Source organism: Pseudomonas sp. P1_C12 (assembly GCF_056406435.1).
The window spans coordinates 1-45,291 of sequence record NZ_JBFUAE010000027.1; the positions used below are offsets into that span (position 1 = coordinate 1).

43 protein-coding genes are annotated in these 45,291 nt (G+C 60.6%); 6 read left to right on the forward strand and 37 right to left on the reverse strand.

The features are described from left to right. On the reverse strand, positions 1 to 342 hold a 342-nt coding region (locus AC1D19_RS28645), incomplete at its 3' end, for an electron transfer flavoprotein subunit beta/FixA family protein (protein WP_477765375.1). Between the two features lie 548 nt (positions 343 to 890). Here AC1D19_RS28645 and AC1D19_RS28650 point away from each other — a divergent pair. Beyond that, positions 891 to 2,555, forward strand: coding sequence for an electron transfer flavoprotein-ubiquinone oxidoreductase (locus tag AC1D19_RS28650; RefSeq protein WP_477753724.1), 1,665 nt, complete (start codon positions 891 to 893; stop codon positions 2,553 to 2,555). 166 nt (positions 2,556 to 2,721) lie between these two features. On the opposite strand, the gene AC1D19_RS28655 is transcribed toward AC1D19_RS28650, so the two are convergent. Beyond that, entirely contained in the window at positions 2,722 to 3,612 is an 891-nt protein-coding gene (locus AC1D19_RS28655; protein ID WP_477765376.1) for an AraC family transcriptional regulator, read from the reverse strand. A gap of 179 nt (positions 3,613 to 3,791) precedes the next feature. Between AC1D19_RS28655 and AC1D19_RS28660 the strand changes: the two genes are divergently transcribed. Further along, the gene (locus AC1D19_RS28660) at positions 3,792 to 4,844 is read left to right on the forward strand and encodes an NAD(P)-dependent alcohol dehydrogenase (protein ID WP_477753726.1); all 1,053 of its coding nucleotides are present in this window, start codon (positions 3,792 to 3,794) and stop codon (positions 4,842 to 4,844) included. Here AC1D19_RS28660 and AC1D19_RS28665 read toward each other — a convergent pair. The 6 genes from AC1D19_RS28665 to AC1D19_RS28690 form a co-directional block, all read right to left on the reverse strand. Next, positions 4,841 to 5,644 (reverse strand): IclR family transcriptional regulator, encoded by an 804-nt coding sequence (locus tag AC1D19_RS28665; protein WP_108215376.1) that lies wholly within the window; start codon positions 5,642 to 5,644, stop codon positions 4,841 to 4,843. The genes AC1D19_RS28660 and AC1D19_RS28665 overlap by 4 nt on opposite strands. Positions 5,645 to 5,704: 60 nt before the next feature. Beyond that, positions 5,705 to 7,015 carry an MFS transporter gene (locus tag AC1D19_RS28670; RefSeq protein ID WP_477765377.1) on the reverse strand — a complete coding sequence of 437 codons (1,311 nt, stop codon included), beginning with the start codon at positions 7,013 to 7,015 and terminating at the stop codon, positions 5,705 to 5,707. Positions 7,016 to 7,219: 204 nt separating this feature from the next. Beyond that, positions 7,220 to 8,368: a galactonate dehydratase gene (gene dgoD / locus AC1D19_RS28675; RefSeq protein WP_007977010.1), complete on the reverse strand. Its 1,149-nt coding sequence runs from the start codon at positions 8,366 to 8,368 to the stop codon at positions 7,220 to 7,222. Between the two features lie 48 nt (positions 8,369 to 8,416). Continuing rightward, complete coding sequence (locus AC1D19_RS28680; protein WP_477753727.1) at positions 8,417 to 9,037, reverse strand: 2-dehydro-3-deoxy-6-phosphogalactonate aldolase; 621 nt, start codon at positions 9,035 to 9,037, stop codon at positions 8,417 to 8,419. Between the two features lie 19 nt (positions 9,038 to 9,056). Then, complete coding sequence (locus AC1D19_RS28685) at positions 9,057 to 10,049, reverse strand: 2-dehydro-3-deoxygalactonokinase (protein WP_477765378.1); 993 nt, start codon at positions 10,047 to 10,049, stop codon at positions 9,057 to 9,059. A gap of 212 nt (positions 10,050 to 10,261) precedes the next feature. Continuing rightward, positions 10,262 to 10,744, reverse strand: coding sequence for an N-acetyltransferase family protein (locus tag AC1D19_RS28690; protein ID WP_477759903.1), 483 nt, complete (start codon positions 10,742 to 10,744; stop codon positions 10,262 to 10,264). A gap of 325 nt (positions 10,745 to 11,069) precedes the next feature. Here AC1D19_RS28690 and AC1D19_RS28695 point away from each other — a divergent pair, with 325 nt between their 5' ends. Beyond that, positions 11,070 to 12,275 carry an MFS transporter gene (locus tag AC1D19_RS28695; RefSeq protein WP_477765379.1) on the forward strand — a complete coding sequence of 402 codons (1,206 nt, stop codon included), beginning with the start codon at positions 11,070 to 11,072 and terminating at the stop codon, positions 12,273 to 12,275. A gap of 81 nt (positions 12,276 to 12,356) precedes the next feature. Beyond that, on the forward strand, positions 12,357 to 12,686 hold the full coding sequence (locus AC1D19_RS28700; RefSeq protein WP_477765380.1) for a hypothetical protein: 330 nt from the start codon (positions 12,357 to 12,359) through the stop codon (positions 12,684 to 12,686). A 235-nt stretch (positions 12,687 to 12,921) separates the two neighbouring features. Here the strand turns inward: AC1D19_RS28700 and araH are convergent, their stop codons facing one another. The 22 genes from araH to AC1D19_RS28810 form a co-directional block, all read right to left on the reverse strand. After that, positions 12,922 to 13,890, reverse strand: coding sequence for an L-arabinose ABC transporter permease AraH (gene araH, locus AC1D19_RS28705; RefSeq protein ID WP_477765381.1), 969 nt, complete (start codon positions 13,888 to 13,890; stop codon positions 12,922 to 12,924). A 12-nt stretch (positions 13,891 to 13,902) separates the two neighbouring features. Further along, positions 13,903 to 15,441: an L-arabinose ABC transporter ATP-binding protein AraG gene (gene araG, locus AC1D19_RS28710; protein ID WP_477765382.1), complete on the reverse strand. Its 1,539-nt coding sequence runs from the start codon at positions 15,439 to 15,441 to the stop codon at positions 13,903 to 13,905. Between the two features lie 65 nt (positions 15,442 to 15,506). Then, positions 15,507 to 16,511 carry a substrate-binding domain-containing protein gene (locus AC1D19_RS28715; protein ID WP_223459570.1) on the reverse strand — a complete coding sequence of 335 codons (1,005 nt, stop codon included), beginning with the start codon at positions 16,509 to 16,511 and terminating at the stop codon, positions 15,507 to 15,509. A 141-nt stretch (positions 16,512 to 16,652) separates the two neighbouring features. Next, positions 16,653 to 17,471, reverse strand: a complete 819-nt coding sequence (locus AC1D19_RS28720; protein WP_477753735.1) for an SDR family oxidoreductase — start codon at positions 17,469 to 17,471, stop codon at positions 16,653 to 16,655. Between the two features lie 273 nt (positions 17,472 to 17,744). Further along, entirely contained in the window at positions 17,745 to 18,620 is an 876-nt protein-coding gene (locus AC1D19_RS28725; RefSeq protein WP_477765383.1) for an SMP-30/gluconolactonase/LRE family protein, read from the reverse strand. A gap of 45 nt (positions 18,621 to 18,665) precedes the next feature. Further along, the gene (locus tag AC1D19_RS28730) at positions 18,666 to 19,382 is read right to left on the reverse strand and encodes a FadR/GntR family transcriptional regulator (protein ID WP_477753737.1); all 717 of its coding nucleotides are present in this window, start codon (positions 19,380 to 19,382) and stop codon (positions 18,666 to 18,668) included. A 140-nt stretch (positions 19,383 to 19,522) separates the two neighbouring features. Then, a complete protein-coding gene (locus tag AC1D19_RS28735) occupies positions 19,523 to 20,083 on the reverse strand; it encodes a DUF1285 domain-containing protein (RefSeq protein ID WP_110661219.1) in 561 nt (186 codons plus the stop codon). Positions 20,084 to 20,099: 16 nt separating this feature from the next. Then, positions 20,100 to 20,708 carry a DUF4823 domain-containing protein gene (locus AC1D19_RS28740; RefSeq protein WP_477753739.1) on the reverse strand — a complete coding sequence of 203 codons (609 nt, stop codon included), beginning with the start codon at positions 20,706 to 20,708 and terminating at the stop codon, positions 20,100 to 20,102. A gap of 170 nt (positions 20,709 to 20,878) precedes the next feature. Then, positions 20,879 to 21,847: a GTP 3',8-cyclase MoaA gene (locus AC1D19_RS28745; protein ID WP_477765384.1), complete on the reverse strand. Its 969-nt coding sequence runs from the start codon at positions 21,845 to 21,847 to the stop codon at positions 20,879 to 20,881. Between the two features lie 137 nt (positions 21,848 to 21,984). Beyond that, a complete protein-coding gene (locus AC1D19_RS28750) occupies positions 21,985 to 22,623 on the reverse strand; it encodes a TetR/AcrR family transcriptional regulator (RefSeq protein ID WP_108215361.1) in 639 nt (212 codons plus the stop codon). Between the two features lie 387 nt (positions 22,624 to 23,010). Beyond that, the gene (locus AC1D19_RS28755) at positions 23,011 to 23,799 is read right to left on the reverse strand and encodes a TatD family hydrolase (RefSeq protein ID WP_477765385.1); all 789 of its coding nucleotides are present in this window, start codon (positions 23,797 to 23,799) and stop codon (positions 23,011 to 23,013) included. 73 nt (positions 23,800 to 23,872) lie between these two features. Continuing rightward, complete coding sequence (locus AC1D19_RS28760) at positions 23,873 to 24,859, reverse strand: DNA polymerase III subunit delta' (protein WP_477759906.1); 987 nt, start codon at positions 24,857 to 24,859, stop codon at positions 23,873 to 23,875. Then, on the reverse strand, positions 24,852 to 25,484 hold the full coding sequence (gene tmk, locus AC1D19_RS28765; RefSeq protein WP_477765386.1) for a dTMP kinase: 633 nt from the start codon (positions 25,482 to 25,484) through the stop codon (positions 24,852 to 24,854). Before tmk ends, AC1D19_RS28760 begins: the two co-directional genes overlap by 8 nt. Before the next feature lie 19 nt (positions 25,485 to 25,503). Further along, on the reverse strand, positions 25,504 to 26,736 hold the full coding sequence (gene mltG / locus AC1D19_RS28770; protein ID WP_477765387.1) for an endolytic transglycosylase MltG: 1,233 nt from the start codon (positions 26,734 to 26,736) through the stop codon (positions 25,504 to 25,506). A 3-nt stretch (positions 26,737 to 26,739) separates the two neighbouring features. After that, complete coding sequence (gene pabC, locus AC1D19_RS28775) at positions 26,740 to 27,555, reverse strand: aminodeoxychorismate lyase (RefSeq protein ID WP_477754366.1); 816 nt, start codon at positions 27,553 to 27,555, stop codon at positions 26,740 to 26,742. Next, complete coding sequence (fabF, locus tag AC1D19_RS28780; RefSeq protein WP_477759907.1) at positions 27,555 to 28,799, reverse strand: beta-ketoacyl-ACP synthase II; 1,245 nt, start codon at positions 28,797 to 28,799, stop codon at positions 27,555 to 27,557. Before fabF ends, pabC begins: the two co-directional genes overlap by 1 nt. Positions 28,800 to 28,907: 108 nt before the next feature. Further along, complete coding sequence (gene acpP, locus AC1D19_RS28785) at positions 28,908 to 29,144, reverse strand: acyl carrier protein (RefSeq protein ID WP_003175607.1); 237 nt, start codon at positions 29,142 to 29,144, stop codon at positions 28,908 to 28,910. 197 nt (positions 29,145 to 29,341) lie between these two features. Then, entirely contained in the window at positions 29,342 to 30,082 is a 741-nt protein-coding gene (gene fabG / locus AC1D19_RS28790; RefSeq protein ID WP_007997043.1) for a 3-oxoacyl-ACP reductase FabG, read from the reverse strand. Positions 30,083 to 30,098: 16 nt separating this feature from the next. Next, positions 30,099 to 31,037, reverse strand: a complete 939-nt coding sequence (fabD, locus tag AC1D19_RS28795; RefSeq protein ID WP_477765388.1) for an ACP S-malonyltransferase — start codon at positions 31,035 to 31,037, stop codon at positions 30,099 to 30,101. Positions 31,038 to 31,162: 125 nt separating this feature from the next. After that, the gene (plsX, locus tag AC1D19_RS28800) at positions 31,163 to 32,173 is read right to left on the reverse strand and encodes a phosphate acyltransferase PlsX (RefSeq protein ID WP_477765389.1); all 1,011 of its coding nucleotides are present in this window, start codon (positions 32,171 to 32,173) and stop codon (positions 31,163 to 31,165) included. 4 nt (positions 32,174 to 32,177) lie between these two features. Beyond that, entirely contained in the window at positions 32,178 to 32,360 is a 183-nt protein-coding gene (rpmF, locus tag AC1D19_RS28805) for a 50S ribosomal protein L32 (RefSeq protein WP_003179396.1), read from the reverse strand. A gap of 13 nt (positions 32,361 to 32,373) precedes the next feature. Beyond that, positions 32,374 to 32,901: a YceD family protein gene (locus AC1D19_RS28810; RefSeq protein WP_007942001.1), complete on the reverse strand. Its 528-nt coding sequence runs from the start codon at positions 32,899 to 32,901 to the stop codon at positions 32,374 to 32,376. Positions 32,902 to 33,006: 105 nt separating this feature from the next. Here AC1D19_RS28810 and AC1D19_RS28815 point away from each other — a divergent pair, with 105 nt between their 5' ends. Continuing rightward, the gene (locus tag AC1D19_RS28815) at positions 33,007 to 33,585 is read left to right on the forward strand and encodes a Maf family protein (protein WP_477765390.1); all 579 of its coding nucleotides are present in this window, start codon (positions 33,007 to 33,009) and stop codon (positions 33,583 to 33,585) included. 153 nt (positions 33,586 to 33,738) lie between these two features. On the opposite strand, the gene AC1D19_RS28820 is transcribed toward AC1D19_RS28815, so the two are convergent. Genes AC1D19_RS28820 through rluC form a run of 3 tightly spaced genes read right to left on the reverse strand, consistent with a single transcriptional unit; the run spans position 33,739 to position 36,364 of the window. After that, a complete protein-coding gene (locus tag AC1D19_RS28820) occupies positions 33,739 to 34,728 on the reverse strand; it encodes a S49 family peptidase (RefSeq protein WP_477754361.1) in 990 nt (329 codons plus the stop codon). 24 nt (positions 34,729 to 34,752) lie between these two features. After that, positions 34,753 to 35,415 carry an HAD-IA family hydrolase gene (locus tag AC1D19_RS28825; RefSeq protein ID WP_477754360.1) on the reverse strand — a complete coding sequence of 221 codons (663 nt, stop codon included), beginning with the start codon at positions 35,413 to 35,415 and terminating at the stop codon, positions 34,753 to 34,755. Further along, positions 35,402 to 36,364, reverse strand: coding sequence for a 23S rRNA pseudouridine(955/2504/2580) synthase RluC (rluC, locus tag AC1D19_RS28830; protein ID WP_477754359.1), 963 nt, complete (start codon positions 36,362 to 36,364; stop codon positions 35,402 to 35,404). The genes AC1D19_RS28825 and rluC overlap by 14 nt, the downstream gene beginning before the upstream one ends. Before the next feature lie 703 nt (positions 36,365 to 37,067). Here rluC and rne point away from each other — a divergent pair. Then, the gene (rne, locus tag AC1D19_RS28835) at positions 37,068 to 40,331 is read left to right on the forward strand and encodes a ribonuclease E (RefSeq protein WP_477765391.1); all 3,264 of its coding nucleotides are present in this window, start codon (positions 37,068 to 37,070) and stop codon (positions 40,329 to 40,331) included. 139 nt (positions 40,332 to 40,470) lie between these two features. Here rne and AC1D19_RS28840 read toward each other — a convergent pair whose 3' ends face one another. Genes AC1D19_RS28840 through AC1D19_RS28855 form a run of 4 tightly spaced genes read right to left on the reverse strand, consistent with a single transcriptional unit; the run spans position 40,471 to position 44,829 of the window. Continuing rightward, on the reverse strand, positions 40,471 to 41,061 hold the full coding sequence (locus AC1D19_RS28840) for a nucleotidyltransferase family protein (protein ID WP_477765392.1): 591 nt from the start codon (positions 41,059 to 41,061) through the stop codon (positions 40,471 to 40,473). Further along, on the reverse strand, positions 41,058 to 42,041 hold the full coding sequence (locus tag AC1D19_RS28845) for an XdhC family protein (protein WP_477765393.1): 984 nt from the start codon (positions 42,039 to 42,041) through the stop codon (positions 41,058 to 41,060). The genes AC1D19_RS28840 and AC1D19_RS28845 overlap by 4 nt, the downstream gene beginning before the upstream one ends. Then, entirely contained in the window at positions 42,041 to 44,362 is a 2,322-nt protein-coding gene (locus tag AC1D19_RS28850; protein WP_477765394.1) for a xanthine dehydrogenase family protein molybdopterin-binding subunit, read from the reverse strand. Before AC1D19_RS28850 ends, AC1D19_RS28845 begins: the two co-directional genes overlap by 1 nt. Further along, on the reverse strand, positions 44,359 to 44,829 hold the full coding sequence (locus AC1D19_RS28855) for a (2Fe-2S)-binding protein (RefSeq protein ID WP_477754354.1): 471 nt from the start codon (positions 44,827 to 44,829) through the stop codon (positions 44,359 to 44,361). The genes AC1D19_RS28850 and AC1D19_RS28855 overlap by 4 nt, the downstream gene beginning before the upstream one ends. Between the last annotated feature and the right edge of the window lie 462 nt (positions 44,830 to 45,291).

Sequence of the window (45,291 nt, forward strand, 5' to 3'; positions counted from 1 at the left end):
GATCACCAGCTGAGGCTGTTCCTTGTCGACAACAGCTTTCAACAGTTTGGCAACAGCCAGGGAAGTCAGGTCTTCGGCGGACTCGACGAGGATGGCGCGGTCGGCACCCAGAGCCAGCGCGGTGCGCAGTTGCTCTTGAGCGGTGGACGGGCCTACGGAGACGACGACGATTTCAGTCGCAACACCCTTCTCTTTCAGGCGTACGGCTTCTTCCACGGCGATTTCGCAGAACGGGTTCATCGACATCTTGACGTTGGCAAGATCGACGCCGGAATTGTCCGCCTTGACGCGAACCTTGACGTTGTAATCCACAACGCGTTTGACAGCTACAAGAACCTTCATGGATTCCTCGTTACTCTCCGGTGAAAAGAAAGTCGCCTAGGCGAACCTGGCGGTTGATGCTCATCGGGCGCAAGGGCACCTCCAAAAACGCCGGCAAAGGTGTCAAGTGACCATCGCTCATGATGTGGATGACCGTTCGTCAGTGGTGACTGACGAGTCATTCAACATCGCGGCGTGTAAACTGCGCATCAAACCCGCGCGGCTCATCACTCTCTACTCCCATCGCCCTGTCTTTAGAGGTGCTCTTGAAACCAACAGTCAGCCTACGGCGAGCGCAAAACCGCCCGTATCTTGACCGGAACGCCTATTCCGGTCAATACGCCAAAATGGCCGTTCATAAGGCGCGTGACTTTGATTTCTCTGGCCTCGAGCCAATTCAAACAAACGTTTGTATTGGACGCTGAGAGTGGTGTAGATATAATGCGCCACCCAAAGAGAAAGGTGGTCAATCGATTGTCCGCTCTCGGCGTTGCGCCGGGATTCATGGATGCGACACCGAACCTCCAAATTAGAAAAAAAACTGTTGAGCCTTGAGTAGGAGATAACCTGTGGAACGCGAATACATGGAATTCGACGTTGTCATCGTCGGTGCCGGCCCCGCTGGTCTTTCCGCCGCCTGCCGCTTGAAGCAGAAGGCCGCCGAAGCCGGTAAGGAAATCAGCGTCTGCGTGGTCGAAAAAGGCTCCGAAGTCGGTGCTCACATTTTGTCCGGTGCCGTGTTCGAACCACGGGCCCTGAACGAACTGTTCCCGGACTGGAAAGAACTCGGCGCGCCGCTGAACACCCCCGTCACCCGCGACGAAATCTTCGTTCTGAAGAACGCTGAAAGCGCGCAGAAAGTTCCTGACTTCTTTGTGCCCAAGACCATGCACAACGAAGGCAACTACATCATCTCCCTGGGCAACCTGTGCCGCTGGCTGGCCCAGCAGGCCGAGAACCTGGGCGTGGAAATCTACCCGGGTTTCGCCGCTCAGGAAGCGCTGATCGACGAGAACGGCGTGGTTCGCGGGATTATCACTGGTGACCTGGGCGTCGACCGCGAAGGTAATCCGAAGGAAGGCCTGTACACCCCTGGCATGGAACTGCGTGGCAAGTACACGCTGTTCGCCGAAGGTTGCCGCGGCCACATCGGCAAGCAGCTGATCAAGCGTTTCAACCTGGACACTGACGCTGATGCCCAGCACTACGGCATCGGCCTGAAAGAAATCTGGGAAGTCGACCCGGCCAAGCACCAGCCTGGCCTGGTAGTCCACACCGCCGGTTGGCCGATGGACATCATGGGCACCGAGAACACCGGTGGCTCGTTCCTCTATCACCTGGAAAACAACCAGGTGGTCGTCGGTCTGATCGTCGACCTGTCCTACAGCAACACCTACCTGTCGCCGTTCGACGAGTTCCAGCGCCTCAAGCATCACCCGGTGCTCAAGCAGTACCTGGAAGGCGGCAAGCGCATCAGCTACGGCGCGCGTGCCATCTGCAAGGGCGGCCTGAACTCGCTGCCGAAAATGGTGTTCAAGGGCGGCGCGCTGATCGGTTGCGACCTCGGCACCCTGAACTTCGCCAAGATCAAAGGCAGCCACACCGCGATGAAATCCGGCATGCTCGCCGCTGAATCCGTGGCTGACGCGCTGTTCGCCGAGAAGGACGGCAGCGAAGAACTGACCACCTACGTCGACAGCTTCAAGAACAGCTGGCTCTACGAAGAACTGTTCGCCAGCCGCAACTTCGGCCCGGCGATCCACAAGTTCGGCGCCATCGTCGGTGGCGGTTTCAACTGGCTGGACCAGAACATCTTCGGCGGCAAACTGCCGTTCACCCTGCACGACACCAAACCGGATTACGCTTGCCTGAAACTGGCGGCCGACTGCAAGAAGATCGACTACCCGAAACCGGACGGCAAGATCAGCTTCGACAAACTCAGCTCGGTGTTCATCTCCGGTACCAACCACGAAGAAGAGCAGCCGTGCCACCTGAAGCTGGCCGACGCGAGCATCCCGATCGGCAAGAACCTGCCGCTGTACGATGAGCCGGCACAGCGTTACTGCCCGGCCGGCGTGTATGAAGTGATCACCAAGGAAGACGGCGAGAAGCGCTTCCAGATCAACGCCCAGAACTGTGTTCACTGCAAGACTTGCGACATCAAGGATCCTGCACAGAACATCACCTGGGTGGCACCGGAAGGCGCTGGCGGCCCGACTTACCCGAACATGTAAGCCGAACCGCGAACATCAAGGCTCCCGAAACGGGGGCCTTTTTGTTGCCCGAAAGATTGAGTTGACCGGACTGGCGTCTTCGCTGGCAAGCCAGCTCCTACAGGTAAACTGCTGAACCCTAGTAGGAGCTGGCTTGCCAGCGAACACCGCGCAGCGGTGCCAGATATCAAGCCGCGCGCTCGTCCCCGGGATTACGCTCGAAGTACCGCTTGTACTCGCGACTGAACTGCGACGTGCTCTGATACCCCACCCGATGCGCCACCTGCGCCACGCCCAGTCCCTCCCCCAGCAACAACTGCTGCGCCCTGAGCAGACGCAATCGCTTCAGATACTGCACCGGCGACAACAAGGTGCTGCGTTTGAAATGCTCGTGAAAGGTCGACGCACTCATGTTCGCGCAACTGGCCAGGGTCTCGACGTTCAACGGTTCGGTGTAATGCGCATGCAGATGACTGAGGGATGCCGCGATCCGGGCGAACTGCCCCTGCTGCTCAACCAGCGCCCGCAATACATCGGCTTGCGGACCGCGCAATGCGACGAACAGTAACTCGCGCAAACGCGCTTGCCCCATGATCTGGCATTCCAGCGGATCGTGCAGGCAACGCAGCAGCCGCTCGACACAACCGCGCATGGCATCATCGAGCACTGCCGAGGTCATGGACTCAGGCGTTTGCGCCGGAATATGCCGCCCCGGTGCCAGGCCCATCGCCAATACCAGCTCGCCCAGCATCACCCGGTCGATCGCGACCGACACCCCGAGCATCGGCCCGTCCGGCGCGGCAAAGGTTTCACACTCGAACGGCACCGGCAGCGCCTGAATCAGATAGTGCCCTGCCCCGTATTCAAGGGTGCGCGGCCCCAGGTACGCCAGTTTGCTGCCCTGGGCGATGATCACCAGGCTCGGCTCGTAGATCTGCGGCCCACGGGCCACATCGCAACTGGCCCGCAGAACCTGCACGCCCGGCAACGCGGTCGGGACGAAACCGTCGCGAGTGGACAGCGGCTCGATCAGCGAAACCAGGCTGGCATTGGCATCAAGATGACGGGTCAACAGCATGAAAAAACTTCGCAAAAAAAGGGATGAAAGCATCATCGCAGGTCTGATCGCCAATGGGATCGCTCAAGGACCGATGCCGGAGGAATAGGCATGACACCCGGAGGAATCGCCATGGCCGGTACAGGGAACGACGCCCAGAATGCGCCACCTCACCCGTCAGCGCTTTTGCGAGGTTCACCATGTACACCGCCATCGGATACGCCGCCCAGTCGGCCACCACTCCCCTCGCCCCTGTGAAATTCGAGCGCCGCAGCCCACGGGCCGACGACGTTGCCATCGAGATTCTCTACTGCGGCGTCTGCCATTCCGACATCCATCAGGCCCGCAACGAGTGGGGCATTGCCGTTTACCCGCTGATGCCCGGCCACGAAATCGTCGGCAAAGTGACCGCCGTTGGCGCGAACGTGACCCGACACAAGGTCGGCGATCTGGTCGGTGTCGGCTGCATGGTCGATTCGTGCCGCCATTGCGAGGCGTGCCAGGCCAACCTGGAGCAATACTGCCTCGAAGGCCCGACCATGACCTACGCCACCCCGGACCGGGTCGATGGCAGCAACACCATGGGCGGTTACTCCGACAGCATCGTGGTCAGCGAGCACTTTGTGGTGCGGATCCCGGAAAAACTGGCCCTGGCCAGCGCCGCGCCAATCCTGTGTGCCGGCATCACCACCTACTCGCCGCTCAAGCACTACGGCGTGAAGGCCGGCGACAAGGTCGGGATTCTCGGCATGGGTGGCCTGGGCCACATGGGCATCAAGTTCGCCAAGGCCATGGGCGCCGAAGTGACGCTGTTCACCCGTTCGGCAAGCAAGGCCGAAGAGGCTCGCCGTCAGGGTGCGGACCATGTGATCGTGTCCACCGATGACGCGCAGATGCAGGCCGCCGCCGGTCACTTCGACTTCCTGCTAGACACCATTCCGGTGCAGCACGACCTCAACCCCTACCTCGATACGCTACGTTTCGACGGCGTGCATATTCTGGTGGGTCTGATCGAACCGGTGGAGCCGCCGGTGCATGCGGCCAAACTGGTATTGGGACGTCGCGTGCTGGCGGGTTCGCTGATCGGCGGCATCGCTGAAACCCAGGAAGTGCTGGATTTCTGCGCCGAGCACAACATCACCTGCGACATCGAAATGCTCGACATCCGCCAGATCAACGAGGCTTACGCCCGCATGATCGCCGGTGACGTCAAGTACCGCTTCGTCATCGACATGGCGACCCTCAAGGTTTAAACCTTAAGACCCAACTCCGCCGACAGCCGGGCCGTGACCCCTTTGATCAGGGGAATCAGCTCGGCCATTTTTTCCAGCGGCATGTACGGCACAGTACTGGCGATGCTGATGCCGGCGACGATGCGTTTGCTGGCATCACGAATCGGCGCGGCTACGCAGCGGATCGACGGTTCGTTGTCTTCCAGGTCGAAGGCGTAGCCGCCAGCTACGTACTCGACCATGCGCTGCTCGAACTGCTCCCAGGATTGCTCCGGGTGCTGCGGCCAGAACTGGTTTTTCCCACCCACCGGCAGGCTGACTTCGTACAGGCGCTGCCACTCTTGCGGCGAATCATCGAGCATCAGCGCCTTGCCGATCCCGGTGCGTGCCAACGGCATGCGATGGCCGACCCGCGAACGCATTTCCGGGCCATTGCGCCCCGGATTCTTGTGCAGGTACAGCACTTCGTCGCCTTCACGAATCGCCAGGTGAATGGTGTCGCCGGTCAACGCCGACAACTCGTCCAGATACGGCCCGGCCAGGGTCACCAAGGGCAACTCTTCACGCGCCTGAAAGCCCAACTCGATCAGTTTCGGCCCCAGCAGATAACCGACTTGCGGCACCACCCGCAGATAACGCTCGTCCACCAGGCAACTGGCCAGGCGATGGGTGGTGCTGCGCGTGGTGCCGATCAGCCGGGCGATTTCCTTGAGATCGCGGGCGCCACTGGCCACGGCCTGAACCACACCCAACCCGCGAAGCAGGGTCTGGGTGCCGGTCGGTGCGGCGTCCTTGGCGATTTTTGGGGCGTCTTCCTGCATATCCAGCCTTTACCGTTGAGCGAGTGAACGGGCGGCATTATGGTCGCCCGCGTGCCACGACTACAACTTGATACGCTCGACCTTGCCCACCAGCAGGATGTAGGACAGAGCACCGATCAACGCCAGCACCGAGATGTAGGTGATCGCCGGGGCAAAAGAATCTCCCGTTGCGAGGAAACCGATCACGATAGGCGTGGCAATCGCCGACAGGTTGCCGATGAAGTTGAACACCCCACCGGTCAGCCCGAGCAAGCGCGCCGGAGCCAAGGTCGATACCAGCGACCAGGTGATCGAAGCCAGGCCATTGCCGAAAAATGCCAGCGCGAGGAAGGCAATCACCAGCGGCGTCGACTCGACGAAGTTGGCGCCGATGATCGAGGTGGAGATCAGCAAGCCGCTGATGATGGGCAACTTGCGAGCGAAACCTACCGTGTAGCCGCGACGGATCAAAAAGTCCGAGAAGAAACCGGAACACAGCACACCGATGAACGCGGCGAGAAACGGCAGCGACGCCAACAGGCCGGACTTGATGAAGTCCATGCCGCGATACTTCACCAGGTAGGTCGGGAACCAGGTCAGGAAAAACCACAGCGTCGAATTGAGGCAGAACTGCCCGAGGTAGATGCCCCAGAGTTTGCGCTTGGTCAGGACAATGCCCAGGTCGGTCCAGCTGAATTTGGCTTTGACCTTGGCCTGTTCGGCCTGGATATCCACCAACCCGCCGCCCTCGCGGATCAGATCAATCTCTGCGTCATTGGTGCCCTTGAAATCCCGCGGCTCGCGATACACCGCGTACCAGATCACCGCCCACACAATGCCCACCGCGCCGGTGGCGACGAACACCATGTGCCAACCGAATTCGTGCTGCAGCCAGGCCAGCACCGGTGTCAGGAAGGCCAGGCCGACGAATTGCCCGGAAGTGTAGAAACCGATGGCCGTCGCGCGCTCGCGCTCGGGGAACCAGGTGGTGACCACGCGGCTGTTGATCGGGTACGCCGGTGCTTCCAGCGCACCGACCGCCATGCGCAACACGAACAGCGCGATGAAGCTGGCGGCGAAGCCGAGCATCACCGTGGCCACCGACCACAGCAGCAAGGCGACGCTGTACAGAATCCGTGGCGGCACGCGATCCACCAGCCAGCCACCGGGAATCTGCATGGCGGCGTAGGTCCAGCCGAACGCGGAGAAGATCAGGCCGACGTGGATCGGGTCGATGCCCAGGTCACTGGTCAATGCCGGGGCGGCAATCGACAGGTTGCTACGGTCCAGGTAGTTGATCACCACGGTGATGAACAACAGCACCATGATGAAAAAACGCTTGCGGCTGGGCGTCACCAACGACGCCTGCCCGGTGAGGGTTTGCGGTTGCATGGGGGGTGCCTCTTCTTATGGTTATTGAGGTCGTTCTAAAGACTGGCGCTGAACCCCTGTAGGAGCTGGCTTGTCGGGTCGCCGCATCGCAGCGAAGAGGCCGGCACATCCAACAACGATGTAGCCTGACACGCCGCCTTCGCTGCGATGCGGCGACCCGACAAGCCAGCTCCTACAGGGGATATGTGGTGGATCAGAGAACACTCACCACTCGGCAAAACTGCCATCGGCATGGCGCCAGATCGGGTTGCGCCAGCGGTGGCCGATGGCCGCGCGTTCGATCACGTATTCCTCGTTGATCTCGATACCCAGGCCCGGGCCGTTCGGGATCTTCACGAAGCCCTGGTCGTAGTCGAACACCCTTGGGTCTTTGACGTAGTCGAGCAGGTCGTTGCTCTCGTTGTAATGGATGCCCAGGCTCTGTTCCTGGATGAACGCGTTGTAGCAGGCCGCGTCCAGTTGCAGGCACGCCGCCAGCGCAATCGGGCCCAGCGGGCAATGCAGCGCCAGCGCCACGTCGTAGGCTTCGGCCATGTTGGCGATCTTGCGGGTTTCGGTGATGCCACCGGCGTGGGACGCATCCGGCTGGATGATGTCGACGTAGCCTTCGCTGAGCACACGCTTGAAATCCCAGCGCGAGAACAGCCGTTCACCCAAAGCGATCGGCGTGCTGGTCAGCGGCGCCAGCTCTTTCAGCGCTTCGTAGTTTTCGCTGAGCACCGGCTCTTCGATGAACATCAGCTTGTACGGGTCAAGCTCCTTCATCAGCACCTTGGCCATGGGCTTGTGCACCCGGCCATGGAAGTCCACGCCGATGCCGACGTTCGGGCCGACGGCATCGCGCACGGCAGCGACGTTGGCCAGGGCCTGGTCGACCTTGTCGAACGTATCGAGGAATTGCAGTTCTTCGGTGCCGTTCATTTTCACTGCGGTAAAACCACGCTCGACCGCTTCTTTCGCCGCACGCGCGGTATCCGCCGGACGGTCGCCGCCGATCCACGAATACACACGAATCTTGTCCCGCACCTGACCACCCAGCAGGTCGCTGACCGACACGCCCAGCGCCTTGCCCTTGATGTCCCACAAGGCCTGGTCGATACCGGCCAGGGCACTCATGTGGATTGCGCCGCCGCGGTAGAAACCGCCGCGATAGAGCACGGTCCAGATGTCTTCGATGTTGCGCGGGTCTTTGCCGATCAGGTAGTCGGACAATTCTTCAACGGCAGCGGCGACGGTGTGGGCGCGGCCTTCGACCACGGGCTCACCCCAACCGGTGACGCCCTCGTCGGTTTCGACCTTGAGGAAGCACCAGCGCGGCGGAACGATGAAGGTGGTCAGTTTGGTGATTTTCATCTTTTGGCTCTCTTATTAGATGCAGCGCGCTCGGCGCTCAAAGAAGTCTTAGCGAAGGGCTTTCCAGGCAGCGACGTACGCCTTGGCATTGGCCGCCACTTGTTCCGCCGTCATGCCCGGTTTGAACAGACCGGAGCCGAGGCCGAAACCTTTGACGCCAGCGTCGATAAACACCTGCATGTTGTCCGGCGTGATGCCGCCGACCGGCGCCAGAATCGTTCCCGCCGGCAGCACTGCCAGCCAGGCTTTGACGACCGCCGGCCCCATCTGCTCGGCCGGGAACATCTTCAGCACATCCGCTCCTTCAGCCAGTGCCGCGAAGGCTTCGGTCGGCGTGGCGACACCCGGCGACAGGTAAAGCCCCGCCGCTTTCGCCGCGCGCAAGACCTTCGGATCGCTGTGGGGCATGACGATCACCTGGCCGCCCGCGGCTTTCACTTGCTCGACCTGCTCCGGCGTCAACACCGTGCCGGCACCGATCAGGCAATCGGCGGGCAAGGTACTGCGCAGGATGCGGATACTTTCGTACGGCTCAGGGGAATTGAGCGGCACTTCGATGACGCGAAATCCGGCGGCGTACAGGACTTCGCCGATGGCGGCCGCTTCCTGCGGGCGCAGGCCGCGCAGGATCGCAATCAGGCCGTTTTGCGCCAAGGCTTGTTTGAGCATGTCAGACCTCCAGTCAGGTTTAACGGGATGCGGTGCGCGTGACCAGGCCGGCAGCCAGCGCCAGTTGCCACAATCCGCATTCGGTGGCCTGTTCGGCCAGGGTCACCCGGGCAAAACCGCAGGCGTCGAGCGCACGGCTGTAGCGGGCACAGAGTTGGGTGTTGCCGATGAGGATGATCGAAGGCAGGTGCACGCTGTTGCGCCGGCGCCGCTGGACGTTGGCCAGGGCTGCCAACTCGTGGCCGATCAACAGGCCGGACAGGTAGTCCGCCTGGGCGGTGGCGCTCAATTCGCCGGTCAGCCCGAGACTGCGGGCGCTGAACATCGTCGACAGCGGACCGGTTTCACCGTCCGCCGACAACGCGACCTGCACGCCGCGATCAAACGCATCGCCATCGAAGGACCCGCCACGCTGCTGGGTGCGTCCGAGAATGCTGTGCTCGCTGAGCACGGCGAAGACTTCGCCGGTCATGAACGTATCGAAATGCACGATGCAACCGTCGGCCACTTCCACCCATTTCGAATGGCTGCCCGGCAGGCCGATCAGCAGATCAGCACCCGCCTCGCTCGTCAGGTTTTGCAGCACGCCGAGCACCTGGGTTTCTTCGCCGCGCATCACGTTCGGCAGAGGCGAACGCTCGATGACGCCTGGCACGATGTGCACATCGATGCCGCGCAGGCTGCGCACGGTTTGCAGGGAAGTACCGAGCGTGGCGACGTTCGCCGGCGTGTCGCGGTAGGCCGCTTCGCACCAGCCCTGGGCGCTGCCGACCATGCCGCAGGCAATCACCGGCAAATCCGGCTGGGCATCGAGCCAGTCACCGCAAGCCTCATCGAATGCCAGTTCAAAACCATCGGCGCATTCCCGGCCGCCAATGATTCGCGGCGCTTTCGGCAGCTGCATGATCCCCGACGACAGCGAACGCTGTTCGAGGACCAAGCCACCTTCAGCCAGTTTGTAAGCACGTAATGAGGTTGTCCCCCAGTCGAGCGCGATCAATTGCGCCTGCATCGCTTCACCTGTTTTGGTTTTTGGCAGTGAGTGAGCGGGACTATAAACCCTGGCGTTGCAAAATCTCAATATATAAATATCAATCCCATATTATGAGACAAGATAAAAAAGATCGCAGCCTTCGGCAGCTCCTACACGGGATCGTCCGCCGCGGTTTGGCGGTGTACATCGATCCGTAGGAGCTGCCGAAGGCTGCGATCTTTTAAGAAGTTTCAGTTACCCGATGCGAAATCCCGCAACACCGCTCCATCCATCCGATACCGAACCCACTCCTCCTGCGGCTGCGCGCCCAGGGATTTGTAGAATTCGATGGCCGGGGTATTCCACTCCAGCACGCTCCACTCGAAACGACCGCAGTCGTTGGCGCAGGCGATTTTTGCCAGATGTCGCAGCAGGGTCTTGCCCGCACCACCGCCGCGCTGTTGCGGGGTGATGTAGAGGTCTTCGAGGTACAGGCAATTGCTGCCCAGCCAGGTGGAATAGCTGAAGAAGAACACCGCGAAACCGATGGGTGCACCGTCGCGCAGGCAGATCAGGCCATGGGCGGTGGCGCCTTCGCTGAACAGGCTGCGCTCGATATCGGCAACGCTGGCGATGACTTCATGGCGGGCACGTTCGTAGTCGGCCAGTTCAGTGATGAACGCGAGGATTTGCGGTGCGTCACTGGGGGTCGCCGGGCGGATCTCGATCGTCATGGACGTGCCTTGTCAAAAGTGGAAAACGCCATACTAAGTCGGCGCGGTACTTGTGGCGAGGGAGCTTGCTCCCGCTGGGTTGCGCAGCAGCCCCAAAAGCAGGCAATGCGATCTTTCTGGAAAAACAGAGCAGGTCGCGACAGGGCCTGCTTCGCAGGCCAGCGGGAGCAAGCTCCCTCGCCACAAAAGCTGATCCGCCGCAAAGTGTCTGAAAGCTTTACTCCGGCCAACACTAACCTTGGAATCGATAACCTCGCACCTAACATCCGCGCCGTGCGTGGTTAGATAGATGCGCTGCTCATTTAGCCGGTCAAGGAACCGCGTCATGTCTACCGCAACACCCCCTGTCTCAAGCAAGTTGTTCGGCCTGTTTTGCCTCGCCAGTTACCTGTTGTCGTTGTCCTACGGTTCGACGTTTTTGCTGTCGTTGCTGATCGGCTCTCGCGGCGGTAACGAACACGACGCCGGCAGTGTGATTTCGGCGGCGATGCTCAGCACCTTTGCGGCGGTGATTGTTTCCGGTCATTTGTCCGACTTGCTCGGTGCCGCCCGATCGGTGGCGCTGTTCGGTGTATTGCTGGTAGCGGCCAGCCTGGGCTTCGCCCTGACCCCGGGCTTCGGTCATCTGCTGTTGTTTTTCGGGCTGCTGCTGGGCCTGGGCTGGGGCGTGTTCTACACCCTGGGGCCGATCATCGTGGCGAGTCTGGTGACACCCGCGCAGCGCGCCAGATACTTCGCCCTGCTGTCGGGCAGCATGATGACCGGGATCGGTAGCGGCCCGTTGCTCGGTCGCGCGGCGAGTGCACTCGGTTATCCGGTGACGGCGGCGTTTTACCTGGCGGCGCTGGCCAGCCTGATCGGCGTATTGCTGTTCTGGCGCCTGGATCGACAACTGAAACCGGCGCCCGCGCAATCTGGCAGCGTGTCGCGGATTTCCTGGCGCGCAGCGGCTCAGGTGCTGTCGTCCAGGGCCGTGTTCCCGATCATCATGGTCGGTCTCGGCGGCTGCGTGTTCGGTGGTCTGTCGAGCTTTCAAACCAGTTATGCCGCGGCGCGCTCGCTCGACTATTCGTTGTTCTTCCTCGGCTTCATGAGCGCGGCGATCAGCGGCCGCATGCTGGTTGCCGGTTTCGTGGTCAAGCGCGATCCATTCCGTGCATCGTGCGTGCTTTCGGGGTTGATGCTGGCATCGATCGTGATGTTCGGTTTTGTCGTCGACAGCAGCTTCAGCTACGTGCTCGCGGCGGCGATGCTCGGGATCGGTTACGGCCTGACCTACTCGGTGATCAACGGCCTGGCCGCCAATGAAGCGCCGAACGGCACCACTGCGCAATCCTTGCTGCTGTTCAGCCTCTCGTATTTCATTGGCGTGTTCGGCTTTCCAATGCTGGCCGGGAAAATCATCGTCGAGCAAGGCATGGCCACGCTGTTACTCACGGTGTTGGCGGTCGCCTCGCTCAACTGGCTGATCACCGTGGGCCGATTGATCTGGCGTAGCGCCAAAGCGGTTAGCGCATTGCAGCAGGCCTGAGCCGTTCGTCGCTAACAATGCACTCATCCGGATCGAGGGCGGACTAATCAGGTAAGGACTCTACTCGTTGGAGACAACACCATGATCCTGTCCAGGTTGACCGCCCTCGCCCTCGCCGCCCTGCTGTCTTCTGCCGCGTTCGCCGGGACCATCGGCTCGAGCACCGGCCCGACCAACCCGGTTGAAAAGCCCAGGGCACCGGCGATCCAGAGTGCTCCCGGCATGAACACCGACGGCACTACGATCGACCACAACCTGCCACCGTCCACCGGCACCGACCCGCGGGTTCAAGGCAATGATGCAGGACGTCAGGGCGGTATGAGTTTGCCAGGCAGCAAAACACCCAAAAGCGGCGGACTTGGCTCGACCACTAGCGGTGACTCGGGTGATGAGGACGGCGACAGCCAATAATTTCCAGTTTGAGGACAGAAGCTCGGGTGAAGAATATTGCGCTATCAGAAATGTGCAGGCAGGAATTGATTGAGAAGCTGCGCAAGGCAAGTCAGTGCCGGATTATGTGTTGAGTTTCAGGGCCTCTTCGCGGGCAAGCCCGCTCCTACAGGATCTGTGCCAGACCACACAATACGATGGTGAGCGCAGAACCCTGTGGGAGCGAGCAAGCTCGCTCCCACAGGTAATGTAGAAGTCAGCGCTGCTTCAGGCGATCGATTACCACCGCCAACAGCAGAATCGACCCGCGAATCACATACTGATAAAACGTATCGATGTTCTTCAGGTTCATCGCGTTCTCGATGATCGCCAGAATCAGCACCCCGGCAATCACGTGCCGAATCATGCCGATCCCGCCACTCAACGAAACCCCGCCCAACACGCAGGCCGAGATCACCGTCAGCTCGAAACCCTGACCGATCATCGGTTGTCCGGAGGTCATGCGCGATGCCAGGATTACCCCGGCCAACGCACCGATCACGCCATGCACGGCAAAGATGATGATCTTGGTCCGGTCGACATTCACACCGGCCAGCAGCGCCGCTTCCTGGTTGCCGCCAATGGCCATGGTGTTGCGCCCGTAGGTGGTGTAGTTCAGCAGCCAGCCGAAGAACAGGAAGCAGATGATGGTGATCAGGATTGGCACCGGCACGCCGAACAACTGGCCGTTACCGAACACAAAGAACGATTCCTGGGACACCCCCACCGCTTTACCGTTGGCGAAGATGTAGGCCAGGCCGCGTACGATTTGCATGGTCGCCAGCGTGGTGATCAGCGCGTTGACTCGCAGCTTGGCAATCACGATGCCGTTGATCAGCCCGACGATCAGGCCCATCACCAGCGCCGCACAGACTCCGAGAAACACGCTGTCGGTGTCGCGCATCACCACCGCCGCGACTACTCCGGCGCAGGCAATCACAGAGCCCACCGACAAGTCGAAATGCCCGGACGCCAGGCAATACAACATGGTGCACGCCGCGATCCCGGTGGTGGAAATCGCCAGGCCCAGGCCACGCATGTTCAGCGGCGAAAGGAAGTTGTCGATCATCAGGGTACAGAGCACGAAGATTCCGACGGCGGCCAGCAGCATTACCCAGTCATCGAGAAAACGCCGCATATCCAGGGGTTTGCGCGTGGTCGGCAAGGTGTTGTCTTGGGTTGTCATCATAGTCACCTCTCAGTTCGCCACGCCGTCGTCGCGTTGGCGCGGCAAAGCCAGTTGCAGCAGGTTGGATTCATTGGCCTGGTCGCGGCTCAGCTCGCCACGCAGGGCGCCTTCGCACAGCACCAGGATGCGGTCGGAAATACCCATGACTTCCATCAAGTCACTGGACACCACAATCACCGCGATCCCCTCGGCCGCCAGGTTATGGATGATCTGGTAGATCTCGGCCTTGGCACCGATGTCGATGCCGCGGGTGGGTTCGTCGAGCAGCAGCACTTTCATCGGCATCGACAGCCAGCGGCCGAGAATGGCCTTCTGCTGATTACCGCCGGAAAGAAACCTGATCTGCTGCCCGGCGTGGGGCGTTTTCACCTTGAGCGCCTTGATCTGCTGGTCGGCGTTGTCCTTCTCCCACAGCCCGCGCAACAGGCAACCGAAGGTGGAGTTGGCGCCGCGGGCGCTGATGTTGATGTTCTCGGCGACGCTGGCCAGCGGCAGGATGCCTTCCTTCTTGCGGTCCTCGGGGCACAACAGGATCCCGGCGGCAATCGCGTCCCGGGGTGAACGCAGCTTCAGTTCATGGCCACGAAGTTTCAGCTGTCCGGCGCTGTGGCGCGCCAGGCCGCTGAGCAAGCGCAACAGCTCGGTGCGACCGGCACCGACCAGCCCGAACAGCCCGAGGATTTCGCCCTTGTGCACCTCGAAACTCACCGGTTCACGCAACCCCGGCCCAAGCAAACCGTCGACCTTGAGCGCCACGGCGCCGCGCTGACGGGGGCGGTAATCGTAGATGTCCTGAATGTCACGACCGACCATGCAGGTGACCAGTTGATCGTGGGTCAACTGGCCCATGTCCTCGAACGTGCGCACGTATCGCCCGTCCTTGAACACCGTCACAGCATCACAAATGCGAAACACCTCTTCCATGCGATGGGACACGTAGAGCACCACTTTGCCCTCGTCCCGCAGCCGGCCGATGATCGCCATCAAGCGCTCGATCTCCCGCGCCGAAAGGCTGCTGGTGGGTTCGTCGAAGGCAATCACATGGGCGCCACGGGACAAGGCCTTGGCGATTTCCACCAATTGCCGCTGGCCGAGGGACAGGCGCCCGACTTTCTCTTGCGGGTCGATTTCATCGGCCAGGCCTTTGAGACAGGCCAGTGCCTGCTGGCGCAGGGCACCGCGGTTGATCAAGCCGAAACTGGCCGGCAGATGCCCGAGAAACAGGTTCTCCGCCACGGTCATTTCCGGCACCAGATGCAGCTCCTGATGGATCACCGCGACGCCACTGCCGATGCTGTCGGCGGTGGACTTGAAGTCCATCGCCCGCTCGCCGATCTGCAAGGCACCGCTGCTGGGCGTATAGGCCCCGCCGAGGATTTTCAGCAGCGTCGACTTGCCGGCACCGTTCTCGCCCATCAAGGCATGAACCTGCCCCGGATGGGCGACGAAGCTGATGTTGTCCAGCGCCTTCACACCGGGAAAGGTCTTGCCGATCCCGTTGAAGCGCAAGCTGCCGCTGTGTTGTTGTGTATTTGTTTGCGCGTGCATAACCCACCTCTTCAAACCGGTCAGGCAGCCCCGTCGCCGAGGCCGCCGCTGAAATCAAACGGTCGTCAGTTCCACAGGCCGATCTTTTCCAGTTCCTGCTTGAAGTTGTCGCGGGTGATCAGCGTCACGTCGTCCATGGCGGTGAATTTCGCCGGTTCAGTGCCGGTGGTGACCCACTCGTACATCATGCTCGCGGTGTTGTAGCCCTCGATGTGCGGGCTTGGCAGCATCGAGCCGTAGAAGCCGCTGTCGGGTTTCTTCAGCTCGCCGATGGCGTCGGTACCGTTGATACCGATGCCGATCACGTTGGCCGCAGCGAAACCGGCGCTCTCGGTGGCGCGCACGCCGCCGAGGACGGTGTTGTCGTTCATGCCACCAATGATCAGGTTCTTCGCCGCACCCGGCAGTTTCACCAGGGCGGAGTTGGTGGCGTCCATGCTGCCTGGTACGTCGAGGGTCTTGAGGGCCGCGAACAGGATGTGGTCTTTCGGCATGCCGGCGTCTTCGAGTGCCTTGACCGAGCCGTCGGTGCGCTTCTTGCCAGTGTCGAGTTCGTTGTAGGTGTTGATCACCGCATAGGTGTCTTTCCAGTCCCAGCCGCGCTTCTTCGCCTCGGTGGCCATGGCATTGCCCTGCTTCTGGCCGACTTCGAACGCGGCCATGCCGAGGTACGGCACATCCTCCATGAACTTGCCGCTGGCATCGACGAAACGGTCATCGACGGCAATCACCTTCAGCCCGTTGAGTTTGGCCTTGGCCATGATCGCAGGTCCCAGGGACACGTCAGGCGGGCAGATCACGAAGCCTTTGGCGCCGTTGGCCGCGAGGCTGTCGATGGCAGAAAGGGTTTTCTCACCGTCCGGCACGGCGATCTTGATCAGGGTGAAGCCCTTCTCTTTCCCGGCCTTTTCGGCAAAGGCCCATTCGGTCTGGAACCAGGGTTCTTCCGCTTGCTTGACCAGAAAACCGATTTTCACTTGCTCGGCCGCCAGCAGCGTGCTGCTCAGGCTGACCGCCGAGACCGCCAACGCGGCACAGCAAAGGGAACGGATAGCATGACGACGATTCATAAGCTGACTCCTTGTTATTGTTCTTGAGCGTTCTTTGAAAGCGTTCTTTGTAAACAAAGGACGGTAAAACCGTACTGCCAATAGTCATATCGTATGATGATTGTATTTCAGACGTAGTAATGCGCCTGAAAGCCCGATGACTCAGTCGTGGTACATCACCGAGCGCCCGCCATCGATAGTGATGCACGAGGCATTGATGAACGGCGCTTCATCGCTGGCCAGGAACACGGCGGTCATTGCCACTTCGATCGGCTGACCGATGCGACGCGGCGGGTGCAGGTCAAACGCGCGCTGGCGTTCGGCGTGGGGGTCGGCGAAACCGTTCCAGTAATCGATGTTGATCTGGGTTTCGATATAGCCCGGCGCGATGGCATTGACGCGGATGCCCTTGGCCGCATATTCGATGCCCAGCGCGCGGGTCAGGCCGAGCAGGCCATGCTTGGCCACCGGGTACGGGAAGCAGCCCGGAATGATGTGGGAGGAATGGGTGGAGGCAATGTTGATGATGCTGCCGATGCCCTGCTCGATCATCTGTGGCAGCACCGCCTTGCAACCGTACCAGGCGCCATCGAGGTCGATGGCAAAGCAGCGATGCCAGTCTTCTTCGGTCATTTCCAGCGGGTCACGGAATACGTTGACCCCGGCGCAGTTGACCAGCACGTCGATCCGGCCATGCAGGTCAATCGCCAGCCGGGCCATGGCGTGCAGATCCTGTTGACGCGACACGTCGGCCTTGATCGCCACCACATCGGCGCCTTTGTCTCGCCAATGTGCTGCGACTTTCTCGACTTTCTCGGCCTGAATGTCACTGATGATCAGCCTGGCCTGCTGGGACGCGAAGGTCGCCACAATCGCTTCACCGATACCCTGGGCGGCACCGGTCAGCAACACGACCTTGTTTTTCAGGCGTTCGCCCTTGGGCGGTTCGGGCACCGGTGGCAATGACAGTGGTTCAGCCATGGATCAAGACTCCTGTTCGAAGACACGACGAAAACCGGGCATCTGTCGATGTCCGGTCAAAAGGCGCTGGGTAGGAAACAGGTGAGTGCGAAAACGTTTCAGCTCGGAAACGCTCTGAGGCACAGGCTCCGCAAGGGAGCACGGGGGAACTTCGCTGCATCACTTCACCTGTTTTGTTTTTTTGAGTGTGAGTGCATGTAACTGGTGAGGCCGACTATAAACCCGGCCCGCGACAAATCTCAATATATATATTTGCATCCCATACTATGGGATTTACCCAGCAAAACGCGTGCAATGCTTTCCAGGCACATCCACTGGAATCGACAACACGGCCCCATCCAACGGATGGCCCAGCGGACTGGCTGCGCTGGTGATGTACAGGGTTTTCAGGTCTGCACCACCAAACACGCAACTGGTGGGACGACTGATCGGCAATTCGATGATCCGATCGACTTTGCCGCCAGGGCTCAACCTGAGCAGGCAGCTGCCGTCCCAACGGGCATTCCAGATAAAACCTTCGGCATCCATCGCCGAACCGTCCGGGCCGCCACGTTCGTGCGGACCAAACCAGAGCTGCGGCGCATCGAGGGCTCCGTCGGTACGGATGAAATGTCGATACAAGGTGCCGTCGAGGCTGTCGCCGAAATACACGGTGGTGGCGTCATCGCTCCACAACAGCGTGTTGGGAATGCCCAGGTTACGCAGCAGCGGCGCGACCCGCCCGGCGCGATCGATGCGCAACAGTCCACCGGAACGGCGGACGATGGGCAGGTCTTCACCGTGTTCTCCGATGTTGTTTTGCATGGTGCCGAGCCAGAGCTGGCCCTGGGCGTCGCAGCGGGCTTCGTTGGGGCGGTTGCCCGGTTGCGGATCGGCCACGCAGAACAATGTCAGGCGCGGTTCCAGGCCAGGAGAGTCGAGATCGAGCCGATAAACCCCACTGCTCAATGTCACCAGCGCATCGCCGCTTTCGCAGGGAATGAAGGACGACACATGCTCCGGCATCTGCCAGATCTGCACATTGGAGCCGATCAACCGCAACGCCTGTTTACTCGCGATATCCACCCAATACAGCGCCTGGGTCGGCGCATCCCAGAACGGGCCTTCACCCAGTTTCGCCCGATGCCCGGTAACCGCCGTCAACGTCATGAAACCTCCTGCAGGGTTCTTGTTTTTATGTGGGGATTTTCGTTGTCAGCTGGCCTTTTTATCGGCCATGACTTGCGGGTAGTAGCGTTTGATCGCCAGGTCCGCGTTATCGATCAGGGTCATGCAGGCCCAGACACCCCGGGCGGTATCACGGGCCGCGATAGCCTCGGCCAGGTCCCGGTGAATCGGCAAGGTGCGGCGCAGTTCATCCGGGTCGGCGGCGGACACTTCAAAGGCCACCGCCAGCAACGCGCCGAGGGCGGGAACCATTTGCTCGATGAATTGATTGTGGCTGGCAGCGAGGATGCACTCGTGGAAGAGCTGGTCGGCACGGTTGTAATCGATGCCGCTGTCCACAGCCTGTTCCAGCGCGTTGCAGGCCAGCAGGATCGCGTTCACCTGTTCGCCGGTTGCACGCTCGCAGGCCCAGCGCACGGCCATCGGTTCGATGGTACGGCGCAGGTCGAGCAGATCGTCGACGAAGTTTTCCGGCAAGCCGCTGCGCGACAACCAGCCGACGACTTGTGGATCGAAGAGGTTCCAGCGCCGCACCGGCAACACCCGCGTGCCGACCTTCGGGCCGACTTCGAGCATGCCTTTGGCAACCAGGGTCTTGATGGCTTCACGGATGACCGTGCGGCTTACACCAAGTTGTTCGCCGAGGTCGGCTTCGACCTTGAGTGACTCACCCGGCTTGACCTGCCCCGTGGCGAGCCAGCATCCCAGCCAATCAACGGTCGAAGCATGAAAGCTGCTGGACATGGACACCTCAAAGCCGTATGTGATGGAAGCTCACGCTAATCATCATACGATTGGATGTCAAATAAAAAAGATCGCAGCCTGCGGCAGCTCCTACAGGGGAATGTGGACTCCTGTAGGAGCTGCCGCAGGCTGCGATCTTTTCAAGGCTCAAGACCGATGGGGAAGAACTCGCCGCCACTCCAGACACCGAGCCAGCGCTGGCCGTCGATCTCGCGGCTCACCGCCAGCTCCACCAATTGATAGAACACGTTGCGATGGATCAAGGCTTCAAGATTGCTGCGCACATGCACATAAGGGGCCGGTTCCTGCGTTACCGGATCGATGACCACGCGCATCGGATGCTCGGCACCGGCCTCGGTGGTTTCATCGACGTTGGTGGTAAAGCGCAACACCTGCGCCTCGCCCTCGCCTTCCACGTCCACCGCAATCGCCACGAACGGCGCATCGTCGACCTTGATGCCGACCTTTTCGACCGGAGTGATCAGGAAATAATCATCGCCGTCGCGGCGAATGATGGTGGAGAACAGCTTGACCATCGGCTTGCGCCCGATCGGCGTGCCCAGGTAATACCAGGTGCCGTCGCGGGCGATGCGCATGTCGATGTCGCCGCAGAAATCGGGATTCCACAGGTGCACCGGCGGCAAGCCTTTGGTCTTGGGGATTTGCCCCAGCAGGTCGTTGGCTTTTTGCGGGCCACTCATGGTGTTCTCCTTGAAATTACTGGTCGCTGAGCCCCAGCAGGCTGCGCGCATATTGTTCCAGCGGCGGACCCATCAGGTCTTCGGGTTTTTTATCGTGGAACGTCAGTAAACCGCCACGACTCTTGATGGTCGCAGTATCAATCAAATACTGGGTGCTGGTCTCGATCAACATGATCTGAATCATACCGCTGTCGATGCCGAGACGATCCAGGGCTTCCTGATCCAGCCACTCGTCCGAGTTGCCGATACGGTCGTCAGACTTGGCAAATCGGGTGTAGAGCAGATAGTGCGCACCGGCGGCACGGGCTTCGCCCATGGCATGGTCGAGGCCTTGGGGCGTACGGGCACGGCGGACCATCGGGAAGTATTCGACGAAGCCATCGAACGCGACTTCGGCAATCACGTTGGGCCGTGGGTAAACGGAGCTGCCCGCAGGCATGAAAGCGCCCTGGGCGATGTAGACGAACGAGTCCGGCTGAATGCGCAGATTGTTTACGCGACGACTGTCGCTGTGATCGAGTAACCCCGCATCGCTCATATGGTAACGAGTCCCTTCGGCCATATCGCTGACGTTCATGCAGCCACCAAGTGCCAAAACGGCCAGCAGCAAAACCAGGCTACGCATCCTATCCTCCCAGAGGCCGGTGTCGGAAAACCGGCGAATGGCCGTAGGATGCAGCTTCCGCGCCAGCTCATGAACATTGTTGACTGATCTATCGTAATCGCAAGCAGGCTCGCTCCCACAAGGATTTATGCAATACCTGTGGGAGCGAGCCTGCTCGCGATGACGGACGATCAGCCGCCGATAATCTTCATGACAGTCGCGCCACCAGAGAACGCCACTTCCTGCTTGTCGCCCAAGGCTTTCACCAGGAGCCTCTGCAAGGCCGGCAGTGCTTGATGTCGCGGCTTGTCCAGCAGGTCGCCGATGTAATGGCGATTGCTCGACGACAGGCAGCCATGCAGCCACCCGGTGGAGGATAAACGCAAGCGTGAACAGGTACGGCAGAAAGGCACACTTTCATTGGCGATCACGCCGAAATAACCCAGGCCGGGAATTTCATAGCGAACGGCCGTCGCATCGACCGGAGCATCGGCCTGCAGATACTCGTAGCGCTCGCCGATCAGGCTCAGCAATTGCTGGAGGCTGACGAACTGTTGCAGAAAAGCATTGGAATCGTTGGCCAGGTGGCCCATGCGCATCAGCTCGATGAAGCGCAGTTCATAACCGCGCTCCAGGCAGTAGTCGAGCAGCGGCATCACCTGATCGAGGTTCTGCCCGCGCAGCGGTACCATGTTGACCTTGATCTTCATGCCGGCCGCACTGGCCTCGTTCATGCCGTCGAGCACGGTGGCCAGGTCGCCGCCCCGGGCAATGGTGCGGAACGCACTGGCGTCGAGAGTATCAAGGGAAACGTTGAGGCGCCGAATGCCGGCGTTCACCAGCAGTGGCAGTTTCTTCGCCAGCAACTGGCCATTGGTAGTCAGGCTGATGTCTTCCAGGCCCATCTGCCCGACCGCCGTCATGAACGCTTCGAGTTTCGGGCTGACCAGCGGCTCGCCGCCGGTAATGCGCAGACGCTCGATCCCCGCCGCTTCAATCAGATAAGCCACACCGCGCGCCATGGCTTCGGCCGACAACTCATCCTGCGCAGCCACCAGACGCTTGCCATTGGGCACACAGTAGGTACAGGCGTAATTGCAGGCTGAGGTCAGACTGATTCGCAAGTTGCGAAAACGCCTGCCTTGACGGTCAACGATCATGGTCACTCCGGCGGAAGAATATCGGGCCGCTAAAACTTGACCCAGAAATCAAGTTTTAGCAAGTCCTCTACCTGAGTATATTCCTGCGGCACTGCGCCAAGTAGCGAAATCATGGCGCAATAAGGCAACTGAATGGCTCAGCTGCCGGGAGTGTCGGTGTCGCGCTTGCGCTTGTTACCCATGCGCACGCCGATGTCCATCAGGAACTGGAAGAAACCTTCCTGATCTTCCAGCACATTGCTCCAGAACGGCGAGTGATACAGCGCGACAGCACCGTGCACCAACGCCCAGGCCGCGCAGTAATGGAAGTAAGGCGGTACATCTTCCAGCTTGCCTTCACTGATCCGGCCTTTGATCAGCAGGGTCAGGCGTTCGAAGTTCGAGGCACGGATCTTGTGCAGTTCCTCGATCATCTCCGGCACCTGGTTGCCCTTGACCACTTTCTCTTCGAGGCGGTCGAACAGGCGATAGCGCTGTGGATCGCGCATGCGGAATTCGAAGTACGCCCGGGACAAGGCTTCCTTGTCCTTGTCGACATCGGCCGAATGCAGCAGTGTGTTCAAATCGCGCTCGTAGTCGAGCATCAGGCGCAGATAGATTTCCGCCTTGGACTTGAAGTGCTTGTAGATCGTGCCTTTGCCGATACCGACAGCATCAGCAATCATCTCGACGGTGACACTGTCTTCACCTTGTTCGAGGAACAGCTTGAGCGCGGTATCGAGAATTTCCTGCTCGCGGCGACGAAATTCACGGACCTTACGAGGTTCTTTATGCATAAGAAAAGGTCTGTCGGGGTCAAAATTCGAAGCCGCGTATTATGCCTAACTTGCGCAAAAATGCACGGATCATCCGACCATATCTGCGCTTTCTGGTCATTCTGCGCACGTTTACAGGGTGATGAGAACTCTTCCGAAGCGCACGTATTCCAAATTTGTTTAAAAACCCTGACCCGCAAACTGGACTAGGCGCAATCCTGATCAATACTTGAACTGTCGGCGGGGCATCTCCCCCAAGTGTCACGCCGATATTGGTACCGACGGACCGCGTACCATTGTTTTACTCCTAATGGTCTTAACCCGGATTCACCCCCCAGAACCCGGGTTTTTTTTGCCTGCGATTTAACCTTGTGGGAGCGAGCCTGCTCGCGAAAGCGGCTTCGAACCCTAAACTGATTTCACATGCGCCAACGGAAACAACCGCTTGAAGTTCTCAGTGGTCTGCTCGGCAAACCGCTCGTAGGGCTCACCACGCAACATTGCCAGAAATTCCGCAACTTCACGCACGTACTGCGGCAGGTTTGGCTTGCCGCGATGGGGAATCGGCGCCAGGTACGGCGAGTCGGTTTCCACCAGCAATCGGTCGGCCGGCACCTTGCTGGCCACATCACGCAACGCATCGGCATTGCGGAAAGTGACAATCCCGGACAGGGAAATGTAATAGCCCATGTCCAGTGCAGCCTTCGCCATTTCCCAGTCTTCGGTAAAGCAATGCAATACGCCTGCCTGGGGCAAGGCCGCTTCACGCAACAAGTCCAGGGTATCGGTGCGGGCCCCACGGGTGTGGATGATCACCGGTTTGCCGGTCTGCTGCGCCGCTTGCAGGTGCAGGCGAAAGGATTCCTGCTGCAACTGCGCCGCTTCCGGCTCGTAGTGGTAATCCAGGCCGGTTTCGCCGATGGCGACCACCCGCGGGTGATTGAGCTCCTGCAACAGCCAGTCCAGCGCCGGCGCGGCCCCCGGCTGCACATCCAGAGGGTGCACGCCCACCGAGCAGTCGACGTCGTCATAACGTTCGGCCAGGGCTTTGACGTCGGCCGCGTTGTCCGCGCTGACACCGATACACAGAAAGTGCCCTACCCCGCGCTGTCGGGCAGCCTCCAGGGCGGCATCCAGGGAGCCGTCGTGGGCGGCCAGGTCGAGGCGATCAAGGTGACAATGGGAATCTACGAGCATAAAAGGGCTGCAACTTGTATCGAATGGGTGGGACGGGCGGATGTTCTGATACTCGGAGTCTAGGCGCGGACAGTCATCTTTGGCCAGGCAACGACGCCCATTGCACCAGCAATGCCTCCAGTAGCAAGGCCGGATTGAGGTTGGCCTTGCTCAAGACTTTCTGTCGCTGGGCGAGAATCCAGTCCTGAATATCGAGGACTTTGCCCTGGGCGCTTTTCTGCGCCAGGTATTGCACGACCTTGCGCATGTCGGCAAGGCCCAGGCCAGCTTCGTCCTGGGTCAACTGATAGCGCAGGATCAGGCTCGACCAATCGCAGAACCAATCGAACAGGCGCAACATCGGAATGTTTTTCCACTCTTCGGCCAGTTGCGTCGGCGACTGCTGTTGCTTGAGGAGTTTTTTCACCCCTTCCACCACTTGCATGCGTTGCTCACGCACGCCCTGGGCCTGAAGATTGACCGCCGCCAGTGGCGAACCGGCGGCCAGTGTCAGCAGTTCGACGCGCTCTTCTTCGGAACACTCCGGCAACGCCTGGGCCAGCCACTTCAAGCTCATGGTCTCGCCCGGCAGCGGACAGGCCTGCTGCACGCAGCGACTCTTGATGGTTGGCAATAAACGGCTCGGCTGATGGCTGACCAGCAACAACACTGTATCGCCGGACGGTTCTTCAAGGCTTTTGAGCAAGGCGTTGGCGGCGTTGATGTTCATCGACTCGGCTGGTTCGATCAGTACCACTTTGCGCCCGCCCAACTGCGCAGTCTGCACCACGAAACCGACCAGGTCGCGAACCTGATCGACCTTGATCGCCTTGTCGGCTTCTTCCGGTTCCAGGATGTAGTTATCCGGGTGGCTACCAGCCTTGAGCAGCAGACAGGATTTGCATTCACCGCAGGCTTGCAGCGCGTTCGGGCGCTGGCACAGCAAGCTGGCCATCAGGCGCTCGGCCAGTGCCCGCTTGCCGATCCCGGCCGGGCCATGCAGCAGGTAGGCATGCGCATGCTGGGCGCGACCAGCCAGGTGCTGCCAAAGGTTTTCCTGCCACGGATAGGCCTCAGCCACGGTTCAACTCCAGCAGGCGCGGTAGCAAGGCATCCAGCGATTGCTGAACCTGTGCCAACGGTTGGGCCGCATCGACCAGCACATAACGCGCCGGATCCGCCTCGGCCCGCTTGAGGAAGGCTTTGCGTACGGCATCGAAAAAGGCCCGGCCTTCGAGCTCGAAGCGATCCAGACGACCGCGGGCACTGGCGCGGGCCAGACCGACCTCGACAGGCAGATCGAAAATCAGCGTCAGGTCCGGACGCAGTTCGCCCTGAACGAAGGTTTCCAGGGTCGCGATGCGCTCCAGCGACAAGCCACGGCCGCCGCCCTGGTAGGCGTATGTCGAATCGGTAAAACGATCACACAAGACCACGGCACCGCGGGCCAGCGCCGGGCGAATCACCTCGGCCAGGTGCTGGGCACGCGCCGCGAACACCAGCAGCAACTCGGCGTCCGGGCTCATGACTTCGTCGACCGGGGCCAGCAGTACTTCACGGATGCGCTCGGCCAACGGCGTGCCACCCGGCTCGCGGGTCAACACCACCTCGATGCCGGCGGCGCGCAAGCGCTCGGCCAGGTATTCGCGGTTGGTGCTCTTGCCGGCGCCTTCCGGGCCTTCCAGAGTAATAAACAAGCCAGTCACAGGCAGTCCTTAGTCAGAGTCATTGCGGGCTTTTCGGTGCGTTGGCATCGGGTTCCGGCATTTCAGGGGCTGGCGCAGGATCTTGCGCCGGCACTTGCGGTAGCGCCTCGGGAGCCGTGTTCGGTGAAGCGGCCGGGATCGGAGCCAACTCTTGCGAAGACTTGGCCTCCTGCGTACCGGTTTGCTCAGCCTCGGTTGGCGGCGTCTCGGGCGTGGAGGCGGGCGCCGGGCTGGAGCGGTAATCGGCACGACGCTTGAGCTGGAATTCCTTCACAGCATTGTTGTGAGCGTCCAGGTCGTCGGAGAACACGTGAGTGCCATCACCGCGCGCCACGAAGTATAGGCTGTTGCCCTCCACCGGATTGAGTGCCGCATGGATGGCTTCGCGACCGACCATCGAAATCGGCGTCGGCGGCAGGCCCGCATTCATGTAGGTGTTATAGGGCGTCGATTCCTTGAGGTGAGCCCGGGTCAGCTTGCCGCTGTAGCGGTCGCCAAGGCCGTAGATTACCGTCGGATCGGTCTGCAGCAGCATGCCCATCGCCATGCGTCGTACGAACACGCCGGCAATTTGCCCGCGCTCCTGCGGTACGCCGGTTTCCTTCTCCACCAGCGAGGCCATGATCAGCGCCTGGTAGGGTTCGGTGTACGGCGCATCCGCGGCGCGCTGCTCCCATTCCTTGGCGAGCACTTCGTCGAGGCGCTCGTAAGCGGTTTTCAGCAGCTCGATATCGGACATGCCGCGCACGTAACGATAGGTGTCAGGGAAGAAGCGCCCTTCCGGGAAAATCCCGCTGTGGCCGAGCTTGTCCATGACCTGGCTGTCGCTCAAACCGTCGAGGCTATGGTCGAGCTTCTCTTCTTTGGCCAGCGCTGCGCGGACCTGACGGAAATTCCAGCCTTCGACCAGGGTCAGGCTGTACTGAACCATTTCCCCGCGTTTCCACAGGTCGATCAGGCCTTCGACGGTCATGCCCGGCTTCATGCGGTATTCACCGCTGTGCAGGGGTTGCCTGGCGAGGTTGAAGCGCCAATATACCCGCAGCCAGAATGCGTCCTTGATGACGCCATTGGCTTCGAGTCGGTAGAAGGTGCGGGTCGGCGTGGTGCCCTTGGGCACATCCAGCAATTGCTCCTGGGCAATGTTCAGCGGCTGTACCAGCGCCGAATGAATTTTCCAGGCTGAAGCACCCAACAGCAGCCCTGCCAGAACCAGTCCGGTTTCCAGCAGCAGCAAGAATTTACGTCTCACGTATCAAGCATCCAGTAGCGCACGGGCAATGATTTGGAGTTTACGGGTGAGCGGCCCAACCGGCCAGTGAAGAGCAGCACAGGCGCGCACCGGCCAAACGCCATACACGCTGTTGCAGACAAAGACTTCGTCAGCCCATTGCAGTTGTTCGAGGGGAATGTCGGTGATTTGCGTGGGGATTCCCAGCGACCTGGCCTGGGACAATATTTCGCCACGCATCACGCCGGCCACGCCGCAGCGCTTGAGGTCAGCGGTGATGAGTGCGCCATCACGCACCAGGAACAAATTGCTGAACACGCCTTCAATCACGCGCCCGGCCTGATCGAGCATCAAGCCTTCGGCATGCTCGGTGTCCTGCCATTCGGCACGGGCGAGGACTTGTTCAAGACGGTTCAGGTGCTTGAGGCCGGCCAGTAATGGCTGTCTGGACAATCGCGTGGAGCAAGGAAACAGACGAACACCCTGCTCGCCATGCACGGCAGGGTAAGCAACGGGTGGATTGCCTTGCAGAATGCGTCGGGCCTGAGCCGAAGGATCCGGGGCGTAACCGCGCAGACCATCGCCACGAGTGAGGATGAGCTTGAGCACCCCGTCACCCAGTGCCGCGGCGTAGGCCAGCAGTTCGCTGCGGATCAACGCCTGATCGGCGGCAAGCGCCAGACGCGAACAGCCGTCCGCCAGACGCGACAGATGCCGGTCCAGCAATACGGGCTGCCCGTTGCGCACGGCGATGGTCTCGAACAGACCATCGCCATAAGCCAGGCCGCGATCCTTCAGCGACAAAGCGTCAGCCGGCTGACCGTCGACCCAGCTGTCCATCAGCCTGCGAACCGGCGGAACACCAGCGAGCCGTTGGTGCCGCCAAAACCGAAGGAGTTGGAAACGACCACATCGATATCCATGTTGCGCGCCGTGTGCGGCACGAAATCAAGGTCGCAGTCTTCGTCCGGCTCATCGAGATTGATGGTCGGCGGCGCTACCTGGCTGTTGATTGCCAGCACGCTGAAGATCGCCTCGACCGCGCCCGCCGCACCCAACAGGTGACCGGTCATGGACTTGGTCGAACTGACGGCCAGCTTGTAGGCGTGCTCGCCGAACACCGACTTGATCGCATTGACTTCGGCCAGGTCGCCTGCGGGAGTCGAAGTGCCGTGGGCATTGATGTACTGCACTTGATCGCCATTGATTTTGGCATCGCGCAGCGCATTGGTGATGCAGCGCGCAGCACCGGCGCCATCGGCTGGCGGCGAAGTCATGTGGTAGGCATCGCCACTGGTGCCGAAACCGATCAGCTCGGCGTAGATGGTCGCGCCACGCGCCTTGGCGTGCTCGAGCTCTTCCAGCACCAGCGCACCGGCACCGTTGGACAGCACGAAGCCATCGCGGCCCTTGTCCCATGGACGGCTGGCGCGGGTTGGCTCGTCGTTGCGGGTCGACAGCGCGCGGGAGGCACCGAAGCCGCCCATGCCCAGGCCGCAGGCGGCCATCTCGGCACCGCCGGCAATCATCACGTCGGCTTCGTCGTACATGATGTTGCGGGCCGCCATGCCAATGCAGTGAGTACCGGTGGTACAGGCCGTGGCGATGGCGTAGTTAGGTCCCTGTGCCCCCAGATGGATCGACAGGAAACCGGAAATCATATTGATGATCGAGCCTGGCACGAAGAACGGAGAAATCCGTCGTGGGCCGGTCTCGTGCAGCGTGCGGGCGGTTTCTTCGATATTGGTCAGTCCGCCAATACCCGAGCCCATGGCCACGCCGATGCGTTCACGGTTGGCGTCGGTGACTTCCAGGCCGGAATTGCGTACCGCCTGAAAACCTGCGGCCAGACCGTATTGAATGAACAGGTCGAGCTTGCGGGCTTCCTTGACCGACAGGTATTCCTCGACATTGAAGCCCTTTACCGAGCCGCCAAAACGGGTGGAATAGGCAGAAAGGTCGGCGTGTTCGATCAGACCAATGCCACTGCGGCCAGCCAGAATGCCCTGCCAGCTGCTTGGCACATCCGTGCCCAGTGGCGACAACATACCCATACCGGTGACTACGACGCGTCTACGCGACACAGCACTCTCCTTTTTCAAATGACGACTTTGCATCAGGCCTAAAGAAAAAACCGCACGCCGTGATGGCAGTGCGGTTTTTCCATGACAGCGAGCAACGATTACAAACTATTACGCCTGGTGGCTAGTAACGTAGTCGATTGCAGCTTGTACAGTAGTGATCTTCTCGGCTTCTTCGTCAGGGATTTCGGTCTCGAATTCCTCTTCCAGAGCCATCACCAGCTCAACGGTGTCAAGGGAGTCGGCACCCAGGTCTTCTACGAAGGAAGCAGTGTTGACCACTTCTTCTTCTTTAACGCCCAGTTGCTCAGCAACGATTTTCTTGACGCGCTCTTCGATGGTGCTCATACCTTGTTTTCACTCCTAATGGACAAATTCAGGCGGCTGGCCAGTGGGTAAGTGTATAGAAAGACTTTTCAGCTTTTCAACTGAAAGCTTCACTCCTCAAACCCGGTGACCCTATGCCTATAAAATAGATTGCAGCTTTATAACGGATTTTAGACAGCTCGTATGACATTTTTTTGAAGCAATCCGTCACATTTGAATTACATGTACATCCCGCCGTTCACCGGGATTGTAGCTCCGGTAACGTAAGCCGCACCGTCCGACGCAAGAAAAGCGACCACGGACGCGATCTCTTGAGCCTGCCCCAGACGACCCAGCGGAATCTGCGTCTGCAAGGCTTCACGCTGCGCCTCGGGCAGTTCACGGGTCATATCGGTATCGATGAACCCAGGGGCCACCGAGTTTACCGTAATCGAACGCGAACCGACTTCACGCGCCAGAGCACGGCTGAAACCTTCCAGACCAGCCTTGGCGGCAGCGTAGTTTACTTGGCCTGCGTTGCCCATGGCACCCACAACCGAACCAATACTGATAATTCGGCCCCAACGGGCTTTGGTCATGCCGCGCAAAACGCCCTTGGACAGGCGGAACAGACTGTTCAGATTGGTATCGACAACGTCGTGCCACTCGTCGTCTTTCATGCGCATCATCAGGTTATCGCGGGTGATGCCGGCATTGTTGACCAGGATCGCCGGCGCACCGAACTGCTCCTGAATGCTCGCCAGAACAGCCGCCACGGACTCGTCGCTGGTGACGTTGAGTTCCAGGCCAGTGCCTTGAATACCGTTTTCCTTCAGGGTCGCGGCAATGCGCTCGGCACCCGACGCGGAGGTCGCGGTACCCACAACGATGGCGCCCTGACGACCCAGTTCCAGGGCGATGGCCTGGCCGATGCCACGGCTCGCACCGGTGACCAGTGCAACTTTACCTTGCAGACTCATGCAAGCTTCTCCTGATTCAGGCCAACGCTGCACGGGCGGCAGCGAAAGCGTCTGGGGTATTGAGGTTGGATGTCGACACGCCTTCGGCGCAACGCTTGTTCAGACCCGCCAGCACTTTGCCCGGGCCGCACTCGACCAGGTTGGTCGCGCCCTTGGCTGCCAGCGCCTGTATGGATTCGACCCAGCGTACCGGCTTGTACAGCTGTTCGAGCAAATCACGCTTGAGGGTTTCCAGATCGGCCGGCACCTGGGCACTGACGTTCTGTACCACAGGAATCTGCGGTGCCTGCCAGTCGATCTCGGCGATCGATTCGGCGAAACGCTCGGCAGCCGGGCGCATCAGCTCGCAATGGGACGGCACGCTGACCGGCAACGGCATGGCGCGCTTGGCGCCACGCGCCTTGCAGCCTTCGATGGCGCGCTCGACGGCAGCCTTGGCACCGGCAATGACCACCTGGCCCGGTGAGTTGAAATTCACCGCACTGACCACTTCGCCTTGCGCCGCTTCGGCACAGGCTGCCAGTACGTCGGCATCGTCCAGGCCCAGGATGGCAGCCATACCGCCTTGTCCGGCCGGCACGGCTTCCTGCATCAGCTGGCCACGACGTTCGACGAGCTTCACTGCATTGCCCAGGCTCAGGCTGCCTGCCGCGACCAGCGCGCTGTATTCACCCAGGCTGTGCCCGGCAACGTATGCCGGGCGCGCACCACCTTCCGCCAGCCATAGACGCCACAGGGCGATCGAGGCAGTCAGAATGGCCGGCTGGGTTTTATCGGTTTGATTGAGTTGCTCTTCCGGCCCTTGCTGGGTCAGTGCCCACAGGTCGTAACCCAGTGCATCGGAAGCTTCTTTGAATGTTTCGAGAACAACCGGATGTTGCGCGCCCAGCTCGGCCAGCATGCCGAGGGACTGCGAACCCTGTCCCGGAAAGACGAATGCGAGGGAAGCAGACATGTAACAAGCCCCTAATGATCTTGTCGTCGGAGAATTGGCGTCCCGCTTGGGGGGCGCAAGAAACTGACAGTTGGATGGCCCATCGAACCAACCGGTCACATTTAAGCATTGTCCGACGAAAACGCCTAAAGCAATAAATCCTCCAGACGACCGTGAATGCGCTCGGGCAGGTTTTCCTGAATTTCGATCAGTGCGCGCTGAATGGCGCTCTGAAAACCCTGCACTCCGGCAGAACCGTGGCTCTTCACCACGATCCCCTGCAATCCGAGAAAGCTCGCGCCGTTATGCCGGGCAGGTGCCAGATCGGCCTGCAGACGCTTCATCAAGGGCAGCGCCAGCGCGCCGACCACGCGAGAGGCTACGTTCTTTCTGAACAACGCCTCGATGCGCCCGGCAATCATGGTCGCCAGGCCTTCGCTGGATTTGAGCAGGATGTTGCCGACAAAACCGTCACACACCACCACATCCGCTTCGCCGCGGTACAAACCGTCGCCTTCGACGAAACCGATGTAATTGATGCCGCGAGCGGCCTGTAACAAAGTGGCGGCCAGCTTGACCTGCTGGTTGCCCTTGATGTCTTCGGTGCCGATATTCAGCAACGCAACCCGTGGACGGGTGATGCCCAGAGTCTCCGCGGCAACCGAGCCCATGACTGCAAACTGCAACAGATGCTCGGCACTGCAATCGACATTGGCGCCCAGATCGAGCAACTGGCAATAACCTTTCTGCGTCGGAATCGCCGCCACCATGGCCGGACGATCAATACCCGGCAAGGTCTTGAGCACGAACCGCGACAACGCCATCAACGCCCCGGTATTGCCGGCACTGACACAGGCCTGGACCTTGCCGTCGCGCAACAACTCCAGGGCTACACGCATCGACGAGTCAGGTTTGCCACGCAAGGCCTGGGTGGGTTTTTCGTCCATGGTAATGACTTCGCTCGCCGGGGCAATCGACAGGCGCGCGCGATCCACAGCCGAATGGCCAGCGATCAATTCTTCAAGCAGGGAGGGTTGACCGACGAGGGTCAGGTGCAGCGAGGGTGTAGCAAACAGGCAAGCAAGGCTGGCCTGAACAATGCTGCGGGGACCGAAGTCCCCGCCCATTGCGTCAATCGCGATGACTTGAGCGGACAAGTGATTACTCGTCAGCGCCCTTGTCGATCACTTTACGACCACGGTATACGCCTTCTGGCGATACGTGGTGACGCAGGTGAACTTCACCGGTGGTTTTTTCTACAGACAGGGTGCTAGCCTCGAGAGCGTCGTGCGAACGGCGCATGTCACGGGCAGAGCGGGATTTTTTGTTCTGCTGAACAGCCATAATTGATTAACTCCTAAACGTTTGGGTCACGCTTTAACTGCGCCAATACACTGAACGGGTTGGACCGCGTTACCTCGTCCTCGCTCGGTTCGGGCTCATCTGCTCCCGCCGGCTGCTGGCATTCTTCCGGATGATGAGCAGGCACAATGGGCAAGGCGAGCAGAAGCTCCTCCTCGATCAGTGACTGCAGATCCAAAGGATCTTCGCCCAGTTCCAGCACGTCATAACCTTTCGGCAACGACTGGGTATTCGCACCCTCCTTCACCACGGCGTAACTGCATTCGCTGTGGATCGGCAGGGTGACCAGCTCAAGACAACGCTGGCAAACCATTTTGACTTCAGTGTCGATAAAGCTGTGGATGACCACAGATTTACGTTCATCTCGTTCAAAAACGAATTTAGCCTGCACCGTACCGACATTGTCGGAAAGCGGGTCGCAGAGTCTCTCCAAATCGGCCAGCAGCATTTCACCTTGAAGGGTGGTGCCACGATCAGCCAATTTGCGCGGGTCAACGTGAGGTGGAATCGGGTCATTCAACATAGGCGCAGCATTATAGGGATGCACCCGCCCATGTCAAAGGAAATTCAGCCCTGTCCGTCACTTGGAAGCCTCGCTAGAATTCGCACCTGCCTTATGGAGATGCGCATGCTGCCTTTATTACTCGCTTCTGGCTCGGTCTATCGCCGGGAATTGCTGGCCCGCCTGCAGCTGCCTTTCACGTGCAGCTCGCCGGATATCGACGAAAGCCATCGCCCTGGCGAATCCGCGATCGAGCTGGTCAAGCGCCTCGCCGAAGAGAAAGCGCGCACCCTGGCCGACAGCCATACCGCTCATCTGATAATCGGTTCCGACCAGGTCGCCGTGCTGGGAGAGCGAATTATCGGCAAGCCCCACACTTTCGAAAAAGCCCGCGAACAACTGCTGGCCGCCAGCGGCACACGCGTGACGTTCCTGACCGGCCTGGCCCTGCTCAACAGCCAGACCGGGCACTGCCAGGTCGATTGCGTGCCGTTCACCGTACACATGCGCACACTCGACGCACCCCGCATCGAACGCTACCTGCACGCCGAGCAGCCCTACGACTGCGCAGGCAGCTTCAAGGCCGAAGGGTTGGGGGTGAGCCTGTTTCAAAGCACGCAAGGCCCTGACGCCACCAGCCTCGTCGGCCTGCCACTGATTCGTTTGACCGACATGCTCCTGACCGAAGGCGTGCAAATCCCCTGAAGATCAAAAGATCGCAGCCTTCGGCAGCTCCTACGCGGGCCGGTTTCACCCATGAATCGCGGGCACACCCAAATCCTGTAGGAGCTGCCGCAGGCTGCGATCTTTTGATTCTAAAAAAAACCGGCTGATGCCGGTTTTTTTATCACAAGAGACTCAGCGCAGCGACGGACCGTTAAAACCCATCCACATCGCCAAATGCTCAGCCACGCTGGCACCGAGTTTTTTCGAGAAGCGATCGAACGGCGACTCCTGAACGGTAAAGTCCACCAGTTCTTTCTCGCCGATCACATCCCGCGCAACCGAACTGGCATTGCCCAGCCCGTCGATCAACCCCAGCGGCAACGCCTGCTCGCCGGACCAGACCAGACCGGAAAACAGCTCCGGATGCTCCTTGTCCTTCAGGCGATCGCCACGCCCTTGCTTGACGCTATTGATGAACTGCTGGTGGGTCGTATCGAGCACGCCCTGCCAGAAGGCGGTTTCTTCCGGCTTCTGTGGCTGGAACGGATCGAGGAATGACTTGTGCTCGCCAGAGGTGTAAGTGCGACGCTCGACGCCCAGCTTCTCCATGGTGCCGACAAAGCCATAACCGGCTGCCGTCACACCGATGGAGCCGACCAGGCTCGCCTTGTCGGCGTAGATCTGATCCGCCGCGCTGGCGATGTAGTAGGCACCGGAAGCCCCCAGGTCGGAAATGACCGCATACAGCTTGGTGTCCGGGTGCAGGCCGCGCAGGCGACGGATCTCGTCATAGACATAACCCGACTGCACCGGACTGCCGCCCGGGCTGTTGATGCGCAGGATGACGCCCTTGACCTTGTCGTCCTCGAAAGCCGCGCGCAGGCTGCCAACGATATTGTCTGCGCTGGCCGGCTCCTTGTCGGCAATCATGCCTGTCACATCGATCAGCGCCGTGTAATTGGCACTGCGGGTAGCGGCCTTTTCCATATCCATCAGCGGCGAAAACAGGGCAATTGCGCCGAACAGATACACAAAAGTCAGCAGCTTGAAGAATATCCCCCAGCGACGGGACCGGCGCTGCTCCTGCACGCCGGCCAGCAGTGTCTTCTCCAGCAACTTCCAGCTTTTGTCGTCACCGCTCTCTGCGCTCGCCTTGGCGGGCGCCTTCCATTCGTCGGTCATGCCATCCACCCCAAAAACAACCGATTAAGCCCGCTGACTCAGCCAGGCATGCAATTCTGAAAAACGGTCGATGGCCAGTCGCGGCTCATACAACTTCAACGCATCGATCGATTGGGCGCCATAACTGACGGCCACCGAGCCCATGCCGGCGTTGCGTGCCATCTGCAGATCAAAGGACGAATCACCGACCATCAACGCCTGTTCCGGGCGAACCTCGCAATGGGCCAGGATTTGCTCGAGCATCAGCGGATGGGGCTTGCTGGCGGTCTCGTCGGCAGCGCGGGTGATATCAAAGTAATTCTCCCAGCCATGGGACTTCAACACCCGATCCAGCCCGCGACGGGCCTTGCCGGTCGCCACAGCCAGATGATAGCCCTCGGCACGAAACGCCTCGAGCGACTCGACCACACCCTCGAACAGCGGCGAAGGCACCGCCTCCGACGCAATGTAATGCTCAGCATAGTGCTCACGGAACGCGATCAGCTCGGCATCAGCGATTTCGGGGTACAGCGTGCGGATCGCTTCCGGCAAGCCCAGGCCGATGATGCCCTTGACGGCAAAATCATCGCGCAGCTCAAATCCGGAGCGCTGCGAGGCAACGTGCATTGCCTCGACAATCCGGCCAATGGAATCGGCCAGCGTGCCGTCCCAGTCGAAGATCAGCAGTTTGTAATCAGATGGGCGCACTCAATCGCTCCACGGTTTTGGCCCACATCTCGTCGACCGGCGCTTGCAGCTTCAGCTCACCACCATCGGGAAGTGGCACGGTCAGCATGTAGGCGTGCAGGAACAGACGCTTGCCGCCCAGATCGCGGATTTCCTTGCTGAAACCTTCGTCGCCATACTTGGTGTCGCCAGCGATGCAATGCCCGGCGTGCAGGGTGTGGACACGGATCTGGTGAGTCCGGCCGGTAATCGGTTTGGCCTCGATCATGGTGGCAAAGTCGCCGAAGCGGCGCAGGACCTTGAACACGGTCACGGACTCCTTCCCCTCCTCCTCGTCGACCTCGACCATGCGCTCGCCGGAACGCAGATTGCTCTTGCCCAGCGACGCACGGACTTGCTTGATCGAGCTCGCCCAGTTACCGCGGACCAGCGCCATGTAGCGCTTGTCGACGCCATCACCGCGCAACGCGGTGTGCAAGTGGCGCAACATGCTGCGTTTCTTGGCGATCATCAACAGGCCGGAGGTATCACGGTCGAGACGGTGAACCAGCTCGAGCTCTTTGCAATCGGGGCGCAACTGACGAAAGGCTTCGATCACCCCGAAAGTCAGGCCGCTACCGCCATGAACCGCAATGCCCGCAGGCTTGTTGATCACGATCAGGGCCTTGTCTTCGAAGACAATCGAGGCTTCGAGTCGCTGCAGCAACCCCTGCGCCAGTGGCACCGGCTCGTCGCGCTCGGGCACACGAACCGGCGGCACGCGCACGATATCGCCCGCCTGCAACTTGTACTCGGGCTTGATCCGACCTTTGTTCACACGCACTTCGCCCTTGCGCAAAATGCGGTAAATCAAGGTCTTGGGCACGCCTTTGAGTCGGGCGAGAAGGAAATTATCAATACGTTGGCCGGCATATTCCGGCGAGACCTCAAGCAGTTGTACGCCTGGAGTCGGGGGGGTAGTCGTCGTCATGCCGCGGATGATAACAATTTTTTATGGAATTGAAGCACTTAATCATTACTGCTATAGTCGCGAACGTCGCCAAAAGCGGCCTGGACAGCGGACCAACGGTCAAAAACCGGCCCTGACCAACGCAATTCACCAGGACGCGAGGCCGTCCTACGGGGCTTTCGCTACGTAACGGTGGAGTTTGCAGGTGTAACGAGCGCAGGTGACATGAGGCCTGAATCACGCCACAAAGCAGAGTTTTCCACTCGTTTTGCGCGCCATATTCACGGCCAGTTCACAAAGTGCAGTCAGCTGCAAATGACCCCGAGCGAAGGCATCGGAAACAACGCCTAAATTAGCCATGATGCGTGACCTCCCCCTTTCGGAGCTCACGGTAAATGCCAACCCGCTGCGGATTCTGCGCGCGGCAGCACCCGAATTATCAGGGATACGTGTAGGGTGGAGATGCACAACCGCCGGACTGTGTAGCAACAGGCTTTCTCAAGACGCTTCATCTCGTCCACAGCCGCTGGTTGATTCCTCCTCCTGACTGAGTGCTTAAGTAGCCACAGCAAGCAGGACGCGTACGTCGCGATGAAGGCCCACATTGGCCGGACTTCGCTGGACACGGGAAATGGCCAACCACTCCCGACGCACCTGACACCGACCGTGAGAAGTCGTGTGTGCCGAACGCCGTTTCCGGCAGCCCGGAAACCGACGGTACTACATGAAAAGAATGCTGATTAACGCAACTCAACCCGAAGAGTTGCGTGTTGCACTGGTAGATGGCCAGCGCCTCTACGACCTGGACATCGAATCCGGTGCACGCGAGCAGAAGAAGGCCAACATCTATAAAGGCCGGATTACTCGCATCGAACCAAGCCTCGAGGCTGCCTTTGTCGATTTCGGCTCTGAGCGCCACGGCTTCCTGCCCCTCAAAGAAATCTCCCGCGAATACTTCAAGAAAGCCCCGGAAGGTCGCGTCAACATCAAGGACGTCCTGAGCGAAGGCCAGGAAGTCATCGTTCAGGTCGAAAAAGAAGAGCGTGGCAACAAGGGCGCCGCCCTGACCACCTTCATCAGCCTGGCCGGTCGTTACCTGGTGCTGATGCCGAACAACCCGCGTGCCGGCGGTATCTCCCGTCGCATCGAAGGCGAAGAGCGCAATGAACTGCGTGAAGCCCTGAACGGCCTGGTTGCACCGGCCGACATGGGCCTGATCGTGCGCACTGCCGGCCTGGGCCGCAGCAGCGAAGAAATGCAGTGGGACCTCGACTACCTGCTGCAACTCTGGACTGCCATCAAGGAAGCCTCGCTGGATCGTTCCGCGCCGTTCCTGATCTACCAGGAAAGCAACGTGATCATCCGCGCGATCCGCGACTACCTGCGCCAGGACATCGGCGAAGTGCTGATCGACAGCGTTGAAGCCCAGGACGAAGCTCTGACCTTCATCCGCCAGGTAATGCCGCAGTACGCCAGCAAGATCAAACTGTACGAAGACAGCGTTCCGCTGTTCAACCGTTTCCAGATCGAAAGCCAGATCGAAACCGCTTTCCAGCGCGTCGTCGAACTGCCTTCCGGCGGTTCCATCGTCATCGACCCGACCGAAGCCCTGGTGTCCATCGACATCAACTCGGCGCGCGCCACCAAAGGCAGCGACATCGAAGAAACCGCCCTGCAGACCAACCTTGAAGCGGCCGAAGAAATCGCCCGTCAGTTGCGCTTGCGCGACATCGGCGGCCTGATCGTCATCGACTTCATCGACATGACCCCTGCCAAGAACCAGCGCGCCGTGGAAGAGAAAGTCCGCGAATGCCTGGAAGCCGACCGCGCTCGCGTGCAAGTCGGTCGCATCTCGCGCTTCGGCCTGCTGGAAATGTCCCGTCAACGCCTGCGTCCATCCCTGGGCGAAAGCAGCGGCATCGTCTGCCCGCGTTGCAACGGCACCGGCATCATCCGTGACGTTGAATCGCTGTCCCTGGCGATCCTGCGCCTGATCGAAGAAGAAGCCCTGAAAGACCGTACCGCCGAAGTTCGTGCACAAGTGCCGATCCCGGTGGCTGCGTTCCTGCTCAACGAAAAACGCAACTCGATCACCAAGATCGAACTGCGCACCCGCGCCCGCATCATCATTCTGCCGAACGATCACCTCGAGACGCCGCACTTCGAAGTGCAGCGCCTGCGTGATGACAGCCCCGAAGCGGCCACCAACCAGTCCAGCTACGAAATCGCCGCTGCCGCTGCCGAAGTGGAAGAAGTCCAGCCAGCCGCTGCAACCCGCACCCTGGTTCGCCAGGAAGCGGCGGTCAAGACGGCGCCGGCCCGCGCCAATGCTCCGGTTCCGACCGAAGTTGCCGCTCCGGCCCCTGCTCCGGCTGCCGTGCCAGAGCCAAGCCTGTTCAAAGGCCTGGTTAAGTCGCTGGTGAGCCTGTTTGCCACCAAGGAAGAGCCTGTCGCGCCGGTTGTGGTTGAAAAGCCTGCTGCCGAGCGTCCAGCCCGCAACGAAGAGCGTCGCAACGGTCGCCAGCAAAGCCGCAACCGTAATGTTCGCCGCGATGAAGAGCGCAAGCCTCGCGAAGAACGTGCACCGCGTGAAGAACGCGCCCCACGTGAACCGCGTGAAGAGCGCCAACCACGCGAAGTGCGCGAACCTCGCGAGACCCGCGAAGAAACTCCGGCAGTCGCCCGCGAAGAACGCGCACCACGCGCTCCTCGCGAAGAACGTGCCCCGCGCGCTCCGCGTGAAGATCGCAAGCCACGGGGTGAGCGCGAAGAACGCGTTCGTGAACTGCGCGAGCCTCTGGATGCCGCTCCGGCTACTCCGGCTACTCCGGCTACTCCGGCTGCTCCAGCCGCCGCTGCTACCGCTGAAGAGCGTCCAGCCCGCCAGCCACGTGAAGAACGCGCGCCACGCCCTCCGCGTGAAGAGCGTCAGCCACGTGCCGAACAAGCTGCCGCAGCCGAAGCTGAAGAAGAACTGACCACCAACGAAGAGCAACTGCAGGAAGAAGGTCAGGAAGGCGCCGAAGGCGATCGTCCACGCCGCCGCTCCCGTGGCCAGCGTCGTCGCAGCAACCGTCGCGAGCGTCAGCGTGACGCCAACGGCAATGTGATCGAAGGTTCGGAAGAGTCCGAGTCCGGCGAAAACGCTGAAGCACCAAGCGTTGCCGATCTGGCCGCCGGCCTGGCTGTCACCGCAGCCGTTGCCAGCAGCGTGATCAGCGCTCCAGCTGAAGCGCAAGCCAATGTGCAAGCCGAACGCGCCACTGCCGCTACCCTGGAAGCAGCTCCGGTTGAAGCGCCAGTCGTTGAAGCGACCACACCGGTCGAAGTCACCGCCTCGCCGGAGATCGAAGTAGCGCCAGCGCCAGAAGCTCAGCCAGCTGTTGAAGCGGCTGCCGAGCCAGCGCCAGTGGTAGAAACTCCTGCCGTGGCTGCAGAAGCGGTTGTTGAAACCGTGACTGAAACCGTGCGTGAAGTTCGCGAAGAGCAAACCGCATTCAACTGGGTTGCCGAGCCAGCCGTCGCTGAAGCTGCTGAAACCCAAGTGGCTGAAGCCATGGTTTCCGAGCCGGTGGTTGCTGCTGCAGAACCGGCCCCAGCGCCGGTGGTTGAAGCGCCAGTCGTTGAAGCACCGGTCGTTGCCGAAGCACCTGCACCGGTAGTCGAAGCCGCTCCTGTCAGCGCCCTGACGCCAAGTGGCCGTGCGCCTAACGACCCACGTGAAGTGCGTCGTCGCAAGCGTGAAGCCGAGCGTCTGCAGAAGGAAGCTGAACTGGCTGCCGCTGCTGCTCCGGCTGAAGCGGTTGTTGCTGCCGAGCCTGCACCGGTTGCTGCTGAAGTGGTTGAGGCAGCGCCTGCCCCGGTCGCTGAAGTGGCTGCCGAGCCGGTTGAGTCGGTGATCCACGAAGCGCCGCGCTCCGTTCAGAAAACGGTAGAGCAACACGAGCAAGCCGAGGAAAAAGAACACGAGCCTAAACCTCTCGTCTGATTCCATCGGCCACTGAAAAGCCCCGCCTGGTGATCCAGGCGGGGCTTTTTATTTCAGTAAAGATCAAAAGATCGCAGCCTTCGGCAGCGCCTACAGATGATCGACGTAGGAGCTGCCGAAGGCTGCGATCTTTACGACTTCACTCAAAAACCAATTTCTGCGGTACATCCACATCCCACAAAACCCCGGGATCATTCACCGTAACTTCAACTACCCGCCCTTGGGCAAACAGCGATTTGGCGCCACGATCCCCCGATAGCGCCATCAACCCCGCCGCGAAGTCCCGTCCGAACCCGACCGGATGCCCGCACTCACCGCTCTGCACAGGCACGCTGATACTGTCATCGCCAATACCCGCCACCACTTGCCCGATACTGGATGGCAGGATGAACGGCATATCCCCCAGCACCATCAGCCAGCCATCGAGTTGCTTGCAGGCAGCGACTCCCGCGGCAATGCTGTCGCCCATTCCCGTCGATTCGATCAGTACAATCTCGCAACCATAGGCCTGAGCCATGCGAATAACCTGCGGGCGGTCAGCAGTGGTCACCAGTACGCGTTTGTCCAGCGTCGCCGGAAGGTTGACCAACGTATGCTCGATGACGGACCGCACCACGCCGTCACGCCCGGTGCAATCGGCCAGCAATTTATCCTTTTCGGCGCCCGCCACCTGACGAAAGCGGCTGCCCTGCCCCGCCGCCAGCACGACGACGCCAATGGACTCGCTCATACCCTCTCCTGCAAGACTTTCTTCTGCTTCAGTTCGACGCCGTTTTTGACCGCCACGATTTCCGCCATGAGCGACAAGGCAATTTCCGCTGGATTATGACTGCCAATGTGCAAACCGATCGGACCATGCAAGCGGTCAATCGCCGGTTGCGACAAACCCAGTTGAGCCAGGTTTTCCCGGCGCTTCTGGCTGTTGACCCGCGACCCCAGCGCCCCGACGTAAAAAGCCCTGGAATCCAGGGCCGTGAGCAGCGCCATGTCGTCCAGACGCGGATCATGGGTCAAGGCCACGATGGCCGTGCGTTCATCGGTCTCGATATTCAACACCGCCTCATCCGGCATGCCCGAAACGAATCGTCCGTGCTGCTCCTCCCAGCCGTAGACGAACTCGCTACGCGGATCGCAAATCAGCACCTCGAAATCCAGCAGGCGGGCCATTTCAGCGACATAGCGCGATAGCTGCCCCGCGCCGATCAGCAGCAAGCGCCAGCGCGGGCCATAGATCGCACGCAAGGTCTGTCCATCGAACGTCAACACGTCAGCTTTATTGGCCGGCTGCAAAAGCACTTCGCCGGTGGCCAGGTTCAGTTCACGGGCAACGATTTCATGGGCCTCGCAACGGGCGAGCAATTGCTCGACCCAAGCCCCATCGTCGATACGCTCCTCGGTCAAGCGCAAGGTGCCACCGCAGGGTAAGCCGAAACGTGCGGCTTCCTCGCGGGTCACGCCGTAGGTGATCAATTGCACCGGCGGCCCGTCAAGCGCAAGGCGTCCGTCGTGCAGCCGGGCGATCAAGTCATCTTCGACACACCCGCCCGAGACCGAACCAATCACCATGCCGTCTTCACGCAAGGCCAGCATGGCGCCGGGTGCCCGGGGCGCAGTGCCCCAGGTTTCGACCACGCTGTACAACACCACCCGCTGACCGGCGCGATGCCATTGCAACACACTGCGCAGGACGTTCAGATCGGCGCTGTCCATCAGGCGCCAGCCTTCTGCCAGCCCGACAGCTGATAACGAACCGGCAGGTTGCGGATGCGTTTGCCGGTGGCCGCAAAGATCGCATTGCACAGTGCCGGTGCAATCGGTGGCACGCCCGGCTCACCCACACCGCCCAATGGCACGTTGCCCGGCGGCGTCACCAGATGCACGGCCACCTCTTTTGGTGCCAGGGACATGCGCGCCACTTCGTACATGTGGAAGTTATCCTGCTGGACCTTGCCGTCCTTGAAGCTGATTTCTCCCAGCACCGCATTCCCCAGGCCCATGACGCAGGCACCTTCGAACTGCGCGCGAATGCGCTCGGGATTGATCTGTGGTCCGCAATCGACGGCGATGTCGGCCTTGTGCACCACCAGCGTGCCGTCGTCTTTGACCTCCACTTCGATCACCGCCGCCACATACGTCACGAAGCTGTAATGCACCGCCAGTCCCAGACCGCGGCCCTTGGGCAACTCGCGCCCCCAACCGGCGGCCTTGGCAGCGGTCTCCAGTACCGTGCGCAGGCGCGCGGTGTCGATCGGATAACGCTCGGGGGATTCGCCGTAGTTCCACTCGTCACTCAAGGTTCGCGGATCGATCTGACGGTCCGGACCGAGCAATCTGATCTGGTACTTCAGCGGATCCTCCCCGGCCTTGTGCGCCAGCTCATCGATAAAACTCTGGATCGCGAAACCATGGGGAATGTTCGACACCGAGCGATACCAGCCGACGCGGGTGTGCACCGTTGCTTCGGGGTTCTCCAGGCGAATGTTGGGGATCGCATACGCCATGTTGGTGAATCCCATGCCCAGTTCGAACGCTGCCTCATGGTTCATGCCCGGTGCAAACAACGCGGTGATGCTCGGGGCTACCGTGCGGTGCAACCAGCCGGATGGCAGGCCATCCTTGTTCAGGCTGGCCTTGAGGTATTCGGCCGATACGGTGTGGAAGTAAGAACAATGAATGTCGTCTTCGCGGGTCCATTGCACCCGCACCGCTTTACCGGGGAATTCCTTGGCGAGGATGGCGGCTTCGATGATGAAGTCAGGCTTGGACTTGCGCCCGAACCCTCCCCCGAGCAAGGTCACGTTGAACGTGACATTGTCGAACGGCAGGCCCAGGCGTTCACCGATCCGTTCCCGAGTGACCTGCGGCGCCTGGCTTGGCCCCCAGGCTTCGCAGGCACCGTCCGTGAACCGCGCAATGGCGACCATCGGTTCCATCGGCGACTGTGACAAATGCGGCAAGTAGTAGGAGGCTTCCAGGGTGCTGTCGGCGCTGGCCATGGCCTTGTCGATGTTGCCGGTATTGCGCACCACCTTGCCGGGCTTGAGCGAGGCTGCTTCAAGTTCCTTGCGATAGGCGATCGAGTCGTAGCTGGCATTGGGGCCGTCGTCCCACTCGATTATCAGCGCCTCGCGGCCCTTGATCGCCGCCCAGGTATTGCTCGCCACCACGGCGATACCGCCCAAGGGCTGGAACTCCGAAGGCAACGGACGGCTTTCGATCTGCACCACCTTGACCACGCCGGGGACTTTCATCGCCGCGCTGCCATCGAAGCTTTTGACCTTGCCGCCATACACCGTGGGCCGCGCAATGGTCGCATACAGCATGCCGTCGAAATGCACGTCGGCGCCGTACACCGCCCGGCCGTTGACGATGTCCTCCCCATCGATGGCCTTGGTGCCTTCCTTGCCGATGTAACGGAACTCAGCCGGCTGCTTGAGCTTCAGGCTGTCGCGGGCCGGAACCGGCAAGGCGCCTGCGGCGGAGGCCAGGGCGCCATATCCGAGCTCGCGACCAGAAGGCTCATGGACGACCTTGTGCAGTTGCGCATGGCATTCACCGACCGGCACTTTCCATTGTGCGGCGGCGGCCTGTTCGAGCATGGTCCGCGCGGCGGCACCGCAGCGACGCATCGGCTCGTACCAGTGACGCATGCTGCGCGAGCCGTCGGTGTCCTGGTTGCCGAAGCGCACTTCATCGCCGGGGGCCTGCTGCACCTTGACCATCGCCCAGTCGGCTTCCAGTTCATCGGCCACCACCATGGTCAAGCTGGTGCGCACGCCCTGGCCCATCTCCGAGCGGTTGCAGATCACGGTCACCGTGCCATCGGCGGCGATGCTGACATACACCTTAGGGTCATCGACCCAGCCATGGGGCATGCCGTCGGCGCCGAATTTTTTCTCTTTCTCTTCGGCAAACGCGTCCTGCCAGCCCCAACTCGCGGCGACGACCAATGCACCGGCTGCGCTGACACCTTTGATAAAACCACGCCGACTGAGATTGCTCAGGGCGAAATCATTCGGTAACCGGCTCATGCCTTGGCCTCCTTCAGGTGAGTGGAGGCCTGGCGGATCGCGGTCTTGATGCGGTTGTAGGTGCCGCAGCGACAGATGTTGCCGACCATGGCTTCTTCGATCTGCTCATCGCTGGGGTTCGGATTGGTCTTGAGCAGCGCCGTCGCCGACATGATTTGCCCACCCTGGCAGAAGCCGCATTGGGCGACTGCCGTGTCGAGCCAGGCTTGCTGCACGACTTTGCCGATCGGATCGGCGTGCAGGTTGTCGATGGTGCTGACATTCTGCCCGGTGACTGAACCGATGGGCGTGATGCAACTGCGGGCCGGAGCCCCTTCGATATGAATGGTGCAGGCCCCGCACAGGCCCATGCCGCAGCCGAACTTGGTGCCGTTGTAACCGGCCACGTCGCGGATCGCCCAGAGCAGCGGCATGTCCTCGGTGACGTCGAGTTGATGGTCTTGACCATTGAGCTTCAGGGTAATCATGGGCACGCCCGCATGGATCTTGAGTTGTGGGGTCGAGCAATCTGCCGCGGGATCTCGGTGGGTCGCACGCAGATCGACTCAGGCTAATGGGCTCTCTTGTGCAGACGCAGACGTCTGCACCGGGCCTTTGGTGGAGCAAGAGTGTGCATCGTTAGCTGACTAAGTTAACCGAGCATTAACAAAAAAGCCCTGCACGATAAACATCGTGCAGGGCTTTTTGATCCGTCCTGGAAGCTTAGGGGGCGTTCTCAATTAGTTTTCCCGTCGCGTTGTCGCCTTAAAGCGGGCCAGGCAAGGCGCAGGCCGCTGGAAATGGTTGTTCCCTTTCCAAGGCCTGCAACGCAGCCTGGCCCGTTTTAAGGCACAACCCGAAGGGCCGGGCCTGCTGTTGTGCAGGGCTGCGTTGCTCGAAGCTTATTTGGAATGACCAAACCACGCTTCTCGCGCCTTGCCCTGCACAAC

Coding starts and splice junctions, on each gene's coding strand:
- dgoD (WP_007977010.1), bottom strand. CDS start 8,368: ATGAAAATCACCAAACTGACCACCTTCATCGTTCCGCCGCGCTGGTGC.
- AC1D19_RS28845 (WP_477765393.1), bottom strand. CDS start 42,041: ATGGACAGCGCCGATCTGAACGTCCTGCGCAGTGTGTTGCAATGGCAT.
- AC1D19_RS28745 (WP_477765384.1), bottom strand. CDS start 21,847: ATGATCGTTGACCGTCAAGGCAGGCGTTTTCGCAACTTGCGAATCAGT.
- AC1D19_RS28750 (WP_108215361.1), bottom strand. CDS start 22,623: ATGCATAAAGAACCTCGTAAGGTCCGTGAATTTCGTCGCCGCGAGCAG.
- AC1D19_RS28670 (WP_477765377.1), bottom strand. CDS start 7,015: ATGCAACCGCAAACCCTCACCGGGCAGGCGTCGTTGGTGACGCCCAGC.
- AC1D19_RS28720 (WP_477753735.1), bottom strand. CDS start 17,471: ATGGCTGAACCACTGTCATTGCCACCGGTGCCCGAACCGCCCAAGGGC.
- AC1D19_RS28855 (WP_477754354.1), bottom strand. CDS start 44,829: ATGATTACCCTGAAGCTCAATGGTCAAGACCATCAACTCGACGTCACC.
- AC1D19_RS28810 (WP_007942001.1), bottom strand. CDS start 32,901: ATGTTGAATGACCCGATTCCACCTCACGTTGACCCGCGCAAATTGGCT.
- fabD (WP_477765388.1), bottom strand. CDS start 31,037: ATGTCTGCTTCCCTCGCATTCGTCTTTCCGGGACAGGGTTCGCAGTCC.
- AC1D19_RS28735 (WP_110661219.1), bottom strand. CDS start 20,083: ATGAGTGGCCCGCAAAAAGCCAACGACCTGCTGGGGCAAATCCCCAAG.
- AC1D19_RS28660 (WP_477753726.1), top strand. CDS start 3,792: ATGTACACCGCCATCGGATACGCCGCCCAGTCGGCCACCACTCCCCTC.
- acpP (WP_003175607.1), bottom strand. CDS start 29,144: ATGAGCACCATCGAAGAGCGCGTCAAGAAAATCGTTGCTGAGCAACTG.
- AC1D19_RS28690 (WP_477759903.1), bottom strand. CDS start 10,744: ATGACGATCGAGATCCGCCCGGCGACCCCCAGTGACGCACCGCAAATC.
- AC1D19_RS28815 (WP_477765390.1), top strand. CDS start 33,007: ATGCTGCCTTTATTACTCGCTTCTGGCTCGGTCTATCGCCGGGAATTG.
- fabG (WP_007997043.1), bottom strand. CDS start 30,082: ATGAGTCTGCAAGGTAAAGTTGCACTGGTCACCGGTGCGAGCCGTGGC.
- araH (WP_477765381.1), bottom strand. CDS start 13,890: ATGACAACCCAAGACAACACCTTGCCGACCACGCGCAAACCCCTGGAT.
- rluC (WP_477754359.1), bottom strand. CDS start 36,364: ATGACGACGACTACCCCCCCGACTCCAGGCGTACAACTGCTTGAGGTC.
- AC1D19_RS28820 (WP_477754361.1), bottom strand. CDS start 34,728: ATGACCGACGAATGGAAGGCGCCCGCCAAGGCGAGCGCAGAGAGCGGT.
- AC1D19_RS28715 (WP_223459570.1), bottom strand. CDS start 16,511: ATGAATCGTCGTCATGCTATCCGTTCCCTTTGCTGTGCCGCGTTGGCG.
- AC1D19_RS28725 (WP_477765383.1), bottom strand. CDS start 18,620: ATGACGTTGACGGCGGTTACCGGGCATCGGGCGAAACTGGGTGAAGGC.
- AC1D19_RS28730 (WP_477753737.1), bottom strand. CDS start 19,382: ATGTCCAGCAGCTTTCATGCTTCGACCGTTGATTGGCTGGGATGCTGG.
- AC1D19_RS28655 (WP_477765376.1), bottom strand. CDS start 3,612: ATGCTGTTGACCCGTCATCTTGATGCCAATGCCAGCCTGGTTTCGCTG.
- AC1D19_RS28740 (WP_477753739.1), bottom strand. CDS start 20,708: ATGCGTAGCCTGGTTTTGCTGCTGGCCGTTTTGGCACTTGGTGGCTGC.
- rne (WP_477765391.1), top strand. CDS start 37,068: ATGAAAAGAATGCTGATTAACGCAACTCAACCCGAAGAGTTGCGTGTT.
- AC1D19_RS28680 (WP_477753727.1), bottom strand. CDS start 9,037: ATGCTCAAACAAGCCTTGGCGCAAAACGGCCTGATTGCGATCCTGCGC.
- pabC (WP_477754366.1), bottom strand. CDS start 27,555: ATGGACAGCTGGGTCGACGGTCAGCCGGCTGACGCTTTGTCGCTGAAG.
- AC1D19_RS28685 (WP_477765378.1), bottom strand. CDS start 10,049: ATGCAGGCGCAATTGATCGCGCTCGACTGGGGGACAACCTCATTACGT.
- rpmF (WP_003179396.1), bottom strand. CDS start 32,360: ATGGCTGTTCAGCAGAACAAAAAATCCCGCTCTGCCCGTGACATGCGC.
- AC1D19_RS28755 (WP_477765385.1), bottom strand. CDS start 23,799: ATGCTCGTAGATTCCCATTGTCACCTTGATCGCCTCGACCTGGCCGCC.
- AC1D19_RS28850 (WP_477765394.1), bottom strand. CDS start 44,362: ATGAGCCGGTTACCGAATGATTTCGCCCTGAGCAATCTCAGTCGGCGT.
- araG (WP_477765382.1), bottom strand. CDS start 15,441: ATGCACGCGCAAACAAATACACAACAACACAGCGGCAGCTTGCGCTTC.
- AC1D19_RS28840 (WP_477765392.1), bottom strand. CDS start 41,061: ATGAGCGAGTCCATTGGCGTCGTCGTGCTGGCGGCGGGGCAGGGCAGC.
- AC1D19_RS28695 (WP_477765379.1), top strand. CDS start 11,070: ATGTCTACCGCAACACCCCCTGTCTCAAGCAAGTTGTTCGGCCTGTTT.
- AC1D19_RS28665 (WP_108215376.1), bottom strand. CDS start 5,644: ATGCAGGAAGACGCCCCAAAAATCGCCAAGGACGCCGCACCGACCGGC.
- AC1D19_RS28700 (WP_477765380.1), top strand. CDS start 12,357: ATGATCCTGTCCAGGTTGACCGCCCTCGCCCTCGCCGCCCTGCTGTCT.